Genomic DNA, 57,671 nt, shown 5'->3' on the forward strand with positions numbered 1-57,671 from the left:
ACGGGCACCACAGCCCCTGCCGGCGCGCCTCCTTCCGCACCTCGGCCACGATGTCCAGGAAGGGCCGGTGGCCAACCTCGGCCTCGGCCGGCAGCACGTGCTCGTCGATGAAGGCCGCCACCGTGGCGCGCAGGGCCTTGATGTCGGCGGGAATCTCGAAATCGATCACGGTGTCCTCAGTTCTCTGAGTGTGCTCGGTCCATCAGCCGCGGCTCGGCGGCCTCCGACCCGGCGCGGGGGCCGGAACCGGCGCGGCGGCAGGATGGCCCCGGTGGTGACGGTGCGCGTGGCTGCTGTGTCAGCTCGTCTGGCGGTACGTGCCACCGTCGACACGCACGAGGATCCCGCTGACCCAGGCGGACGCGTCCCCGGCCAGCCACAGCGCCGCCCCGACGAGGTCGTCGGGGACCCCGATCCGCCCCATCGTGGTGAGGGCGGCGGCCCGCTCGCGCTGCTCGTCCGTCCATGCCTCGGCGATGTCGGTGGCCACCCCGCCGGGCAGGATGGCGTTGGCCCGCACCCGGGGCCCGAACGCCTCGGCGAGCCCGATCGTCAGCGCGTTGAGACCGGCCTTGGCGCAGGCGTACACCAGCTCGTCCGCCCCGGGGCGCAACGAGCCGATGGTGCTGACGTTGATGATCGATCCGCCGTCGGAGGCGGCCATCCGAGCCCCGACCCGGACCCCGAGGCGGAAGGGGCCCTTCAGGTTGACCGCGCTGACCTTGTCCCAGTACTCCTCGCTGATCGAGGTCAGCTCCGGGTACAGCGGCGACATGCCGGCGTTGTTGACCAGGACGTCACAGCGGCCGAACTCCGCGTACGTCGTGTCAACCAGGCGGTCGCAGTCGTCCCAGCGGCCGACGTGCGCGGCCACGGCCAGCGCCCGACGCCCGGTCGTCCTCTCAACCTCCCGGGCGACCTCCTGGCAGGCGTCGAGCTTGCGGCTGCTCACGACCACGTCGGCCCCCGCCGCGGCGAACGCCAGGACCAGTGCCCGCCCGATCCCCCGGCTCCCGCCCGTCACCACAGCCACCCGGCCGGTCAGATCGAACATCCGGGCCCACCAGGGCAGTTCCTGAACGCTCATGAGCGGCCCCCCGACGGCGGCCGCATCTCGTCCAGCCCGCGGAAGCCGACGACCAGGAGGTCGAGCGCCGCGGTGATGCGCTCCGCCGGGTCGCCCTCGCCGCCGCTCGCGGTCCACTCGTCCCACACGGCACTGGCGACCGCCATCATCGCTGCCGCGACCACCTTCGGCCGCTGGTCGGCGTCGGCGTCGACCCCCATCCGCGCCGCGACGAGGCGGGCCAGTTCGCCGGTGCGGGCGGCGCGCTCACCGTTCATCCGCGTCCACAGCACCGGGGTGTCGGCGAGCACGCGGGAGCTAAGCATCACCGCCCGGCGGTTGCGCGGCTCGACCGTGGACGTGGCCAGGTAGGCGTTGCGCAGCGCGGTGATCGCGCCCTCGCCTGCCGGGCGCTGGGCGAAGGCGGCCAGCAGCCGGTCCTGGATCCGCCGGTCGTAGTCCAGCAGGATGTCGTCCTTGCTCCGGTGGTACCGGAAGAAGGTGCGCTGCGAGATCCCGGCCGCGGCGGCAATGTCGTCCACCGAGACGGCGGCGAAGCCGCGCTCACCGAACAGGCGCAGGGCCGCCCGTTCGATCTCGCGGGCCATGTACTGCCGCCGCCGTTCCTGCGCGAGTGTGGCACGGGTCGGCGGCGTGGCGGGGTTCTCCGTCTCCGCGATCATATGCGCTCACCTCGGGCGAAGATCGCCGCGAAGCGTACAAGCCGGTCGATCATCGATGCCGGGACCCGGCTCGGGGTCCCGTGCCGCACGCTGCGCGCGTACCCGCCCTCCAAAATGATCGCCAGCTTGAACAGTGCCAGCGCCTGGAAGTAGGAGAGCGCCCCGAGGTCGCGGCCGGTGCGCTCGGCGTAACGCGCGGCCAGCTCCGCCCGCGTCGGCAGCCCGTCACGCTGCTCGATGTCGACGGTGAGCGCGTACTCCTCACCCGGGTCGGTCCACCGCGCCAGCAGGTGCCCCAGGTCCAGCAGCGGGTCACCGATCGTCCCGGTGTCCCAGTCGATCACCGCTGCCAGGCGGGTGGTCTCCTGGTAGGACGCCATGACGTTGAACGGGCTGTAGTCGCCGTGGATGATCCCGGGCCTGCCCATCGAGGGCCGGTTGCGCTCCAGCCAGTCCGCCACGAAATCGAGTTCGGGGATGTTCCGGACCCGGTAGCGCTCGAGCTGTGCGAGCCAGCGTGGCACCTGGCGTTCGAGGAACCCCTCGGGGCGGCCAAGGCCTTCCAGACCCCCGGCCCGCCAGTCGACATCGCCCAGCGCCGCGACCGCATCCACCATCGCGAACGCGAGGTCACGCCGCGCCGGCGCGGTGTCGTAGGGCGGCGGCAGCGCCCCGGTGGGCGTCAGGCCGTCCACCTTGTCCATCACGAGGAACGGGGCGCCCAGCGGCGCCGGGTCGGTGCAGAGCAGCAGCGGCCGGGGGTGCGGAACGGCCGTTCCCTCCAGTGCGCTCAGGATGCGCCATTCCCGCTCCATGTCGGAGGCTCCGGGGGCGTTGACGACCGCAGAAGGCCGGCGAAGCACCCACTCGTGGCCGGCACGGCGCACGAAGAAGAGCGCGTTCCCGATCCCCGTGGCCTGGCCCATCCGCTCCACCACCAGCGACTGCCCCACCCCTGGCAGCCGGTCGCCGACCCATTCGGTGAGTACGTCGGCGTCGACCAGCACGTTGTCGCGCCCCGGGTCGGCGGCGGCGGGGGAGCCGGTGCTCGGCGCGTCGGCGGCCGTCATCGGCGGCCCGGCGCACGCCGCGCCCGCACCCCGCCGCTCTGGTCAGACCATAGGACGATCTTCATGACGACGACGATAGAGAGCATGACAGCCACTGTCAATCCTGACAGCTACCAGCAGGTAGACTATGCGCAGGCGGGACCTAAACAGCATAATAATGTGTATCTTTCTGGCATGGACCTGCGCTACCCGTCGGACGTCGAGAGCTTCCGGGCCGAAGTCCGCGCCGTGCTTGCCGAGGAGCTCCCCGGAGACTTCGCCGGCCTCGGCGCCATCGAGGACCGGGCCGCGGCCGAGGAGTTCGTCGAGACCTGGCGCGCCACCCTGTACCGCCGCCGGCTGCTCGGCGTCACCTGGCCCGTCGCGTACGGCGGCCGCGGGCTTTCGCGGCTACACCAGGTGGCGCTGGTCGAGGAGCTCGCCCGCGCCGGTGTGCCCTACGGGGCGCCCTACGACACCTACGCGGTCAAGATGCTCGGGTCCACGCTGCTGCGATTCGGGACACCCGAACAGAAGGCCCGGTTCCTGCCTCCCATCCTGTCCGGGGCCGAGCACTGGTGCCAGGGCTACTCCGAACCCGACGCGGGCTCGGACCTGGCCTCGCTGCGCACCCGCGCCCGCCTCGACGGCGGCGCGTGGGTCCTCAACGGCCAGAAGGTCTGGACCTCCCACGCGTTCGACGCCGACTGGATCTTCGTGCTCGCCCGGACCGACCCCGGCTCCGCCCGCAACCGGGGGATCAGTTTCCTTCTCGTGCCGATCGACCAGCCGGGAATCGAGATCCGGCGCATCCGCCAGATGACCGGCGAGAGCGACTTCTGCGAGGTCTGGTTCACCGACGCACGCACCCCGGCGGAGAACATCGTCGGCCGGCCCGGGGAGGGCTGGAAGATCGCGACCGCGCTACTCGGCCACGAGCGGGGCGAAGAGGCCGCCACCAACCCAATCATGTTCCGCGCGGAGCTCGACCGCCTCATTCGTCTGGCCAGGGAGAACGGCACCGCCGCCGACCCGCTGATCCGCCAGCGGCTGGCCGATGCGGTGACCCGGGTCGAGGTCATGCGCCATCTCGGCTACCGCGTGCTCACCGGCCTCGCCAAGGGCTCCGACCTCGGCGCCACCGCGTCCGTGTCGAAGCTCTACTGGAGCGAGTACCACCAGCGAGTCACCGAGCTGGCCCAGGACATCCTCGGGCTGCACGGCCAGGTTCTCCGCGGCCGCGCGCCCCTACGGGCGTACCGGGCCGATGATCCGGGAGTGCCGTCAAGTTCGACGGCGTCGTGGGCCGGGGTGTGGATGAACGCCCGCGCCGGAACCATCTACGCCGGGACATCCGAGATCCAACGCAACATCATCGCCGAATCGGTGCTGGGGCTCCCCCGGGAGCCACGGCCCATGCCATGACCACCGCCGGGCCGGGCGGCGTTGTCGCCCGGCCCGGTTTAGCTGACCAGCAGGGCTCGCACCTGGCCGGCTGCGGCGACCGCCGCCAACGGATCGCTGGCCACGGAGATCAGGTTCACCTCGGTGACACCGGCCGCAGCGTAGGGCGCCAGGAACTCAGCGACCTCCTCCGGCCGGCCGGCCGGGCACCACCGCGCGAACGTCTCGAAGGGCAGCCGGTAGAGCGTCTCCATCTCGGCGGCAAGCAGGCGGGTGGCCTCCGCCCGGTCCGCGCCGAAGCCGCACCACACCTGCAGGCCGTGCCGCCAGTGGACGCCGCTCCTCCCCGCGTCCGCCGCGATCGTCTCCACCTGCCGCACCGCCGCAGCGAAGCGGCGATCGGAGACCCACAGACCGAGCCACCCGTCACCGAGTCGGCCGGCCCGGCGCAGCGCGGCGTCCGACCGGCCGCCGACGACGATCGATACCGGGCGCTGCGGCGCGGGGCAGACGGATACACCGTCGAGGGCGAAGAACTCCCCATTGTGGTCAAGCGGTGTGCCGGTCAGCAGCGAGCGCAGGACCGTGAGGGCTTCGTCCAGGCGCCGCCCGCGCGAGGCTGGGTCCACGCCGACAGCCGCGGACTCACTCCGGTCCTCTCCGCCAGCGCCGACGCCGAGTGTGAGGCCCGCCGGCGACAGGCCGGCGACGTCGACGAGTTGGCGGGCAACCGCGACCGGATGACGCAGCGCGAGCTGGTAGACCCCGACCGACAGCTCGGTCCTGGTCGCCAGGGCGGCCAGTGCGGCGGCCTGGATGAGGCCGTCCCCGCCCTGGCCACCTTGAAAGGTGATGTGGTCGCCGACGCATAGGAGATCGAGGCCGGCCTCCTCCGCCAGTGCCACGGCCGGCGGCAGCCCACCGGAGGTAAACAGCGCCCGGGGCACGCGCAGTCCGACACGCATACCGGCTCAGGCCATCGTAAGGCCGCCACTGACGGAAAGCGTCTGGCCGGTCACGTAACCCGCACCCTCGGAGGCGAGAAAGGCGACGGCCGGGGCGATGTCCTGGGGGTTGCCGATCCGGCGCAGCGGGATCGCCTTGGCAAGTCCGTCGTACAGCCGCTGGTTCGCCTGCGCGACCTGGTCGAGCAGCGCGGTGTCCGTCGGGCCGGGGCACACACTGTTGACGGTGACGCCATGCCGCGCCACCTCACGCGCCAGCGCCTTCCCGAACGCAATCACACCGCCCTTGCTGCCGCTGTAGACGACTTCGCCGGAGGAACCAACTCGGCCGGCGTCCGAGGCGATCATCACGATGCGCCCCCAGCCCCGCTCGACCATCGAGTCCAACACTGCACGGGTGATCCGAACCGTTCCAAGCAGGTTGACCCCGACGATCCGGGTCCACTCCTCCTCGGTCGACTCGAGGAACGGCTTGATCACGTCGACCCCGGCGTTGTTCACCAGCACCTCGACCGGCCCCAGCGCGGCGGTCACCTCCGACAACGCGTCGGRCACACTTGCGCGGTCGGCGATGTCGACTGCGGCTCCGACCGCCCGGATCCCGAAGCGCTCCGCGATTTCGGCCGCAGTCTTCCTCGCTGCCTCGCCGTCCAGATCCAGCACCGCGACGTCGTGGCCGGCCTCGGCGAGGCCTTCCGCGATCGCCGCTCCGATCCCTCGCACGGCCCCGGTGACCATCGCTACCCGTCCCACATCCGACTCCTCTCCCCGCGGCGCGGGCAGCAGGCCACCGCACCACACTCCGCGAACGTGCCCTGGCGAACATCCGGCCGACCCCGGGGATGCGACGACGCTCGATACCCGACCCGACCTGACCCAACCAACTTAATCATATGTCTTATTAAGAAGAACTGAAGATTATTGGCACAGACTCCAGCCAGGCTCGCGCCACCACCGCCCAACACCACGGCAGAACTCGATCGCCGCGAGTAACCGATCGGACACCTCGCCCGCAAGCCGGAATCGTTGTGTTAATTTATCTCTTAACTCGCCGGCCGCAAGATCACCGACACTGCCCGGAGCGCCGGCCCGTTCACGGAACGAGGAGGTCCCCCGAGGTGGACGAGCCCGCGCTACCGCCCGTCATCGATCCCGACGAGTTCGCCGGGAGGGTGGTCCTGGTCACCGCCGCCGCCGGCGCGGGCATCGGCGAGGCAACGGCCRCCAGGTTCGCCGCCGGCGGTGCGACGGTCGTCGTCACCGACCGGCACGAGGGCCGGACCCTCTCGGTCGCCGCGAAGCTGGGTGAGCTGCACAGGCATGCGACCGTCGTCGGGCACCCGATGGACGTCGGCGACCGCTCGGCGATCGACCGGGTCCTCGACCGGGTCCTGCCCGACCATGGCACCGTCGACGTCCTGGTCAACAACGCCGCGTACAACGTGGTGGGTGACCACTTCGACTACGACCCGGCCATCTGGGACCGGACGGTCGACATCAACCTCACCGGGCCGTGGTACCTGTGCCGGCGGCTGCTGCCCGTGATGCGCGACCGGCGGCGCGGCGTGGTGGTCAATGTGTCGTCGTACGCTCCAGACGTCGGCGGCAACGGCATCGAGAGCCCCTACGCGATCACCAAGGGCGGGCTCAACGTCCTGACCCGCTCGGTCGCGCACGAGGGCGGCCCGTACGGGATCCGGGCTGTCACCGTCGCCATGGGGGTGGTGCGCGGCACCAGATTCATCGACCAACATCCCGAGATCCTCAAGGACGCCGACAACCTGGGCGTACTGCCGTGGATGCCGAACGCGGACGATCTCGCCGAGACCATCGCCTTCCTCGCCGGTGACCGCGCCCGATGCATCACCGGGGAGATCGTCAACGTCGCGTGCGGCGCCTACATGCGGACATGAGCCGCGCCGCCCGACGGAAGGACCAGACATCAACGAGATCGAAATTGGAGCGGCCAGAAAGGGAGGAAGCGGGTGAAGGGGCGCGTCACAGTCGTCACGGGAGGCACCCGCGGCATCGGGGCCGGTGTCAGCGAGCTGCTCGCCGCGAGGGGGTCGCACGTCGTCGCCGTGTACGCGGGCAACCACGACGCGGCCCACGCGCTGCGGGAACGGGCGAGCAACGCCGGCGGCTCGGTCAGCGTGCATGCCGGTGACATCGGCGACCGGGACTTCTGCCGCGATCTGGTGACCCGGGTGGTCGCGGAGCACGGGCGCCTCGACCACCTGGTCAACAACGCCGGGCTGCTCATCGAGAACAACGCACGCGACATGACGGCGGACGAGTGGGACCAGGCCCTGCGGATCAACCTGTCCGGGCCCTGGCACCTGGCGCAGGCCGCGCTCGGACCGATGGAGGAGCAGGGCTACGGGCGCATCGTCAACGTCGGCTCGGTGACGGCGGCGATGGGGACCCCCACCCAGGTCGGCTACGGCGCGGCCAAGGCTGGGCTGCACGGGATGACCCGCTCGCTGGCGCGGGCCGTCGCGCGCAGGGGCATCACGGTCAATCTCGTCGTGCCCGGTGTCTTCGAGACGGACATGACCAACGCGATGTCGCCCCGGGCACAGACCGCCATCCGGAACATGATCCCGGTCGGGCGGAGAGGCGAGCCGGCGGAGCTTGCGCACGCCGTCGCTTTCCTGCTCGACGAGCAGGCGGGCTACATCACCGGATCGGTGGTGACCGTCGACGGCGGGCTCAGCATGGGCGACTAGCGCGAGCACCAGCCACCGCCGACACCCCCTGGTGATCCTGAGGAGACACCGATGTCAGATGATCTCAAAGACTTCCTCGCCGAGGCCCGGGCGTTCCTCGATGCCAACGCCACCCGGCGCGATAGCGGCGGCCAGGCCGTGGAGTGGGGAATCGGCGAGGACCGCATCACCTACTTCAGCACGGACCCGCCCGAGGTCGAGGCTGCTGCGGTCGCCGAGGCGAAGGCGTGGCAGAAGCATCGATACGACAACGGCTTCGGGTGGATCACCGGGCCGGCCGAGTTCGGCGGCCGCGGCCTGAGCTCCGTCCACGCGCTCGTCTACGACGCGCTGGAGGCGGAGTACGCGGTTCCGGACACGGGCGTGCTCTCGCTGATCGGTCTCGGCATGATCGGACCGACGATCCTCACCCACGGCACGGACGAGCTCAGACGGCGCTACCTGCCGGCGATGTACTCGGGTGAGATCATCGCCTGTCAGCTGTTCAGCGAGCCGGCCGCCGGCTCGGACCTTGCCAGCCTGGAGACCAGAGCCGTCCGCGACGGTGACACCTGGGTGCTCAACGGGCAGAAGGTTTGGACGTCGGTCGCCCACCACGCCCAAATCGGCCTGGCGTTGTGTCGGTCTGATCCGGACAGGCCCAAGCACCGGGGCATCACCGCCTTCATCGTCGACCTGTCCGCACCGGGCGTCGACATCCGCCCGCTGCGTCAGATGAGCGGCGGCGCGGACTTCAACGAGGTGTTCCTCACCGACGTCGTCGTCCCCGACGACCACCGGCTCGGGGCGGTCGACGGCGGCTGGGGGGTGGCGCTGACCACCCTGATGAACGAGCGCGCCAGCGTCGGCAGCGAGGGCGGCGGCCCCGCCTCCCACGCGGTGTCGCTGGCCTTCCTCACCGAGCTCATGCGCGCCAACGGCCGGCTCGACGACCCTGCCGCCCGCCGCCGGCTGGCCGAGATCTACGCGGACCAGACCGCTACGGAGTATCTGAACCGCCAGTCCATGCGCCGGCTGCGCGCGGGTGTGCAGCCGGGGCCGGAGGGCTCGGTCGGCAAGCTCATGTACGCGCAGAACCTCATCCGGGGCGCCCACTTCGCCGCCGAGATCATCGGGCCGAAGCTGATCGCCGACACCGGCGAGTGGGGTGCCTTCTCCTGGACAGAGCTCTTGCTGTCCACCCCGGCGCTGCGCATTCTGGGCGGCACCGAGGAGATCATGAAGAACATCCTGGCCGAGCGGGTACTCGGCCTGCCGAAGGAACCCGGGATCGACACCAAATCGCCGTTCCGGGAGCTACGCCGATCGGGAAGGACGGGAGCATGAGCGAGAGCGCCGGCACCACCGGCGGCGAGGCTGACGGCACCGAGCTCGAGGAGCTGCGCAGCGCCATCCGGGACTTCCTGGCCACCAAGTCGCACGAGGCCGCGGTGCGCGCCGCCATCGTCTCCGACCGCGGGTACGACGAGAAGGTCTGGACGCAGATGGCCGAGCAGCTCGGCCTGCAGTCACTGGCCCTGCCCGAGGAGTACGGCGGCGACGGCTTCGGGTACGTCGCGCTCGGCGTGGTCCTGGAGGAGCTCGGCCGCGCGCTGCTGCCGGCGCCCTTCTTCTCCTCCGTCGTCCTCGCCGGCACCGCCCTGGTCGCCGCCGGCGACGCCGAGGCCGCCGGCCGGATCCTGCCCGGCGTCGCAGCCGGCACCACGACCGCCACCCTGGCCGTCCCCGACCGCGACGGCCACTGGGAGGTCGCCTCCGCAGCCGGGCTCCTGGGTGTCACCGCCACCGCCGCGGGCGGGCGCTCCATCACGCTCGACGGCAGCGCGCCGCTCGTCCTCGACGGATCCACCGCGGACGTGGTGCTCGTCGTCGCGGACACCAAAGACGGCCCGGCCCTGTTCGCCGTAGACGGCGCGGCGCCCGGCCTCACCCGGACGGGGCTGCGCACGCTCGACCTGACCCGCCGCTTCGCCCGCCTCAACTTCGCCGGAACCCCGGCCACCGTGGTCGGCGAGCCGGGCTCCGCGGCCCAGGTCGTCGGACGGGTGCTGGACGTCGCGACGACGGCCCTCGCCGCGGAGCAGGCCGGTGCCGCGCGGGCCTGCCTGGAGGCCAGCACCTCCTACGCCAAGGAGCGGATGCAGTTCGGCCGGCCCATCGGCACCTTCCAGGCCGTCAAGCACAAGTGCGCGGACATGCTCACCCGGGTCCAGATCGCCGACGCCGCCGCCCGGGAGGCCGCCGCGGCGCTCGACGGGGTCGAGGGGGCGCCGGAACCGGCTGTGGCGGCCGCCGTCGCGCATGTGGTCTGCTCCGAGGGATTCATGGCTGTCGCCGCCGAGAACATCCAGGTCCACGGGGGTATCGGCTTCACCTGGGAGCATGCCGCCCACCTCTACTACCGCCGCGCGAAGTCATCCCAGCTGCTTTTCGGCGGCCCGGCCGTCTACCACGAGCGGCTCCTCGCCCGCGCGGGAGTCTGAGCGCGTGAGCTGAGGCGAGTCCCCGCGGGGCTCAGCCCGGCGAGACCGGGCTTCCCGTCCCTCCGGGCAACGGCGGGACGGGAAGCTGGTCCCGCAGCACGTTCTCGCGGATCTTCTGCGACGCGGTCATCGGAAAGGTGTCGACGGTCCGCCACACCGTGGGCACTTTGAACGGCGCGAGCGGTCAGCCGGACGAAGGCCGCGACCTGCTCACCCCACAGCTCGTCCGGCACCCCCACGACCGCCACCTCGGCGATCTCGGGATGTCCCAGCAATGCTTCCTCCACCTCGCGGGGGTAGATGTTCTCACCGCCGCGGATGACCACCTCCGGGACGCCGCGAACTCGCCGGGCTCGCCGGGGACGTCCCAGGCGAGGCGCTGGACGCTGACCTCCCGGTGGGGCAGCGGCCGGCCCACGGAGGTGGCCTCGACCTCGGCTGGGTCGTCCATCGCGGTCTGCGAGATCGACACCGACTCCGACTGCATAGCCGATCAGGACTGTCGCGCCGAGCCTGCTCTCCAGCTCGTGGACAAGGGTGGCGGGCACCGAAGCGCCGCCGCCCATCATCGTCCGCAGCGCGCCCAAGTCGGCCTCGGCGAACCGAGGATGGTAAATGATGCGCCGCAGCACGGTGGGCACGAAGCCGGTGTGGGTCGCCCGGGTCCGCTCCAGCAGCCGCAGGAGGGTGTCCAACAGAACGCTGACCGACCCACCGACATGGTGCAGTGGCAGGCACGCGCACCACACCTCGTCGTCTGTCGGCTGCATTGCCCACGCGGACATCCGCGCGCTGTTGAACGCCGCGAGGTGGCTGATCGGCGCGCCCTTCGGGCGGCCAGTCGTGCCCAAGGTGAACTGGACGAGAAACGGGTCCTCGGCCCCGACCCGGGGCAACCCGCCGACGGTCAGCGGCGGGGCGGCGGCGGCGAGGTCCGCTGCCCAGGGCTCCAGATGAGGTCGATGAGGGCCGGCAGCCGCGAGGCAAGCCGGTCCGCGCGGGACAACAGGGGCCGACCCGCCGAGTCCGGCACGGTGAAGAGCAGGGAGGCCTGCGAGCTTTCCAGCAGGTACTCACACTCCGCGTCGACGAGCGCCGGGTTCAGCGGAGCGAGCACAGTGCCGGCCAGCGCGCTGGCGTACTCGAGAATCACCCAGGCCGGCCGGTTCGGGGCCCAGACCGCCACTCGGGCTCCCGGCCGGGTCCGCTCCAGCAGCCAGTGCGCACCACGTACGGCGACGGCGTGCAGCTCCGCCCAGGTCAGCCGGCGGAGGTCCGCACCGTGCTCCCAGAGCACGGCGACCCGCTCGGGGTCGGCGGACGCGCGGGCGGCGAGGATGTCACCAATACTCCGCTCGATGAGCTCTGGGTCGCCGTCGGCCGGCCAGTAGGCCCTGCCCGCCTCTGATCCGCGTTCTCCGCCCGGGCGACGGGCAGGCGGGCCGGGTCAGGAAAGTTCGCCCACCGAGGGCGCCGCAGGCGCCCCTGATGACAGGGGAGCACCGGCTGTCCGGACCTGCGCGGACGTTACGATCTCACTCTCGCGGCCGCGCCAGAACTGGTCCCAGGAGGGGAAGGCCGCGGGCAGCCCGGGCCGGAGACCGGAGACCGGCCAGCTGTCGAAAGCGACCTCCTGTGGGCGTTCCACGACGTCCGCGGCGTACCAATGCCGTTCACGGCGGCTCTGGAACAGCCACTCGCCCTCCACCCGGCGGTACTCGTCGAAGTAGCAGATGGCCATCACGATCCACCGGTCACCGACCTCGAGCTCGGCGCGGCAGTAGACGCTGCCCCGGGCGGAGTCCGGCGAGTCGAGCTCGATGCGGTGGCCGCAGATCTGGTGGACGGACCGGTAGAACCAGCTCAGCTGCTCGCTGATGTGCTCCCGGAGCGCATCGCGGCCGGAGGTCTCCCGCGTGACCCGGACGTCGGGGACGAACAGGCGGACCCACCCGTCGACGTCGCGGCCGTCGACCGCCAGGGCGTAGCGCATGGGCAGCTGACCGATGTCGAGCCTGGCCTCGATCGCGGCAACGCGCGTGGCGAGATCGCCCTCCCGAGTCTCGGTCATGGTGTTCCCTTCGCCCGCCGGGTCCGGCGGTGCCCCCACACCCACCAGACACTTATCAAAATAAGTAATCTCTTTAATCTCTCGGGGTCAAGCCCCTCGGACCCCGAACGTGCAGCACCTTCCGCAGGGAGTCGACCACGCAGCGCTCAGCCTGCGTCGCCGCGTTGACGGCTTCCAGCCCGATCTCCGACGATGGCGGCCCGCCGACCGTCATTCGCCAGGCGACAGAGTGGGCCGATAGCGGTAGATAATTATTTTACTTATACTATGACCTCCGTTACATTCCCCGGAAGCGTCCGGGCTGGTCATGGGCCCGGTGAGGGCAGTGACAGCGCCCGACGGTCCGTTCTGACAGTGCCAACGACACCGACCACGACACCCAGCGGGAGCAACACGAGTGATCACATTCAGGTCCGGCCGAAGGTCCGCCGCCGTCGCCATGACGGCGGCTTTAGCCTTGGTTGTGGGGGCGTGCGGATCCGACAGCGGCGGTGACGGCCCCGACGTCGACGCCGCGCGGGCGGCGCTCACGAAGTCGGAGATCAAGATCGGCGTGCTGGTCGCCAGCACCGGCACCAGCAGCACCGCTGACGCGTCGGCCGGACCGGTCGCCGAGGCCTGGGCCGACTGGGTCAACACGAACGGCGGCCTCAACGGCCACCCGGTTACTGTCGTGCTCAAGGACACCAAGAGCGACTCCGCGGCCGCCAGCGCCGCCGCGAAGGAGCTGCTGTCCGACTCCGGCGTCCTGGCAATCACCATGGCGTCGGCGAACACCGAGGCGCCCCAGGCCGCGGTCCTCGGCGGCAAGGACGTGGCCGTCGTGGGCTCCACCGGCTACAGCCCCGAGGTGTGGGGCAAGCTGACGAACTACTTCGCCACCGGTCCCCAGTCGGGTATCACCAACATTCTCGCGCAGTTCGCCTCCTCGAAGGCGGTCGGGGCGAAGACGTGGACCGGGGTGGTCTGCGCCGAGGTCGCGGCTTGCAAGGCCTCCAAGGCGATCTATGACGTAGGTACGAAGCAGTTCGGCCTCACTCTGGGTGGAGCCTTCGAGGTCTCCTCCACCGCGCCGAGCTACACGGCCGAATGCCTGAAGATCATCGGGGCCAAGACCGACTACATGCAGCTGGGTATCCCCCCGGCGGCGGGCAGCCGCCTCGTGGCCGACTGCGACGCGCAGGGGTACACCGAGTGGATCGGCGCCACCGCCGGCGCCCTGAACCGCACTCTCACCGAGATCGACGGCATCCGGCTCGCCGGTGGCCTCAACGGTTTCCCCTGGTGGGCGGACGCTCCGGCGGCGGCTGAATTCCGCGACGCGATGAAGGAGTTCAAGCCGGACGCCGACTACGAGAACCCGGGCGCGACCGCGGCGTGGGCGGGTCTCCAGGTGATCCGCGCCGCGATGGCGAAGGTGGGCGACAGCCCGACCCGCGCGGACGTGTTCACCGGCCTCTACACACTCAAGGACTTCGACCTCGGCGGCCTGCTCTCGAAGAAGGTCACCTACACGGAGGGCGAGCCGGCCCCCCCGCTCGACTGCGTCTGGCTGTACCGCTACGAGGACGGCAAGTTCGGCGCGGCGCCTCTCGACGGCCCGTCCGGCAACAGTGTCGCCAGCGGCGACCTCAAGAGCGACTGCCTCGCCCTCAGTTCCTGAGTCCGCGCTCGGGGTCCCGCCGCACCGATGCGGCGGGACCCCGAGCTCACGCCGGTCGTCCCATGACCGAGCGGTTCCGTACCTCGCCACAGTGAGGCGCAACCATGAGTGACCTACTGCCGTTCATCATCAGCGGCATCGCGATCGGCGCCGTCTACGGCCTGACCGGGACCGGGCTGGTCCTGACCTACAAGACATCCGGCATCTTCAACTTCGGCCACGGCGCTCTGGCCACGGCCGCCTCTTACCTCTTCTACTGGTTACACGTTGACCAGGGGCTCGACTGGAAGGTATCCGCGGCCGTCGCCGTGCTGATAGCCGGCCCGTTGATGGGTCTCGCGATKGAGCTCGTCTCCCGCCGCCTGGCCCCGCAGCGCACAGCCCTGAAGATCGTCGGGACGATCGGCCTCATCCTGCTCGTCCAGGGCCTAGGCACCATCAAGTACGGTCCTGACCCGATCAACGTCCGCAACTTCCTGCCCGGTGGCAACGGCGGATTCGAGCTCGGCGGAACGCGGGTCCAGTACAAGTTCGTGATAGTCGCGGTCACCGCGGCGGTGCTCGTCGGAATCTTCTACGCGCTTTTCCGGTTCTCCCGCACCGGCGTCGCCATGCGGGCGGTCGTGGACGACCCGGCCCTGCTCGACCTGCTGGGCACGAACCCGTCCCGGGTGCGCCGCACCGCCTGGACCATCGGTTCCACGCTGGCAGCCCTGTCCGGTGTCCTGGTGCTTCCACTGGTGGGCCTCGACGGAATCGCCCTGACGTTCCTCGTGGTCGAGGCACTGGGCGCCGCCGCGCTCGGGGCGTTCTCCAGCATTCCGCTGACCTTCTTCGGCGGGCTGCTGCTCGGTGTCGGCTCGGACATCACGAAGAACTACGTCCTCGACGTGAGCTGGCTGGCGGGGCTGCCACCGAGCCTGCCGTTCCTCATCCTCTTCGCCGTCCTGCTGGTCCTGCCGAAGCAAAGGCTGCTGCCGCCTTCCAGGCACGAGGCCAGACCCAGGGCTCAGTGGCGGGCACCACTGCGGGTCCGCACCGTCACCGGGCTCGTCGTACTCGTGCCGCTGGCCCTCGTCCCCACCTTCGCCGGAGCGAAGCTCACCTTCTACACCGTCGGCCTGACCCAGGTCGTCATGCTGCTCTCCCTCGGCCTGCTCGTGCGGACATCCGGTCAGGTCTCGCTGTGCCACTCCGCCTTCGCGGCGATCGGGGCCGTGGCGTTCTCGCAGCTCGCCGTCGACCACGGCATCCCCTGGCTGCTGGCCCTCCTGCTCGGCGGGCTGATCGTCGTCCCCGTCGGCGCGCTGCTCGCGCTGCCGGCGATCCGGCTCTCCGGGCTCTTCCTGGCCCTCGCCACCCTGGGCTTCGGCATCATGGTGGAGCGGCTGTTCTATTCGCAGAACTTCATGTTCACGCCCCTGGAGTCCGGCCGCCTGATGCCGAGGCCGTCCTTCGCCGAGGGCGACACGGCCTACTACTACGTCGTACTCGCCTTCGTCGTAGTCTTCTCCGGGCTCATGGTCGCCGTGCACCGTGCCCGGCTCGGCAGGGTGCTCAGAGGCATGTCCGAGTCGCCGACGGCGATGTCGACGCTGGGCCAGAGCACCAATGTCACCCGACTCATCGTGTTCTGCTTGTCGGCCTTCCTCGCGGGCATCGCCGGCATTCTGTATGGCTCCACGGTCACCGCCGCGGCGACCACCGACTCGCACTACTCGTCCTTCAACTCGGTGATCCTGCTCGCCATCCTCGCGTTGGCCCCGTTCGGTGAGCCCTGGTACGCCCTGTTCGCTGGAATCCTCGCGGTGATTCCGGCCTACCTGCCCGGCGAGAACACGACGTACATCATGAACGCGCTGTTCGGGTTCTTCGCGATAGTGGTCGCGATGCAGGGTGGTACCCCACCCATGCCGGCACGGCTACGGGCCGCGCTGGAGAGACTCGGCCGGCCCCGTACCGTGCCTGCAGCGGGCTCCGGGGGCGGAACGCCCACTGCTGGCATCACGGCTCCGGTGCCGACCGAGACTCCCGTCGCGGCCGAGACACCGACACCGACCGAGACACCGACCGAAGTTCCGGTGCCGGCCACGGCGCCGGTCGTGCCCGCGCAGGCCAGCGGGCCCGCCGTAGCCAACGGGCTGCGGGTCGAGAACCTGACCGTGCGCTTCGGTGGTCTCGTCGCGGTTCGCGACCTCGCTCTGCAGGCCGCACCCGGCCGGATCACCGGTCTCATCGGGCCCAACGGCGCGGGCAAGACCACCACGTTTAACGCCTGCACCGGGCTGATCCGGCCCACCTCCGGCCGGCTCCACCTCGGCGACCGCGACATCTCGCGCTCCGGCCAGGCCGCCCGCGGCCGAGCCGGGATCGGGCGCACCTTCCAGCTCATCGAGCTCTGCGAGTCGCTGACCGTCGCCGAGAACGTGGCGCTGGGACGCGAGTGTGGGCTCGCCGGCGCGAACGTGATCCGGCAGCTGGTCGCCACGCCGACCGAGTGGCGGGAGACCAGGGCGGCCGCGTCGGCGGCCATGGAGCTGTGCGGCATCACGGATCTGGCCGACCGCCAGGTCGGCGAGCTGTCGACGGGCCAGCGACGGCTGGTCGAGCTCGCCCGCTGTCTGGCCGGGCCCTTCACGATGCTGCTGCTGGACGAGCCGTCCTCCGGCCTGGACCGGACCGAGACCGAGGCCTTCGCACGGGTTATCGAGCGCGTCGTCGCCGAGCGCGGGGTCGGAGTCCTGATCGTCGAACATGACATGGCGCTTGTCATGAGGATCTGCCAGTACATCTACGTCCTCGACTTCGGGGAGCTGCTGTTCGAGGGCAACGCCGCCGAGATGCGGGCGAGTGAGAAGGTGCGGACCGCCTACCTCGGTTCGGACGCGGAGCATCCCGCCCCCGAACTGGAGGAGGTCGACGCACCCGAGCTGCCGGCGGCCACGGGGACACCGGAGATGGCCGGTGTGTCCGCTGCCCCATCGGCGACGACCACGGCCGCGGCTCCGGCCGACAGCGGGACCCCGAACCCACAGACATCGCAGGAGGCGGCGCGATGACAACCTCCACGACGTCCGAGCAGCCCACCGAGGCGCCGGCCGCCGCCGACGCCGATGCGCCTGGCTCCCCACCCGCCCTCTCGGTGCACGAGGTGGCCAGCGGCTACGGGGAGACGACGGTCCTGCGCGGGGTCTCGCTGACCGTGCCGAAGTCGTCGGTGGTGGCGCTGCTGGGCGCCAACGGGGCTGGTAAGACGACGTTGTTGCGCACGGTTTCCGGGCTCATCCGGCCCAGCGGCGGGCGCATCGAGCTCGCGGGCACGGATGTGACCCGGCTGCCGCCGCACCGGCGAGCGGCACACGGCCTGGGCCACATCCCCGAGGGCCGGGGGGTGTTCCGGAATCTGACGGTGCGCGAGAACCTCGTCATGCAGTCGCGGCCGGGCGGTGAGAAGCTCGCGATCCAGCGTGCGGTCGAGGCCTTTCCGGTGCTCGGCGAGCGGCTCGGCCAGGCCGCGGGGACGATGAGCGGGGGGCAGCAGCAAATGCTGGCCATGGCTCAGGCCTACGTGCGCCAGCCGAGCCTGATCCTGGTGGACGAGGCCTCGCTCGGACTCGCGCCGGTCATCGTCGACGAGATCTTCGCGTTCCTGGAGAACGTCACGGGCGAGGGCACGGCGCTGCTGCTGGTCGACCAGTTCGTCGTGCGTGCGCTGGCGATCGCCACCACCGCGTATGTGATGCGGCGTGGGGAGATCGTCTACAGCGGGCCCTCGGCGGCGCTTGTCTCCGATGACGTCTTCAACCGCTACGTCGGCGGTTCCGACAGCACCCCCGTCTGAGTGCGGGGCGGTTGCCGGCCCGCACTCAGACGGCCCCGCCGGGCCGGCAACCGAGGCAACCGCCTCCTAATTAGATAATTAATTTGACTGTATAATGGGCTGGTGACGCAAGGGCCTGCCCGGCAAGCGGGGAGCCGTGTCGTCGGTGAACGGCACGGGTCCGTGGCCGCGACTCGTGGCGGCACCCGGACGCGACCTGGCCGGCTCCGTCCGCATCAGTCCACGCGACGGAAGGTTGCCCATGCCAGTGAGCCGTCTCACCCTCGGCGATGTCCTGCGTGATCACCGCCGGTCCTTTCCCGACCGTGTCGCCCTCGTCGACGGCGACAGTCGCCTGACCTGGGCCGAGGTCGACGACCGCGTCACCAGACTCGCGAACGCGCTGAAGGCCTCCGGCGTCGGGCAATCCGACCGGATCCTGTGGCTCGGGCAGAACTCCAGCCGCGTCTACGAGCTGCTCGGAGCCGCCGCGAAGATCGGGGCGATGGTGTGCCCCGGCTACTGGCGTTGGTCGCCCGGCGAAATGGCCTTCGCCATCGAGGACTTCAGCCCCGCGGTCATCATCTGGCAGGAGGAGGAGGTCGGCGAGACCGTGCGCGCCGCGCGCGACCTCGTGGGTGACCGCCACAAGGCGGTCTGGCTTCAGCACGACGCGACCGGCCCGGACACCTACGAGGCCTTCCTGGCGGGCGGCGACACGACAGACCCGGCCGAGGAGATCTCACCCGACTCGGCGCTGCTGGTGATCTACACCGCGGCGATCACCGGTCGCCAGTGCGGTTCGATGATCACGCAGGCGAACCTGATCAGCATGGGCACGACCATCGCGGGGGTCGGTGACATCGACGCCGACACCGTCTTCCTGAACTCCGGGCCGATGTTCCATATCGGCAACTTCCAGTTCTTCGGCATTCCGACCCTGATGTGCGGTGGGACCAACGTGGTCATCCCCCGGGTCACCGGAGCCGAGGTGCTTCGGGTGCTCGCGCAGGAGCGGTGCACCCGCGCCTACCTGATGCCGGCGACGATCGCCGAGGTCACCAGCCTCAACCAGACGGCGAAGCTCGATCTCTCCGCGCTGCGAGCCACCTTCGCCGCGCCGCTGTGGAACGACACGATCCCCGCGGATTCCAGTCCGTTCGCCGAGTACGGCGGCGGCATGGGGCAGGGCTACGGCCAGACCGAGCTCACGGGCATGAACATCCTGCGCTGCTTCGGGCTCGGCGGCGCCAACGCCGGGCGTCCCTCCCCCGTGCTCCAGATCCGGCTGCTCGGCCCCGACGGGCAGGAGGTGGCGACCGGCGAGACCGGCGAGATCTGCGCCCGCGGCGACGTGGTRCACCTGGGCTACTGGAACCGCCCCGAGCAGAACGAGGAGCGCTGGGCCCACGGCTGGTGGCACACCCGCGACCTGGGACGTCGGGAGCCGGACGGCAGCATCACCTTCATGGGCACCATGACCCGGATGATCAAGTCGGGCGCCGAGAACATCTTCCCCGCCGAGGTGGAGCTGGCGCTCACGAGCCACCCAGCTGTCCGCGAAGCGGCCGTCATCGGCATTCCGAACGAGCGGTGGCTGCAGGACGTGAAGGCGATCGTGGTGCCCGCCGATCCGACCAACGCCACGCCCGAGACGGCGGCCGAGCTGATCGAGCATGTCCGAGGGGCGATCGCCACCTACAAGAAGCCCAAGACCGTCGAGTTCGCCGAGCAGATTCCCAGGACGCCCGCCGGCGCCATCGACTATGAGGCACTCGACGCCCGGTACGGAGGCGGGAGCTACCCCGGCGGCACCGCACTCGGCGCGGGACGCTGACCGGCCAGGTCGAGCAGGCGTCGAACGTCGGTGGGTCGGTGTCCCAGGACACCGACCCACCGACGTTCGGCCGCGGAAGCGCTCAGTCCCTGCGCAGGGTCAATCCCTGCGCGTTGAAGAAGAAGCCGCCGATCGTCAGCAGGGCGCGGCGCGCGTCGGGCACCTGGCGCTCCCCCACGAGGCCCTGCAGTTGGTGCACCGCCTCCCGGACATGGCCGGATCCCTGCGTCCCGCCCTCCGACAGGGAGCCCCCGTGCGGATTCACCGCGACGCGCYCGTTGATGAGGATCCGTCCCGTCACCGGATCGCGGTGGTCGGCGAGGAACCACCCGGCCTCTCCCGGGCCGCACCAGCCCGTGTTCTCGAACCAGTTCAGCGCGATGGGCGTGAAGCCGTCGTAGGGGAAGTAGACGTCGACGTCGTCGATCCAGAAGGAGCTGCGGTCCCGGAGCGCGGCGACCGTCACGTGCTGTCCGTGGTGGCGCAGCCCGTCGGTCTGCTCCTCGTCGTTGTGTGCGGTCGCGCCGAAGGCCACCGCGTCCACCAGGACCGGAGTGAGGGGAAGGTCCCTCGCCCGTTCGGCGGTGGTGATGACGAAGGCATCGGCCCCGTCGACGGGGACATCCATGTCCAGCAGGCTCAACGGCCACCGGATCATCCGGGCCGACAGATAGTCGTCCATGGTGATGGGCTCGCGCAACGCCGCCGCCGGGTTCAGCGCGGCACAGGCGCGGTCGTTCAGGGCGATGTAGCCGAAGTGTTCCTTCGGCACCTTGAACTCGTGGATGTAACGCGACGCCCAGGCTGTGTACCCGACGCTGCCCGCGATGAGCTCCGGAGGCGGTGGCGCGACCGCGCTCGCCGGCCGGCGGAACGGGTCCTTCAGCGAGGCGGCGGTGTTCCAGGGCAGCCGGTAGGCCGCGTGATATACGAGAACGACTTCGCACAGCCCGGCGTGCACCGCCGTGACCGCGGCCGCGACCTGGTTGACGAACGGGATCGCGGGGTTGGCGAACCAGGTCACTTCCGGGATGCCCAGCGTCGCCTGCATGACCGGTGCTGCCGGCAGGGACCCGCAGATGCCGTCGACGTCCGCGGCACTCAGCCCGCACTGCCGGAGGACGTCGATGCTGGCCTGCGCGGCCAGCGAGGTCGTGCTGCGGCCGCTGTTGCGGGGCAGGAATCCCGTCGTCGCCGCCCCGGCGAACGCGACGCTGTCGCGCAGCCGGTCTCCCGCCGCGCTCACGCCGCGTCCAACGGCGCGAGCTTGAAGACGGGAAGTGGAGCACCCGCGCGGTCGGCCCAGGCGAGGACCACCCGGTCACCGATGTGGATGTCCGCCTGGTCCGCGCCGACGACCGTGCTGGTGAACCGCAGTCCCGCCTGCTCGTCGAGCTCGACGGTAACCACCGGGTAGGGCACCGCGTAGTCGACGCCCGGAGCTGGCGGACCCTGGTGCAGGTAGACGGTGAGGTGAATGGTGCCGCTGCCCGCGACCGGGGCGGACTTGACCTCGGACGACCAGCAGCCCGGACAGACCGGCCGCGGCGGGTGATGCCACAGGGCACACTGTCCGCAACGGTTGAGCAGCAGTCTGCGCTCGAGCCGACCGCGATAGTGGGCGGCGCTGTCATGGTCGAGGGGGTGGCCGGCGAACCTGGCCACCAGCTCCTCGTCCGAGACCGTGGCTTCCATCAGAGCATGCCTCCTGTTCCGCGTACCGGGACCGGTCCGCCCGGACCGTGTCCGTGTCGAGTCCGTGGCTCGGACCGACGTGTGGGCTCACATTCGGCGGAAGCTCCAGCTCGCGATCTTGTCGGGGGAGAGTCGCAGCCAGGCGTGGCGCCTGTCGTGGGGTGTTTCCAGCTCGGGCTCCGGGGTGGCGTACGCGGCACCGGTGGCCCTGCCGCTCACGCCTGCCGAGCGGATCACACCAGCCGAACCTGACCAGGCGCGGCTCCGAGCTCCCCGGCGAGACCGAGGGGAGCACCCGACACCATATGGGCTCTGTCACCCACGGTGGTCACCGTGAGCTCGTCGCTGCCTCCCCGGACACCGACGGACCACTCGTCGGAGTCGTAGGCGAGCCAGGCGTGCCCGGCGGGACCTACCGCGGTCAGCGGGCCCACCTGCGCGATCGTCCCGGACCGGATCCCCGCGGCGGCGAGCCGCCTCACGGCGTCTGGCCGGGAGAACAAGCGCGGAACAGCCTCCAGGCAGCTCACCAACCCGGTCGACTCAAGACCGTCGAGGGTCTCGCCGGTCACGCCCATCACCACTGCGGGAGCCAGTTCGCGGATGAAGTACTCAGTGCGGCGAGCATCGAAGGACCAGGCGTCCGCACAGGAATAGGTGGCGCCGAGTCGCGACACAGCGCGGTGCAACGGGGCGAACCAGGGATACTCCCACCCTCCGCAGACGAAATGGACGAGGGTTCCGGGACCGACGTCGCAGGCGGCGAGCACCCCGACCGCCCAGGCCGTGTCCCGCTCCAGATCGGCCAGGCTCACCGGGAACTCCGTCACCGTGTCGCCGACCTGGTACCGGCCGATCCCCCACAGCGCCGGGCGCTCGAGACCGGCCGTCGCAGCCACACTTCCCACAAGCGTCATGACGTCGAGATCCTCGGAACCTTGGCGGCGCTGCCGCGGGCGAGCAGAGACTCCTCGGTGACCAGTTCAAGCTCCGGCTCGATGCCCGCCACGGCCGCGACCGAGGCCCGCAACCGCTCCCGCAGCGACGACAGGTCGGGCATCCGCGCGGGGTCGTAGGCGACCCTCAGCCGTAGCTCATCCGTCTCGCGGCTCCCGCGAATGATCTGGAACAGGCCGGTCTCGGTCTCACGGACCGCCTCCACCGCGCTCCAGATCTCCATCGGCATCACGGTCCGGCCGCGGACGATGGTCTCGTCCCCGCGGCGGCCCGCCACCCACATGCGGACGTGGGTGCGCCCACAGGTACACCGCTGCCGGCTGACCCGGACCAGATCGTCGGTGCGGTATCGAAGCAATGGCGCGGCGGGGTTGTCGAGGGCGGTGGAGACCAGCTCGCCGAGGACCCCGTCCTCGACCGGTTGCCCTCCCACCGGGTCGAGGCACTCGACGAGCACCTCGTCCTCCCACATGTGGTAACCGTCCTTGGCCTCGCACTCCCAGGCGGTGCCGCTGTCGCCCGCACTGGTGTAGACGAAGAGGTTCAGGCCCCACTCCTCGGTGAGCTTGCGCCGCATGGCGGCACCGAGGGGTTCGCCAGCGAACCACACGGCCTTCAGGCTGGAGAAGATCTCACGCAGGCCGTACTTCTCGGCCAGCCGGTCGAGCTCGATGATGTTGGGGGAGATAAGGCCCATGCCCGCCGGCCGGTGCGCGCGCACCACCTCGAGGACGTCCGCCCACTGGCCGAACCAGCTGTTCACGTAGAGCGAGACCAGGCCGAGCGCCTCACTCGGCTGGTCCTGCCGACCGCGGAAGGTGGTCGGCGGTACGAGGACCTTGTCACCCGGCCGCAGACCCATCATCCACATGGGGCGCAGGTAGGAGGCGGGTAACGGCCCGAGTGCGGTGCCCTGCCAGACCTCGGGGAACAGYGTCGGAGTCCCCGTGGTGCCCGAGCTGGCCGTGATGGAGTTCAGCTCGCGGCGGTCGACGCACAGCAGACCGCCGAACGGGTCCCCCGTGCGCCGAGCGAACTCCCGGATCGTGCTCTTCGAGATGAACGGGATCCGCTCGACGTAGTCATCCATGGTCTTGATCTCGCGAGGGTGGACCCCTGCCGCATCCCAGACCTCGCGGTACAGCGGTGACCGCTCATAGACATACGGCACGAGCTCCAGTACCCGGTCGGCCTGTAACGCCTCGAGCCTGTCGCGCGGCATTGTCTCTACGTCCGACTCCAGATACCTGCCGTCAGGTGACAAAGACGTCTCTCCTCAGAGCTACCGGGAACGCCCCCAGCGCACGGTTCGGCGGCCCTGTCGCTATCCAGCCCGGCTTCTTTCCTACCCAGGGCACGGTCACTTACCAGCGAGGCGACCCTCTAATATAGTGTGATAATTGCATGATTTTCACGCCTCTGCAACCTGCCACCCGCGGGTCCGAGCGGCCCCGCGCCGGTGCCGGCGCACCGCCCTCGCTCCCAGCGGTCGATTCGCATAGCGTCTGACGGCATGTCCGATGATGCGACCGCCGGCGTACCGCCTGCCCCGGGCCGGGCGGCCGAGTGGGACTCGCCGGCGCTGCTCAGCGACGGCCGCTCGGTGTCGATCCGGCCCATCCGCCCGGACGACACCGAGGCTCTGGTCGAGTTCGGCGGCCGACTGTCCCGTCAGACGATCTCCTTCCGGCTCCTGGGACCGGTGGTCCGCATCAGCAAGGAGGGCCTGCGCCGGTTCGTCGAGGTCGACCAGGTCAACCATCTGGCGCTGGTCGCCACGCTCGGCGCCGACATCATCGCCACCGCCCGGTGCGTGCGTTCCGCGGCGGATCCCGCGCGGGGCGAGGTGACCTTCACGGTGGAGGACGCCTTCCAGGGTCTGGGCCTCGGCGTCGTCCTGCTGGACCGAATCGCCGCCGCCGCCCGCGCGCGCGGCATCGACACCTTGACGGCGGACATCCTCCCCGACAACGTCCGCATGCTGCGGGCCTTCGAGGGCTCGGGGTTCCAGCACACCATCAGCTTCGGCGCCTCCGCCGTCCATCTCGACATCGCCGCGGAGGCGGGTTCACGGGTCCGCGCCCGTGGCGACCGACGGGAACACACCGCCGTCCGGCACTCCCTGCGGTCGCTGTTTGAGCCGCGTTCCATCGCGATCGCCGGCGCCAGCCGCAATCCCGAGGCCATCGGGTACGAGATCCTGCGCAATCTGGCCGAACACGGCTTCCCGGGTCGCCTCGTGCCGGTGAACCCGAAGGCGGACACGATCCAGGGACTGCCCGCGTATCCGTCCCTGCGCGACGTACCCGCGCCCGTCGACCTGGTCGTCGTAGCCGTGCCCGCTCCGGCCGTGGAGGACGTACTGCGCGAGGCCGCCGACGCCGGCGCCGGAGTCGTGGTGGTGGTGTCCACCGGCTTCGGTGAATCCGGGCCGGACGGGGTCGAGCGCGAACAGCGTCTGGCCCGCATCGCTCGCAGCAGCGGGATGAGGATGATCGGCCCGAACTGCATGGGGGTGGTCCATCAGGACCAGACCAGCCGGATGGTCGCGACCTTCGCGCCGGTCACTCCGGGGCCGGGACCCGTGTCGATGTCAAGCCAGTCGGGGCCGCTCGGCCTGGCGGTGCTGAACTACGCGGAACGCCTGAAGCTCGGCTTCTCCGGGTTTGTCTCGATCGGTAACTCGGCGGACGTCTCCACCAACGATCTTCTCCAGTGGTGGGAGGAGGACGGGTCGACCTCGGTCATCCTTCTCCATCTGGAACGGTTCGGCAATCCCCGCAAGTTCGCGCGGATAGCGCGCCGCATCACGGCACGCAAGCCCATCGTCGCCATGTACGCGGGCTCTCCGACCCTGGCGGCGGCCCCGGGGCCCGGGGGCGGGCGGCCGGAGGTGACAGGCTCGGAGGCGGCGCTCGACGCGCTGTTCAGCCAGTCCGGCATCATCCGCACCCGCTCGCTGGGCGGCCTGTTCGACACAGCGCTGCTCCTCGCCAACCAGCCAATACCCGCTGGTAACCGGGTGGCCGTGATCACAAACGCGGGCGGGCCGGGGGCACTCACCGTGGACGCCTGCGCCGCCAACGGTCTCGTTCTCGCCGAGYTGAGCCCTCGGACCCTGGCCGCGCTCGGGGACACCACGGCGCGACGGCCGAGCGCACCACACCTGGTCGATCTCGGTGCCGCCGCCACAGCGGCGGACTACCGCGCGGTCCTGCCCGCGGTGCTCGCCGACCCGGGCGTCGACGCCGCTGTCGTGCTGTTCATGCCCCCGCTGGTCACCCGGGCCGAGGAGGTGGCCGCGGCCATCGCGGAAGCCGCGGCACAGGCACCGCACAAGCCGGTTCTGACAAGCTTCCTGTCCGAGGCGGGGGTCCCGGAGCTCCTGCGTGAGCGGGGGTCGACGATCCCCAGCTACGTCTTCCCTGAGGCGGGTGCCGCGGCTCTCGGGGCCGCCGCGACCTACGGAACCTGGCGACGGAAGCCGGCAGGCATCGTCCGGGACCTGCCCAAGGTTGACCRGGCGTCGGCCCGCCGGCTGCTCGACGCCCATCCCGCCGGCCCGCTCCCGACCGACGCCGTCCGCGCACTGCTCACCTGTTACGGCATCGACTTCGAGACCGCCACCGCGGTTGACGGTGACAGCGCGGACGGCACCGGCCGGGGTGACGCGGTCGACGTCGCCCTGGGAATGATCGGCGATCCCGTGTTCGGCCCGGTTCTCACCTTCGGTCTGGCCGGCGACTACATGGACCTGCTCGGCGACGTCGCCCTCCGCGTCACCCCCCTCTCCGACCGCGACGCCGGGGAGATGATCCGCTCGATCCGGGCCTTTCCGCTGCTCGACGGCTGGCAGGCGAGGACAGCCACCGACGTAGCCGCGTTGGAGGAGACGGTGCTACGCGTTTCCGCCCTGGTCGAGAACCACCCCCGGGTGAGCGCGCTCCATCTGCGGCCCTTGCGGGTGTATCCCGTCGGCGGGGGAATCACCGTCATCTCCGCCAGTGTGGTGCTGGCCGCCGCCGAGGTGGAGGTCGAGGCCGCGGTCGTGGCCGGAACCTAGTCGAGTACCAGCAGACCCGGCTTGAGGACATCGCCGCGCAGCCCGACCGGCGTCCGGTCGAAGGACGCCGCGCGGCGCCCGGCCGTCGAGACGAGGATGCCGCCGTCCGGGTCGGTGTCGAGCCGCCATTCGTCGGCATTGTACCGCAGCGGGCCGCCCCCGGCCAGGGAGGCGGCGGTCGCCGGGCCGACCCAGGCCAGCGTGCCGGGGTCGAGACCCGCCGCCTTCAGCGTCCCCACCGCATCCGGATAAGCGAGCAGGTACGGGACCCTTTCGAAGGTGGTGATGAGACCCGAGGCGCTCAGACTCTGCGCGATGTCGGCGGTCATCCCCAGCACGACCTGGATGGGAAGGCGGCGGACGAACATCTCAGACCGCCGCGCGTCCCAGCCCCAGCGGTCGGCATGGGCGATGGTGGCGCCGGTAGCACTCGCGGCGCGGATAAACGGCGCCAGCCAGGGCATCAGGAAGGGGCTGCCGATGGCCAGCAGCGCGGTGCCGCGGCCGAGCCCGGCCCCCTCCAGCAGGCCGGCGGCCCAAGCGGTGTCGCGGGCGATGTCCTCGTTCGAGACCTCGTACTCGACGGCACCGGTCGCGGTCGGGAACCGGGCGATCCCGTACAGCGGCGATCTGGTCAGTGCCTCCGTTGCCGCGAGGCAGGATTCGAATGTCACGTGCGCTCTCTCCTCGGGGCCGTGGTCGATTCGGGCTCAGGCCTTGGCAACACGGGGCACCTTGGCCGCCGATCCGCGGCTGAGGAGCTGCTCCTCGGTCTCCACCTCGATCTCGATCAGCGTCGGAGAAATCTCGATGACGGACGACACCACCTCGACGAGGCGGCGAGTGAGATCGTCGGTGTCCACCTGCGTGGAGGAGTCATACGCCACCCGAATCCGCAGCCGGTCCACCACCCGTTGCGGGCGGATGATCTGGAAGAGGCCGGTCCGTGTCTCGTCCACCTGCTCGACGGCCGTCCAGACCTCGTGGGGCAGTACGGGACGGCCCGCCACGATGGTCTCGTCGCCGCCCCTGCCCAGCATCCAGATCCGCGGCGATGTGCGGCCGCAAGGACAGGTCCGGCTGGAGTACCTCACCATGTCGTCGGTACGGAACCGGATGAGCGGATAGGCGTCGTTGTCGAGCGCGGTGACGACGAGTTCCCCGACACCATCCTCGGGCACCTGCCGGCCGTCGGAGTCGAGGACCTCGACGAAGGTCTCGTCCCAGTTGATGTGAAACCCGTCGTGTTCGGAACACTCCCAGGCCAGGCCGGTATCTCCGGCGCTGCTGAAGACCCACAGAGCCAAGCCCCAGTCCTCGGCGATCCGGCGGCGCATGCGGGCCCCGATCGGCTCGCCGGCGAAGGACATCCCCACGAAGGAGCTCAGCAGGTCGCGCATGTCGACATGGTGCGCGAGGTGCTCCAGCTCGACCAGCTGTGGACTCATCAGCTGGCCCATTGTCGGACGATGCCGACGGATGGCCTCGGCGACCTCGGTCCAGTTACCCATCCAGGTGTCGACCAGGATCGGTACCAGGCCCATCGCCCGGTACGCGTCCTCGACGACACCCCGGAACGACGCGGCGGTGCACAGGATCCGGTCTCCGGGACGCACCCCCATCTCCCACAGCGAGCGGAGATAGCTCGCGGCGAGCGGCGAGCTGCGGTACCCCGACCACACCTCTGCGAAGAAAGTAGGATCACCGGTGGTACCGGAGCTCGCGGTCACCGTGGTGACATCGGCGGCGTCGATCGTGAGCAGGCCACCGAAGCCGTCACCGGACTCGTCCCGGAAGGCCCGCACGTCGTCCTTGCGTATCAGGGGAACCCGGCCGCGGAATGCCTCGAACGAGGTGATGTCTCCGGGGGTGATACCGGCGGAAGCGAAGCTCCGCTGGTAGAAGGATGATTTCTCCTGGGCTAGCCGGGTGAGCTCGACCAGGCGCCGCAGTTGTTCGTCGGCAATGCTCTCGGGGGCCGCGGTCTCGATATGCGGCAGGAGAAACCGCTCCGTCGGTGCCTCTACGGTAAGGATTGATAAGCGGGTCTGCGGGTTGATGACTGTCGCCATGCGCTGACGCCTCCCTGCTGCGTTCTGAGCGATCACGTGCCGATCATGCGGATATACGACAACGGCCGATCAACGTCGCGCCCCAGGCGACCCGGCCACACGCGAGCGAGCGCGCCGTCGATCTCGTCTCGATGCGCTCGCGCACCCGACTTCCGCCGGGGCGGCGGGGTGCGGGAACTTCTCCCCTGGCGGCGGGCCCGCGTGGCGGGCGACGGGTAGGACAGCACGGAGAGGATCGTGAGGTCAGGCCGACCCTCAACCCGGGCTTCAACTAAATTATCTATCGATTTACGGGTAGAGTCTACTGCGATGCCGGAATCGCTCCCAAGGAGGCGTCCGGGCCGGTCGCGCACCTGCGGCCGCAGGTGCGCGAGACGAGGGCCGGCCCTGCGGCGCTCCCGGAGCCCTTGGGGTCCCCCTCCCGCGCGGCCGGCGCCCAGCCGCACCTCACGGACGCCAGCACGGCTCACCGGTCCGAGCCAGCATCAGTGACACGGAAGATCATCCTCACCAAGGAGTCGAAAGTGGACAAGATCTGGGCCAACTCCGCTGATTCGCACGTGCTCGAGCCTCTCGACCTCTGGGTCCGGACGTTGCCGCCCGCGCTCGGCGAACGCGCTCCCCGCGTAGAGCGGTCGGAAGGTAAGGAGACCGTCTACGTCGACGGGCAGGTGATGCGCCGGGATCCGCTCTCGTTCGCCGAGGCCATCCGCCCGCCGGGCGCGGAGGACGTCACGATCCGCCTGCGGGACCTTGACGACCAGGGCGTCTGGTCCGAAGTCGTCTTCCCCTCACGCGGCTTCTGGATCCACAACATGGGCGACGCCGAACTCGCCCGCCGCTGCGCGGCGGTCTACAACGACTGGGCGGCCGACGAGGTCATGGGCGCCTCGCCCCGGCTACTGCCGACGGCCATCACTTCGGTCCTCGACACGGACGACGCCGTAACCGAGCTGCGCCGGGCGGCCGAGCGCGGATTCCAAGCCGTCTACCTCCCCGCGACGCCGCCGCCGGACCGCCCCTACAACCAGGATCTGTGGGAGCCGTTCTGGGCCACGGCCGAGGAGATCGGCATGCCTCTCTGCTTCCACATCGGCACCGGGATGATGCCCCAGATCGTCTCGCGCGGACCGGGCGGCAGCGTCATCAACTACGTGGAGACCTTTTTCCCAGGTCAGCGCGTGGTCGCCCACCTGGTCGCCTCGGGCGCCCTCGACCGTCATCCCGACCTCAAGATCTTCATCGCGGAGGCCGGCTCGGCCTGGATTCCCGCGCTCGCGGACCGCATGGAGGAGGGGTACCGGCAGCACGACATGTTTGTCCGGCCCAAGTTGAAGCGGTCCCCGCGGGAGATCGTCTTCGCACAGGTCTACACCTCGTTCCAGCACGACCCCAGCGCGCTGCTCGCGGTGGCATCCCTTGGCTATGACAAGGTGATGTGGGGCAGCGACTACCCGCATCTCGAGGGCACGTTCCCACGTACCCAGGAGGTGCTGCGGGAGCTCTTCAACGGCGTCGACCCACGGGTCCAGGAGCGGGTTCTCGGCGGCGCCTTCGCCGAGCTTTTCACCGTTCCGGCGATGGCCACCTCCTGACCTGGCAGATCGACACGACGACGGACTGCGCGCGCCGCTCGCCCAGTCCGTCGTCGCATGAACTGAGCCCGGGCTACGCCGACGCCGCCCTCCGCCACCTCCACCCCTGGGCCGATCCACCGCGACCTAACGTGCCTAGCCAGAGCCCTGGCTGCGACGAGCTGCCAGAGCCCTCATGGTACAAAGAGTGTGACGAATGGCCTAATTAATGGGGGGGCATGTCATCTCGACTACGGAGCCGCCGCACGGCGGCGGCTGCGGTCTTAGCAATGCTGGCCAGCGCGGTCACCGGGAGCTGTTCCGCCGGTGACGACAAGGGGGTGTCAGGCGTGTGCCCGCCTGACACCCCAGGCGTCAGACCCGGTCAGCTTGAGCTGGGCGCGATCTTTCCAGACACCGGAGCGCTGTCTGGTCCGTTCCGGGCGTCCCGCACCGGCATAGAGGCCAGGATCGGGCTCGCGAACGCCACGGGTGGCGTGCATGGACGGCAGATCCTCTTTGAATGGCGAGACGACGAGTCGTCCGGCGAGAAGAACCTCGTCGCGGCACGGGATCTCGTCGAGAACAGCGGGGCGTTCGGCCTCATCGAGACGACCGCGGTGGCCAGCGGATCGGCCGACTACCTGACCTCCGTGAACGTGCCCGTCACCGGCATGCCCGTCGAGCCTGTCTGGGGGGGGCACGCAAACATGTTCACGTTTGGGTTTCCCTACGCCGACGGTCCGTCCGTCAACACCTTCGGCCTGTACGCGGCACACGCCGGCGGATCCCGCGCGGTCATGCTGCGCCAGAGCCTCTCCGCCTCGGCACAGGTCATCGCGGAGAAACTGACGGAGAGCCTTGCCTCCCAGCGCATCCCCGTCGTCGCGACGATCGACTACACCGAGGGGATCAGCTCGCCCACCCAGGTGGCCGCCGCCATCCTCCGAGCCGGCGCCGACGTCGTCGTCGGGGCCATCCCGGGCGGCTCGCTCGTGATGGTCCTCAAGACGCTCCGGGAATTGGGGGGCTCACCCAGGGCAGTGTTCGGCCCGGACGGCTACGACCCACGGATCATCACCGAGCACGGCCGGGCCGTCGCCGGCCTGAGCGTCTACACCCCCGTCACTCCCTTCGAAATCCCGTCGACCGCCATGGACACCTATCGATCCGCCGTCGCGACCTACACACCGGAGTCTGACAGGCCGGACCAGTTCACCGCCCTGCAGGCCTACATCGCGACGGACCTGTTCCTCCGCGGGCTCGAGGCGGCCGGCCCCTGCCCGACCCGGGCCGGTTTCATCGCGGCACTGCGGAACGTGAATGACTATGACGCCGGAGGCTTGCTCCCCGAGCCGGTCGACCTGCGCCCGGGCGGTGCCAGGCTGAGCAAGTGCTACTACTTCGTCCAGGTCAACTCGGCGGGCAGCGCCTTCGAGATCAACCCCGGCGGTGGCGGCGCGAACCGGCTCCAGTGGTGTGGTGAGCAACTCGCGGGGTGATGCCTCCAGCACCCGATCCCACGGTGGGCCGTCACGCAGCGGCCAAGGCCAGCCACGCGGCGACGGCCCACCAATACGGTACTATTATTATGCTTTTTGCGGGTTGGATCAACCCGCCCACGGACAGGACCGCCGTCCGCACCAACCGAGGATCGGACACCAAGTCGGCGACCCCGAGCGGGTCGGTGGCCTGGCCGCCGAACGGTGCGGCCCGATGGAACCGCGCTCGGGATCGCGCCGCGTCAGCGGCGGCACCAGACCGGCCTCACCTCGGCCGCCGATCCATCCATCCTGACGACAGCCAGCACTGCTACGGCATTCACTGTCACCATTGACAGTCACTGCCACATTCTCTAAATTGCCGAGCATGAAGGTTGCAGGAAAGGTCGTCGTTGTAACCGGGGGTGGGCGGGGTATCGGACGGGCGCTCGCCGAACGGTTCGCCGCCGAGGGATCCACCCACGTCGTCGTAGCCGATCTCGACGCCGCACCGGCGGAGACGGTCGCTCGCGCCATCGGCGGATCCGGGCGCCGGTGCGACGTCGGAGACCGTGAGCAGCTGATCACCCTGATCGACGAGGTCGAATCCGAGATCGGGCCTATCGGGCTTTTCTGCTCGAATGCCGCGGTTTTCGGGGGTGGCGGGGCCTCGGGCAATATTCAGAACACCTCCGCGAGGACCTGGGATGCCGCCTGGCGAGTAAACGTGCTCTCCCACGTGTGGGCCGCCGAACACCTCCTGCCGCGCATGGTGGCTCGCGGCGGTGGCTACTTTCTTCAGACGCTGTCGGCCGCGGGCCTCATCACCGGCCCATCCGCCGTGTCATATACGGTGACGAAACACGCGGGAATCGGATTCGCGGAATGGCTCGCCATCAATCACCGTCACGAGGGGATCGGGGTCTCCTGCCTGTGTCCCACCGCCGTGGCAACAGCCGCGCTGTCCGGAGCCGGCCCGGATACCGCCGCCGCGGATTCGGCCGACGATGCCATCCGCCGCAACATCGGCCTGATACAGACGCCGGAAGAGGTCGCCGAGATCACCATTAACAGTCTGGCCCGTGAGGAATTCCTGATCCTGCCCAACCCGAAGGTCGGCAGCTCCTTCCGCCGCAAGGCGGAAGACTATGATGCCTGGCTCGACCGCACCGCTCGGCGGGTCGCCACGATGAAGGGCTGAGAGCATGGCAGTTCATGACGGTTCGAGAATTCCCGGCGACGGTGTCGGCTTTCCTCGTCCGAGCACAGGCCTCGCCGTGAGCGGCAGCATGGATCTCGGGCCGGTCGGTATCTGGTCAATGGGCCTGGAGGCTGCTCCGCTGTCGGCTGCCAGGGAGGCGGTGGCCGAACTCGACGAACTCGGGTTCTCCGCGTTGTGGATTCCCGAGGCGGTAGGCAAAGAGGTGATGAGTCACGCCGCCCTGTTGTTGCCCGCAGCCCGCAACATGGTCGTCGCGACCGGGATCGCGAATCTCTGGGCTCGGGACGCCACTGCGATGGTCAACGCCCAGCGGACACTCACCGAGGCGTTTCCGGAACGCTTCCTCCTGGGCATCGGCGTCAGTCACACCGCGGCTGTCGCGCGCCGCGGGCACGAGGTCAGCAGTCCCGTGCGGGCGACCCGTGACTATCTTCAGGCCATGGACGCGGCCTTCTACGCGGGGGCCGAGCCGACGACCCCGCTACGCCGGGTCCTCGCGGCACTCGGGCCGCGTATGGTCGCCCTCGCCGGCGAGCTGACACTGGGCGCACACACCTACACCGTTCCAGTCGAGCACACCGAACAGGCCCGTCAGCAGCTCGGAAGCGAACCGCTACTGATTCCTGAACAGAAAGTCGTTTTCACGACGGACCCCGACGAGGCCCGTCGGATCGGCCGCGGTAATGTCGGCCGCCTTCTGGGCCTTCCCAACTACGGGAACAACCTTCGTCGGCTCGGTTACCGCGAGGAGGATCTGGCGAATGGCGGCAGTGATCGCGTCATCGACGCGCTCGTCGCCTGGGGCGACGCCGACAGGATCCGTGGCAGGGTGCGCGAGCACCTGGACGCCGGAGCGAACCATGTCGCGCTCCAGGTACTGACCGCCGAGCCCTCCGAGCTTCCGAGGTGGGTGTGGCGCGAGCTCGCGGCCGCCACCCAGGATCTCGCGCGCTCACCGGACGTCCAGGCAGGTTGACCACCGCACAGTCTGGGCCACCCGGGAGGACGCCGAGTCATGATGGGCCGATGACGGACGCCCCGGCCCTCCGATCCCGACGCAGCTCGGCGACTGTGCGGGCGCTGGCGCTGCAGGCCGCGCGTGACCTGTTCGACGAGCGGGGGTACGAACAGGTCAGCACGCGGGAGATCGCCGGGCGGGCCGGGGTGACCCAGGCGCTGATCTTCCGGCACTTCGGCAGCAAGGCAAACCTCTTCGTCGAGGCGGTCTACGAGCCGTTCTACGAGTTCGTCGCCGACTACCTTCGCCGATGGGCGGAGCAGGGGCACGGCAACACCAATTCCGCCGAGGACACCGAGATCTTCGTAGGGGGTCTGTACCAGCTCCTACTCAACAACCAGCGGCTGCTGGCGGCGCTGGCCGGGCAGGCCAGCGCCGGATCGCCGGAGCTACCCGGCCACGCCGCGAGGTTCCTGCGGGACATTTTCGACCGCCTGGAACGCGAGGTCGCCCAGGAAACCACCGCTCAGCGCACCACGACGATGGATCCGGCGTACGCGGTTCGGTTCGCCTTCGCGCTGGTCTACGGTGTCGCCGCCCTGGATCATGCCCTTTTCCCCGCGGACCAGCCATCGCCGAACCGTGAGACGATCATTGGACAGATGGCCGGCTACGTTCTGCGAGGGGCCTCTCTCCAGGTGTGAACCCCCCCTCTCGATCACCTTGCTCKCGAGCCCGAAACGGGCCGTTCAGGCCACCGTCTGCGGCATGACTGATCGCCCCTGTCGCCACATGACCTGGGGTGTTGTCACCGGAGACGGCGGACGGACGTGACCGCTGACCGAGACCTGGCACGGGTGATGCCTGCTCGTGGGTCGGCCTGGACCCCGCCGCAGAAGGTGATCCACGCGGAGGAGACCGACAACCCCGCCGAGCCATACACCGTGTTCTGCGGCCTCGACGTCGGCGAGGAAACCCACCGCGCGACCGACCTGAACCCGGGAGACCGGCGTCTCCGCGGAAACCACGCCTGCAATCGACGCTGTTCCTGTCGGCGTTCGCCAGTCTCGGCGGCCCGACCAGCCGGACCTACGACGACTGGTACCGCGCCGAGGGCAAGCGGCACAACACCGCCCTGATCTGCCTCGCCCGCCGCGTCGACGTCCTCTACGCCATGATCCGCGACCGCAAGCACTACCAGCCAATCAGCCCGAAACCGCCCCCGACCAGGCCCGCGCCGCTTGACAACGCCATCGAGACACCCCGATCCGACCCGACCTCCTGTCGGACGCGGAAGGCTTCCCCGCGCAGGCCCACGATAGATATCAGCGACATCTTGACACCAGGCCGCAGTCCGGGCGAAGCTGGCGTGCACCCAGATAATCAGCATACTTATTCAGATTTTCCTTCTACATAAGCGTGACATCAGACTGACTGTCAGTCACCGGCGAAGGAAAGGACGGCATCGATGCGCGTACTGGTGGACCCGGCCCTGTGTCAGGGGCACGCCCGTTGTGTGCTGAGCGCACCAGAGGTGTTCGCCCTGGACGACATCGAATGTCATGCCTATGTGGCGGCTGACCCGGTGCCGGACGAACTCGCGGAGGCAGTCCGCCGCGCCGCGGAGAGCTGCCCCGAGCAGGCCATCACGGTCATCGGCTGATAGCCCCACCACCGACTGGACGCGCGATGACAGGAGTGCCAATGACGACCGTTCCCCCGGTGTTCTGCGCCGCACACTTATCGGGCTCCTGGGACGAACGGCATCCACAGGCGGCATTCGCCGAGCTGGCGGGGCAGGAGGCGCCGTCCCGCCCGGACGGCACGCTTGTGGTCGCCAGGCGCGAGCCGATGAGGCAGTTCCTGCGCCATCCGGCGGTACGCGCCACCGACGGCGTGCATTACAACCTCGGCGCCCAACGCCCCCTGATCCCCCTCGATCTCGACGGTGACACGCACCGCGGGTACCGCAGGCTGCTGGACCCACTGTTCACCCCGAAACAGGCCGTGCGGCTGGAGCCAGCCATCCGCGCACGGGCGAGCGCGCTGATCGACGCATTCGCCGACACCGGCGAGGCGGAGCTGTTCACAGCCCTGTGTGCACCGTTGCCCGCCCACACCTTCATCGACCTGCTCGGGCTGCCCATCGAGGATCTGCCGATCTTTCTCGAATTCAAGGAGGCGGTTGTCCGGCCGCAGGGCGCCACCGAGGAGGAGCAGGAGACGAACAAGCTGGCTGCCGGCGAGCGCGCCTACTCCTATCTCGAGAACGTCCTGAGCACTCGGCGGGCCGAGCCCGCCCGCGATGACCTCATCGCCGGGTTCCTGGCCGCCGAGGTGGACGGCCGCCCTCTCAGCGACCAGGAGATCATCGACATCTGCTACCTGCTGGTGATCGCCGGCCTCGACACCGTCACCTGCTCACTGTCGTGCTTCCTGGCGTGGTTCGCCGAGCACCCAGCCGAACGCGACCGGGTGCTCGCACGGCCGGAGCTGCTCGACCAGGCGATCGACGAACTGATGCGCTACGAGTCACCGGTGCCGCTCGCCCACCGATGGGTGACCGAGGACATCGAGATCGAGGGCCGCCGCTTCCCCGCCGGTTCCAAGGTAGAGGTCGTCTGGGCGGCGGCGAACGTCGACCCGACCGCCTTCCCCGACCCGATGACCGTCGACTTCGAACGCCCGCGCAACGCACATGTCGGGTTCGCCGCCGGACCGCACCGCTGCCTCGGCTCGAACCTCGCCCGCCTCGAACTGCGGGTGGCGTTGGAGGAGTTCCACCGGCGTATCCCCGAATACACGATAACCCCTGGCCAGGAGCCGCTTTTCATCAACTACGGGGTACGCGCGGCTATCCGTCTCCCCGTCACCTTCCCGGTMCGCTGAGCGGCCTCTCCCTGCCCATTCCCGTACCTCAATCTCATACCCGCAGGTCGGATCTGACATCGGATTCGCTGCTGTTCCGGAGGAAAACATGACACTTGAGTTAGGCGCCGAGGGCCGGCTGTACATTGACGGCAGGTTCACCGAGGCGGCCGCCGGCGGGCGTTTCGACGTCCTGAACCCGAGCGATGAGACGGTCATCGGCACGTCGGCCGACGCCGCCGACGACGACGTCGCCGCAGCGGTCACCGCGGCCCGCCGCGCCGCGGACGAGACCTCGTGGGGTACCGACCACGCGTTCCGTGCCCGAGTACTCCGCCAGCTGCAGGACGCGCTACGCAAAGAAGCCGCCACGGCCAAGCGGCTGCAGACCGCCGAAGCCGGCACCCCGACGTCGAACATCGGCTCCCACATCGACGTGATGATCGACGACATGTCGTTCTTCAACGATCTCATCGAGCGTTTTCCCTGGGAGCAGGAGTTCGGTGTGCACCAGGGCGTGGGCCTGCCCAGCAATCGCCGGGTCCGGTACGAGCCGTACGGCGTGGTCGGGGCGATCACGCCGTGGAACGCGCCGTTCATGACCGACATCTGGAAAATTCAGCACGCGCTGGCGACCGGCAACACGATCGTGCTGAAGACGGCCCCGGACACCCCGCTCACCGGCGCCTTCATCGCCAAGGTCGCTCACGAGAACACCGACCTGCCGCCTGGCGTGCTGAACGTGATCAGCTCACACGACAAGGCGGCGGCGGGGGAAGCGCTCACCGGCGACCCGCGGGTGGACATGTACCACTTCACCGGTTCGCCGGGGGTCGGCCAGCGCATCTACGAACGTGCGTCCCACGGCATCCGCAAGGTGTGCCTGGAACTCGGCGGCAAGTCCGCGAACATCATCCTGGACGACGCCGACCTGGCCGTCGCGCTGCCGATGACGATCGGGATGTGCATGTCCAACAGCGGCCAGGGCTGCGCGCTCGCGACCCGGCTGGTTGTGCACAGCTCACGGTACGACGAGGTGCTGGAGGCACTCGCCGCCGCGGTCGGGGCGCTGCCATGGGGTGACCCGACCGACCCGGTGAACATTGTCGGGCCAATCATCAACGGCGCTCAGCTGGCGCGGATCGAGGGCCTGGTGGACCGCGCGCGGGACGCCGGCGCGAGGGTGTTGGTGGGCGGGCGCCGCGGCGACTCACCCACGGGCGGCAAGGGCTTCTGGTACGAGCCGACCATCGTCGCCGACGTGCACGAGGATGCCGAGATCGCGCAGCACGAGGTCTTCGGGCCGGTGCTGACCGTGGTGAGGTACCGCGGCGACGACGACGAGGCGGTGCGGGTAGCGAACAACTCCCGCTACGGGCTCTCGTCCTACATCCAGACCCAGGATCCGGAGCGGGCCTGGCGTCTCGCGAACCGGATGAAGGCCGGGACCGTCAACATCGGGCCGTCGTTCTACCTGTCACCGGACACACCCTTCGGTGGATACGGCATCAGCGGCGTCGGACGCGAGCACGGCGAGGACGGCTTCCGCGAGTACCTGCAGGCAAAGACGATCGCCTACCCGGGAGTCATAGCATGAGTGGCGGAACGAGGCTCGACCAGAAGGTAGCCCTGATCACAGGTGCCGGCTCCGGGCTCGGCCGCGAGAGCGCGCTCCTTTTCGCGGCCGAAGGCGCGAAGGTCGTGGTCACCGATATTGTCCCGGCTCGGGTCGACCGTGTGGTCGACGAGGTGCGGGCCGCGGGCGGTGTTGCCGTCGGAGCGAAGGCCGACGTCCGTGAGGCCACGGAGATGGTCGGCGCGGTGACGCTCGCGGTGGACACCTACGGGCGGCTGGACATCCTCATGTGCTCGGCCGGGGTGCCTGAGGAAGGCTTCGGCACGCTGGCTTTCGAGGACATCTCGGTCGAAGGCTTCAGCTCGATGCTGGCGACGAACCTGACCGGCGTCTTTCTCGCCGCCCGGGCCGCGGTCCCGACGATGAAGAGGCAGCGCCAGGGCACGATCCTCGCGGTCTCCTCCATGGCCGGCTTCGTCGCCTACCCAGGCTTCCCCTGTTACGCGGCCGCGAAGCACGGCGTGAACGGCCTGGTGAAGGGGATGTCCCTGTCCCTGGGCGCCTATGGGATCCGGGTGAACGCGCTGTGCCCGGCGCACGGCATGAGCATCAACTTCGCCATGCCGCCCGACGCCGAGGTGCTCGGCCTGAGCTACGAGCAGATGCAGCCCTGGGACACGAAGTCGAGCTCGATCCCGCTGAAGCTCGACCGGCCGCCGACGCTGCGCGACAACGCGAATGCCGCGCTGTTCCTAGTGTCGGACGAATCCGCCTATATGTCCGGGGTCTGTCTGCCCGCGACCGACGGCGGAAACTTGGCCCGCACGTCGATCATCTTCCCGGGCGACCTCGGCGGCGACGCGGGCGTCCTGCCCGAGAGCCTCGCCACGAAAGTCAAAGAGGGCTAGGAACTTGCGGTTTCCGCGTCACGGTGGCCCGGCCCGGGCCGGGCCACCGTGACGCGGCCGGGCTCCTGTACCGCTAGCCGCCTTCCAGCGAAACGGGCGTTCTGGGTATGGGTCAGAATGAGGTTCGTGCCCGGGTGACACGCGGTGACACGCAAGGCGTACATATCCACCCGGTCCACTCTGATTGCGGTTTTTGTTGCCGGGTAGGACCGACTCCGGAGGCAGACGGAGGCGGATACCAGCCTGGTAGGTGATTGATCTTGAATGCGAGGGAGCTGCCTGATCTTTTCGAGATCCTCGACATCGCAGTCATCGAGACTGGTCTACGGGACCCGCGCATCCGCCGGGCCAACGCCGCGGCCTGCGCGATCCTCGGGCGCCCGGAGCGGGACGTCGTCGGTCTCCCCTGGGATGACTTGGCTGTTCAGGAGGATCTCGAGTGGTGGAGGATAGAGGCACGGCGCCGCCCCGAAATCGGCCAGCCCCGCAAACGCATGATGGTACGTCTACTGAGGCCGGACAGCACGGTCGTGCACGTTCTTGCCACTGTCGTCCTTCTCACCGACTCTGAGGGGGATCCCTATCTCCTCACCCATATCCAGGACGTGTCAGAGGAAATTGCAGCAAGGGATCGACTGCGGCTAGTGATTGAGAACACGCCGGTGTCGATGTTCCTACTGGATCGGGACGGGCGCGTCCTGGTGAGCGAGGGAAATGCCAGCCCAGAGGCTGCGGTACGCCTGCGGGAAGCGAGACAGTCATCGGCGCTCTCCACTTTTTCCGACCTACCCAGGTTCACCTCGGCTCTGCGACGAGCACTGACAGGCGAATCAGTCCATGAAGATATCGATATGTTTGGCCATAGCCTGGACGTGCATCTGGTGCCGGCGCCGGGGGCCAACGGCCAGGTGGCGGCGGTGGCAGCCGACGTCACGGACCTGCAATGCGCGCTGGCCGACCTCCGGTCCCGGTCTTCGGAACAAGCGGCCGTGGCCGATCTTGGCCAGCGAGCACTCGAGGCGCGGGACCCGGGACCGTTGTGGGCGCAGGCGGCAACGATTCTGGTCGACCATCTGCCAGTTGATCTTGTTGAGATTCACGAACTGGGCGGCGCGGGAGACAGGATTCGGCGGCTCGCCCGCAGACGTCGCGGAGATGAGAGTAGAGGGGGCCTGAACGGGTCGGACGAGCCAGGCTCCGACCAAGACAGGATGGAGCCAAATCGCCCAGTCGTTCCTCTGGCCGTTCCGATCGGCCATCCGGATCAGCCGCTGGCGGCGATCGAGATCTACCGATGGTCGGATACCGTTCCTCTTACCCAACAGAAGCGGCAGTTCATCGATTCGATCGCCGCGCTCCTCGGTTCCGCGGCCCTGCGGTTCCAGATGGAAAACGAAATTCGCCACCGGTCCCTGCACGACAGTCTCACCGGCCTACCCAACCGTGTCGCACTGCTCGAGGCCCTCTCCCAAGCTCTGCAGCGGGCTGGCCGTGACGACGGACAGGTCGGGGTGCTATTCATCGACCTCGACGGCTTCAAGGCAGTCAACGATACCTTGGGTCACCAGGCCGGCGACGACTTGTTACGGACCACCGCTACCCGGCTGTCCCGCGCAGTACGGCCCGGCGATATCGTCGGACGGCTCGCTGGTGACGAGTTCGCGGTGCTGTTTGAGAATGTCCGCGGCACCGCGGATCTCGAAAGAGTCGCGAACAGGATCCTGGCCTCCCTGGCCGCACCCAACCAGCTTCTCGACCATCTGGTCGTCCTCACCGGTAGTGCCGGTCTTGCCCTATCCAGCCAGGACCTGCGAGACGGCGAGGCACTGCTCAACGCTGCCGATATCGCCATGTACAACGCGAAACGGGCCGGCCCCGGCCGGTACCTCGTCTACGACACCTCCATGCGCGCTCGCTTGCACGAGCAGATCACCTACGTGGACGGACTACAGCATACGTTCGACTCAAACTAACTGGCTATGGCGCGGTGGACGCAGCTTCAAGGAGCATCGCTGTCGCATCGCGGGGGAGTATGAAACCTGCGGCCACACCCGCGGAGACGGCCTTTTCCACCTTCTCCAGATACAGCTCGCGGGTGGGGTATAGCGTTTTCAGGGTGTCTACGGAGAACGGTTCGGAGGAACCGCCCAGGTTCTCGAGCAAGGTGGCCGAGCCAATGGTTCCCGTCAGCCGTGCGGTCGGTACCGCGACCGCGGGCAGACGGATGCCGCCGCGGGCGATGCCGTGAGCATCACGAACGATCGTGGGGGGCTCGCCGGTGATCTCGATGCGGGGCTGCGCGGAAGGCGGGATGCTCTCGGTAAGCCAACGCTGCATGTGGAAGAGAGACGCGTCGCGCAGTGGGCGAAGGTCCACCGTGTTAGGCGATGGTCCGTTCAGGTCTGGCACCGCGGCAAGGTCCACACCCCAGTCCCGCCGGAACTTACCAGCGACTTCCCGAATGGTGTGGATGGACGCGTGCGAGGTACCAGCCGCCTCCCACAGGCGGAAAGTGTCGGTATCCGGCTGGCCGGCCCAGGCGAAGGTGGACGCTTCGGTTTCGGAGTTGAGCACGAGCACCGGGGCGCCCAGGTCGTCCCGTAGCCTCGTGACCGGCTGGAAGCGGTCCACTACCTCCACGAGATTGGTCTCCCTCTCCCGTGCCTCCTTCTCGGCCGCGAGGGGTGTGCTCCAGCCGAAATGGATGTCGAGCAAGAATCCGTCAAAGCGTTTCGTGAGCGGTTGGACCGCGTTGTAGTAGGTGTGCAGCCGGGCCGCCGACTGGGACGCCCCGTGCGCGATCAGTCGCTTGACGTCCAGCCCGCCCATCGGGTCGTTCGCCGCGAGGTCACGGCCGGGCCCCACGAGCTGCGCCGCCGCGGTGAAGATGCTGTAGGAGGCATCGTCGGAGGGAATCGACAGGGAGCCGTAACGTTCGGGGTCCCAGCTCACCAGACCCTGGGAAGTGGCTGTGTCGAAACCGTGCACGCTGACCACCTGGACGGAGACCGCGGCCACCGCGAAGCCACCCTCGAAAATCTCCGGCGTGTCGAGCGCAAATCCGTCGGTGCCCGCGGAGACGTTATTCCACGCGACGATGACAGTGCCGTTGAACGCCGCCGGGTCGACCGGGCGCCGCACGACCATCCGCGTCCTGAACGGGAGGCTTCCGCTGGGTGCCGCCACCCAGCGGCCATCGGCGCGTAACTCGCCATCGGTGAGGCGATAGGTGGTCGCGTCACCTTCGAAGAAGTACTCCTCCTCCACGTACCCGTAGGTGCTCACATCCACCAACGTGGTACCCAGGGGCCAGCCGTGGGCACCCTCGTGAACAGGCCCGATCAGACGTGCGCTCCCAGCCATCGAGGGCACCCTCTCCTAGATGTCAGAACTGTCACCATGGCAGTGACCAGCATCACGGCAGCGCGGGAGCGTGTCAACCGTCCGGGAAGCGCCTGCGACAGCAGCCCGGCACCGCCACGCGAAGTATCAGTCCGGTTCCAGGGGGTCCGACCGATGCGCGGGGTTCGGGAAGCACCCTTCGACGTCCCGAGGATGAGCGATCGCGGCTCGRCTACCGTGGACGCATGGAGCCAGGCCACGCAGGTGTCGTCGCGGGCCCGCCTTCCCCACCCGGCCGGCTCCGGGAGCGCCAACTTCTGGACACGCGGAAGGCCATCGAGAGCGCCGCCATGGAACTGTTCACCAGCCGGGGATTCGACGCCACAACGGTGGACGAGATCGCCGAGGCGGCGGGTGTCTCACAGCGAACCGTCTTCCGCTACTTCCCCACGAAGCGATCCATCCTGCTCGAATACGACCGGACTCTGAGCGAGAAGCTCCGCGCCCTGCTCCGGGGTCGACCTCCTCGCGAACTCACCCTTCGCGCGCTGGAACCCACGCTCATCGCCTTCGCCGAGATTTTGCAGGAGGACCGCGAGAAGGTCGCCCTCAGAATGGCGATCATGGGGTCGAGCGCAGAGCTAGCCACTTACACGCTTGAGGCACTGCAGACCCATCGCGCCGTCATAGCCGGCGAACTCGCCCGTCACCACCCCGCCGCCACCGACGAGAGCGACCGGCTGGTCCTCACCTGGGTTGCCAACGGCGTTCTGGTCGTCGCCTTGAGCGAGTGGCTGGATGAGGACCTGCGGCAGCACCTCCCCGCCCTCACGCTCCGTTCCATCGAACGGGTACGCGCCGCCGCGACGAGATAGGCGACGAACGCCATTTCAGGGGAAACCCGCAGTGACCTGGACAGACTTGGTCGCGGCGGTCGGGTGAGGGTCGGGTACCGCGGACCCGGGGCTTCGAGCCGCCAGACCCGCTCCGGGTCCTGAGTCCCGCTCACTGATCGGCGACTCGCCACGCGCAGCCGCCAGGTCGGCGTCGCCCAGATCGACATCCGGCCGACTTGCCGCCGAACTCCAGGCACAGCTCGCGGAGTCCGACCGCCGCCCGCTCGAAGATCCGCTGGCCGACGCCCGGCGAGCCGGCGAAGTCGTGCCTGTCCGCCGCGTGCGGCTGTCACGGGACCGTGGTACCCTAAGAAAGGAAACTATTTCCTTTCCCTATCGCTCCGTCGCAATCACTGCGTCGCAAGGGGGTCTCGCGTGCCCGACTCGGGTTCCACCCCCGCTGGCCGCCCACTGAGCCGCCAGCGGGAGGAGGCGCTGCTCGATGCGGCCCTCGACGTGTTGGGGCAGGTCGGCTACGACAAGCTCACCGTCGGCGCGGTCTGCCTCGCGGCCGGCGCCAGCACCAAGACGGCCTACCGCCGCTGGGCGAACAAGGACGAGCTCATGGCCGCCGCCCTGGAACGCGCGGTTCAGCGTGAGATCGAAACCCCCCGACCGCTGGCCGACACCGGATCGCTGCGCGGGGATCTGATCGCCAGCCTCGATCTCCAGGCCAGCTCCTACCGCGCATCGCCCAACCTGGTAGTCGGTCTCGTGATGGCCACGCGGGTCTCCGGCGACCTCGGGATTCTCGCCCGCGAGCTCATCCGCCGCCACGAGACCGCTTACAGCACCGAAGTGCTGCGGGCCGCCGTCAGGCGCGGCGAGATCCGGGCCGACGCCGACGCCGAATTCGTCGCCGACCTCGCCCGATCCTTCTTCCTGCACGAGGTCCTGGTCCGCGGAGTTCGGCCGGACCACGCCCGGATCACCGACTTCGTCGACCGGGTCCTGCTGCCGGTCTGTTCCGGCGCGCCCGGCGGACCACCCACCGATCCTCCCCGGCCAGCACCAGGCCCGGGGCAACCGATCCCGCCCAAGGCCCGATCGGGCCCGGAAAGGAAAGCCATGACGGACGACTACACCGCGAAGTACTCGGCGATCAAGCACTCCGTCGCGCCGATCACTCTGGAGGATGAAGGCACCCACTTCGAGTCGCTACCGGTGCCGTCTAGCCAGACGGACCTGTGGGAGGAGACCGCACTCGGCGCCGTCGCTGAGTCCGGCGACTACGACGTCCTGTTGTGGGCGGCCGGCTACGCGCTGTTCGGCAACGGCAAGGGCCTGTGGGGCCCGGGTGCCTCGGCCGAGCGGGAGATCCAGCTCATCGTCGTGCCGAAGTCACAGCGGGGCACCATGAGCGACAACGACTTCGTCCGCGTCGGTTGGACGCCCACCGAGCGGCTGCGCGGCGACCAGTTCACCGTCACGACCGCCGACGACTCCGTCACCTGGGACTTCGACGGACTGCGGTTCATCTCGCAGCCACCGACCTGGCACCTGGAGGGCAAGGCCGGCGACGCCCAGCTCGACCTGCGCTACGATCAGAAGGGAACACCCCTGTGGAACTGGGGACCCTTCGCCGGAGCGCGCCAGGCCGACCGCGCCGGCTACGACGTGTTCGTCGACGTCCACGGTACGATTCGCACCTCCAAGCACGACTTGCGCCTCACCAACGGCTACGGCGTCCGCGAGCACATCATCACCGGCCAGTCCAATGACCCGGTGAAGAACCTGCCCGCGCCGAACTGGATGTGGTGGCTCTACACCATCGCCGGAGACGTGAAAATCAACTTCTTTCAGCCGACGGACGGCATGCTCCTCGGCTTCGTCAAGTACGGCGACGAGCAGGTGAATCTCGCCACCGGCAACGGCGAGCTGGAATTCCGGGTCACCGAGAAGTGGGAGGACCCACGGACCGCCATCAACCTGCCGGTGAAGTGGCACCTGTCGATGGCCGGCGGCGAGACCGCCGTCGACGTCGACATCGCCGCGCACGGCCGCGCCTACAGCTTCTGGCCCACCTCCAACGGGGTGCGCATGTACTGCTACCTGCTGTCGACGATGTCCGGTACCGTCGCGTTGCCGGACGGCCGGACGATCACCCTCGACCAGCACCTGACGGTGAACTCCTTCTGCCGCACGGTCCTCAACGCCAACGAGACGAGCACCGGACCACGCTACGACAACCCCTGACCGGACACTGACCCGTGTCGGCGGCCCGGGGCGCCGGACCGGCCGCCGACGCGGCGCCGGCACGTGGTTCCGCCCCGGTCAGCATCGACGCCACACCGGTGCCCCGAGTGATTTCCGTGGATCCGCTGTCCGCGCGTCCCGTCACAGATCGATCAGTGCGTGCCTAATGCCGACGCCACCGTCGACGACGAGCACCTGGCCCGTAATGTAGTCGGCTGCGGACGAGGCCAGGAATGCCACCGCCGCCCCGATATCCGCGGGTCGGCCACGGCGGCCGAGCGGGATCCTGGCCGTCAGATGGTCGTCACCCGCGCGGGCCACGGTCGCGGTGGCCCCCGGAGCGACCGCGTTAACCCGAATGCCCCGATCGGCGTTCTCGATGGCCAGCGTCCGCACGAGACTGATCAGACCCGCCTTCGCAGCCCCGTACGCACCATGCCGCGTTGACGCCGCCAGCCCGCTGACGGAAGCGATCGCGACGATCGCGCCCCTGCCAGCCGTCATGACCCGCAGGCATTCCTGAGCGACGATCCACTGCTGGCGCAGATTCAGCGCGAAGACGCGGTCCCACTCTTCGTCCGAGGTCTCGGCCGAGAGCGACCAGGCCGAGCCGCCCACGACATTGACGAGCACGTCAACATGCCCACGCTCCGCCGCGACCTCGGCGAACGCGTCCTGGACCGAAGCGCGGTCCGTTACATCGACGACGACACTGATGGCTGTCCCTCCCGCCGCCGTCACCGCCTGAGCGGAGGCCACCGCCGCCGACTCGTCATGATCGAAGCAGACGACGTGCGCACCATCGGCGGCCATCGCCACGGCGCAGGCCCGGCCGATGTCCGGACCCGTGCCGACCACCACCGCCGTACGTCGCGCGCCCAGCTCTTCGGCCATGACACCCCCTTCGTTCGAATAGTCGAACAAGATGTCCCATTTATTGAACGAGGATGTGATGACTGGCACACCATGTCAAGGGTGGTCGCCCCGCCCCGAAGCGGGAATTGGGGCCCGCCGGCAGTGGCGGCTACAGGATCGCCAGGCGAAACGTCAGGCGGGCTGAGCCCGCCTGACGCCGTCACGACCTCGGGAACCACCGCGACCGGCGGTGCCCGCGTCCTCTTCCGAGTCGAGCAACCGGGTTCCGGGAGTCTCCCGCACGGCGGCCTTCATCCGCTCAGCGACCTCCACGATCTCCGGCCCGGACAGCGGCCGGGGAAGGTTGAGCACCACGAATGCCGCGTCCACCCGGCCCCGCGCGTCGCACAGCGGGATGCCCAGCCAGTCGATCTCGCGGCGCTCTTCGAAGGTGAAGTCCGTGACCAGGTACTGGCCACGGCGCAGTTCCCGCAGCATCTCCTGGAACTGCGGGGACCTCTCGGGCGCGGCGTAGACGACCCCATCGAGCACCTGCTCGATGCGCGCCTTCACATCGAGCCGGGTGGCGGCCGCGAAGCCTTCCCGGCGCAACAGATCGAGGGCGCGAAGGGTCAGGTCGACCTCGGCGGGATCCATCGTGGGCTGCGCCTTGTCCAGCCATTCCTGTACCTCGCCCATCGGCTGACCAGGCAGGAACAGTACGCCCATCGGCGGGCTGAACGGGTTGGCACGCGCACCGACGCGGAACAGGGTGGTCACCCGTGACGGCTCCCCCGCGGCGGCCAGCGGCACGATCCAGTCCCCGAACATGGCGCTGATGACGCAGTGAGCGTCGAGGCCGTGCGCGATGTTCTCCATGGCCGAGCCCAGCGAGTTGACCAGGTGGCCCCGGTGCCCGAGCGCGGCGGACCCGATCCCGGTCAGTACCGGACCGAGCCGGATCACCTTGGTCGCATCGTCGCGCATCAGGTAGCCCGCGTCGACGAGCGTCTCCACCAGCGGGTGGAGCGTCGACTTGCTGATCTCCAGCTCTCGCGAAAGCTCCGACAGCGAGAACATCCGGCCGGGGCGCCGCGCCAGGAAGTTGAGCAGCGCGACGACTCGCCGTGTCGGGTTCGACGATGCGCCTGCCACATCATGCTCCTCGGTCGCTGGGCTTCCCGCGGCCGACCCGATCGGCGGGAAGGTCGCCGGGTTCAGTGTCGCATCACCCGCGGGCCAGCCGCTCCGGTCTGGTGGCCGCTCCGGTGCCAGCCGATGTTGCCCGCAACGGCGCGAGCAAGTAGTCGTTGACGAGATTCGATCCCGGTTCCTATCATCCCCCTATCCGAACATATCGTTCGATTATACGAACAGACAGGTTGGCTAGGGGTGACATCGGAGTCCACTTCGACGGGCCGTCTCGCATCGCTCGTCGCACCCTGTGCGGCCATGGATCCCGCACCCTTCCTTCGCGGCGGGCTGGCCGGCGGCCGGATCGCCGAAGAGTTCCGCGCCAAGCTTCCTCACGACACCTGGCACACCGCGGCGATTCCGGCCGGTATGCGCCTCGAACTCGCTTCGCGCGCGGAGGCTGTGGTGCTCGTTATCGAGACGGCTACCCGCAACCCGCTGGCCGCCCCGACCATGCCGGACTCCGTCTCCGTGTGGTGCGAGGACGAGCGGGTCGCGCTGCTCCCCGTCTCCGAATCAGGCGGAGCGGTGACGGTTCCGCTGCGACCCGACGGCAAGACCTACATCGTGCACCTGCCCGAGGCGCTGGGTGCGCGACCCACGGCCCTGGTACCCCTCGGCGGTGGGATCACGCCGGCCGCGCAGGGGCCGCGCTGGCTGGCCTACGGTGACTCGATCACCCAGGGCTGGTCGGCCAGCGACCCAGGACTCACCTACCCGGCGGTCGTGGCGCGCGGCCTCGCGCTCGACGTGTGGAACCTCGGATTCGCGGGTGCCGCCAGGGGTGAGATTGCGGTGGCCCAGCAGATCGCGATGCTCGAGGCCGACATCATCTCCCTCGCGTTCGGCACCAACAACTGGACCACCATCCCGACCGGTCCGGCACATCTCGCCGGGATCCTGGCGGATTTCGTCGCGGTCGTACGGTCGGGACAGCCTCGGACGCCGATCCTCGTCGTCGGCCCGATCGTGCGACCGGAGGCCGAGCAGACCCCGAACCCGATCGGCGCGACGCTGGCCACGCTGCGCGCGGCGCTCTCGGCCGAGGCCAACCGCCTGGCGTCGGCGGACCCCGCGCTCGCGTTCGTCGACGGCGGCCGGATGGTGACGCCCGCACAACTCACGGACGGAATCCACCCCGACGACGAGGGCCATCGTGCGATGGCCGAGTCCGTCGGGCCCGCGCTGGCCGGCTTGCTCGCAGCGGCGTCGGGCTGAACCGCTGGCCGTCGCGCCACCGGCGCATCCGCCCGCGCCTGGAACCAGATCGCGCCGCTCGCCACCTGGCCCGCGAACCCGCGAACCCGATAGCCCGGGGACCTGGGCGACGCCGACGATCGAAGCAGCTGCCATCACCCGCGATCGCGGCGGCCAACTCGGCCACCCGGCGAGCACCCTCAAGTGGCGTCTCAGCCGAAGCCTCCGGAACTGACATTTCACGATCATGTCCGCCTCGGCTCCGGCCCATCGACCAGGCCGTCAGACAACTGCGTAGCCGCCTTGACATGACGCACATCACTACTTATCGTCCGAATATACGGTTAGGTCGTTCGAATATTCGAACATGCGAGTCCCAGGCTCGATGTGGTCGCTCGCCCGTTCAAGAATGGACAAAGCCCATGCGGAAGGCCGGTAGCACTCGCAGTCCGCACCCGTCCGTGGCCATCATCGGATGCGGTTTTGGAGGCGTTGGGGCGGCGGTCAAGCTCAAAGAGGCCGGCTTCGACAGGTTCACGCTCCTGGAACGAGCAGACGGACCCGGCGGCACCTGGTGGCATAACTCGTACCCAGGTGCCGAGGTCGATACGCCATCAGTCCTCTATTCCTATTCATGGATGCCCTGGAAGTGGACCCGCACCCACGTTCGCCAGGCCGAGCTGCAGGAGTACATCGACGCGGTCATCCGGCGTTACGACCTCGGCCCACACCTACGCTTCGGAGCCTCTATCGAACGCGTCATCTGGGACGACGCGCGCCAGGAGTGGGCCATCTGGTCGGGTGGCGAGGAGGTACTCCGGGCCAACTACGTGATCAGTTCCGTTGGCCTGCTGAGCGACCCATCCATCCCCTCCTGGGCAGGCATGGATGATTTCTCAGGACCCATCTTCCACACCGCTCAGTGGGATCACTCGGTGGACCTGAGAAATCGCCGGGTCGCTGTGGTCGGCTCCGGCTCCACGGCCGCTCAGGTAGTGCCGGCCCTGTCAGAGATCGCTTCAGAGGTCGTGATGTTCCAGCGCGAGCCGGGCTGGGTCGTGCCGAAGAACTCCCGCGACTATCACCCGTATGAGCGAGAAGCCCTGGACAACCGCGTCGCACAGAGGTTCCTGCGCACCAAGTTCATCATCCTGCGCGAACGTGATCAGATCGGCGGTGCCCTGTGGCGCGAGGGCACGCCCATCAACGACGCGGCCAAGGCCGGCGCTCTGGCTTACATCCACCGAGCCCTCGAAGGGCGGCCGGATCTGATCGAAGCCGTCACACCGAAGCACGCCTTCGCCAGTAAGCGGCCGATCATCTCCGACGACTTGTACCCCGCACTGCTCAAGCCCAACGTCACTCTGGTTCCGCGAGCCGTCAAAGGAGTTACCAACAAGGGTCTGATCGACGCCGACGGCGACGAGCACGAGGTCGACGCGATCGTCCTGTCCACCGGGTTCAAGGCGAACTTCATCACGACCTATGACGTGATCTCTCGAAACGGTCGCTCCTTGAAGGACATCTGGAGCGGGGACGAGACCGCTTTCCTCGGGATCATGGCCGAGGGCGTCCCCAACTTCTTCATGCTCTACGGCCCCAATACCAACGGCGGCACGATCGTCACCAACATCGAGTTGCAGATCCAGTACGTCGTGCGCGCCATCAAGGCGGCCCGGAAGCGCGGTGCCTCGGCGGTCGAGATCCAACCGTGGGCCCTGGATCTCTACGACCGCTGGGTTCTCGGCCGGCTGGAAGGGACCACCTTCCATTACGAGAACAACTACTACCGCAGCGGCTCGGAGCGAATTGCCACGCAATGGCCGGAAGGCGTGATTCTCTACGGCGTCCTCACCAAGATTCTCAGATTGCCGCTGTGGAAGTTCAGCTACCGGGTAGGCGAGACGCGCGGCGGCCTTCCTCCGCAGGTCCACCCGGAACCGTTCCGGCGATATCCTTTCGAAGTCGAAGTGGGGACCGTGCGATGAAAAAACGGGTGCTCGTGGCGGGTGCGCTGACTGCACTGCCCTGGCTGGTCTCGCGAAGCGGTGCTATTGTCCGCGCGTGTCGGGCGACGTCGACGCTGAACAAGATGGATCTCCGCGCGAACCCGACGTCCGGCCTCACGCGCTGACGCTGTCGCTCGAGCCGAGTCCCGGCTTCAGGCCGAACGAAGCAACAAACAACTGAGAGGTGCGAATGTCTGTCGTGGAGGATGAGGTGGCCGGCGCCGGACCGGTTGACGCGGCCGCGGTGTTCGAGCGATGGTTCACCGAATTCAGGGCAGCGTTAACGGCACGTAAAGCCGCATCGCTGAAGGAATTACTCCTTCCTGGCGCCTGGTGGCGCGACATGGTCGCCCTCGACTGGAGAATGTCGAGCCACAACACCCCGGACACGATCGCCGAGTTCATTTGTAACGCGCCCGTCTCGGTCATCGACCTGGAGATCGACTATGGTTTCGGCCCACTGCTCACGCCAGCCGAGTCCGGGGCTTCTCTCGTCGAGGGCTTCTACCGATTCGAGACCGAGGATCTCAACGGCCGCGGCCACGTTCGGCTCATGCAGGGCACCGACGGGGGCTGGCGGGCGTGGACCGTCCTGACCGAGGGACGCGAGCTCAAGGGCCGGCCGCTCGCGGTCAGGCATCGCCGCCCCTCGCCGAGCGGCCGGGCAACTGAGATCCCGTGGCATATCGAGCGGGCCCGGCTGCTGTCCTACGACCGGCCGGACCCGCAAGTCGTCATTGTCGGTGGGGCCCAGAACGGTTTGGGCCTCGCGGCGACACTCGGCCTCATGGGGGTGGACGCGCTTGTGATCGACAAGAGCGTCCGAGTCGGCGACGTGTGGCGCAACCGGTACGAATCCCTCGTCCTCCACGCGCCCGTCTACAGCGACCACCTCCCGCACTTCCCGTTTCCGGAGAACTGGCCCGTCTACTCGCCGGCACGTAAGTATGCCGACTGGCTCGAGAGCTACTCCAAGGCGATGGAGATAAACGTCTGGAACAGCTGCGAAGTGCTTTCGGCCGCCTACGACGAGACGTCCGGCAAGTGGACGATCGCAGTTCACACGCCCGAGGGTGAGCGCACGCTCCACCCCGGCCACCTCGTCGTGGCGACAGGGTCTTCGTCCGAGCCTCTGATGCCGACGTTCCCGGGACAGAACACCTTCAAGGGCAGCGTGATCCACTCCAATGAACACCAGACGGGTCAGGGGTGGGACGGTCGCAAGGTCGTTGTGATCGGTGCGGGCACGAGCGCCCACGACGTGGCAGAGGACTTCTACCATGGCGGAGCGGATGTCGCGATGGTGCAGCGGTCCCCGACATATGTGTGCAGCCGCGACAACGGCAACAAGATTCTCTTCGAGTCCGCCTACAGTGAGGATGCTCCGCCGCTGGAGTATTCCGACCTGCGGGCCGACTCGATCCCGTGGCCGCTGCTGCTGGAGCTGGCCATCGGCCAAACCGAGGCCATCGCCGCCGTCGATCGAGCGATGCTGGACGGACTCGAGAGGGCCAATTTCAAGGTCATCATGGGTGACCCCGAGATCGGCGACAGGTCGGGACTGATGGCCTGCGGGGCCAGGCCGGGCGGGCCCGGTGGCTACTACATCAACCAGGGCGCATCCGATCTCATCATCGAAGGTAAGATCGCGATCCACGCCGGCGTTGGCCTGGATCACTTCACCGAGGAGGGCGTCGTCCTCACGGACGGCACCGAGCTTCAGGCGGATCGAGTGATCCTGGCCACGGGTTACCGCTCCATGCGCGATACGTCACGCAAGTACCTGGGCGACAAGGTCGTCGATCAGACCGAGACGTTCTACGGCATTACCGAGTTCAACGAGAGGGGCCTCATCCACCAGCCGTCGGGGTACCCGCACCTGTGGTACGCGGGCGGAGGCATCATCGAGGTTCGTCGATATGGCACGACTCTCGCACTGCAGATCGCCGCCCAGCTCGATGGCCTGAGTGGGTGACGGGGATGTCGATGGAGAAGTTCCGCGAACTCGCCGATGAGATCCGTACGTGGGGTAGGTGGGGTTCGGATGATGAGCTGGGTGCGCTCAACTACATCACGCCGGACAAAGTGCGCGAAAGTGCTGGCCTGGTTCGCAAGGGCAGCGTGTTCCCGCTGGGGTTGGACCTCAGCCCGGCCGGACCCCAGGGTGACCTGTTGTTCCGGCGCAATCCGCTTCACATCATGACGATCGACGGCGGCGACGTGAATGCTCCGGGTGAGCTCTGGCCGGAATGGGGCGCCAACGCTCTGGCCCGGGAACTCGGTGAATTCATGGGCAGGGATCTGCTGCGTTTCAACGACGACATGATCATCATGCACACGCAGGCTGCCTCGCAGTGGGACGCGCTTTCGCACGTGTACTACGAGGGGAAGCTGTACAACGGCTTTTCCTCCGGCACGGTGACAAGCCAGGGCGCATTTCGGCTCGGCATCGAGAAGACCGACGCCAAGGGCATTACCTCCCGCGGCATTCTGCTGGACGTCGTACGGCATCGCGGCGAGGCGGTCGCGGCGGCTCACGGGAGGACCGTCCTGCCCGAGGAGCTCACCGCCGTCGCCGAGGCCCAGGGCGTCGAGGTCCGACCGGGCGACATCGTCGTAATCCACACCGGCTGGGTCGATAAATTCAAGCAGACGGGTGACAAGGCACCATCCGCGGGTCTGGACTGGCGCACGGCGATCTGGTTCTCCGAGAACCAGATCGCCGCGGTCGCCGCCGACAATACCGGCGTCGAGGACGTCGTCTCCGACATCCCCGGCAACATGCTCCCGATGCACCTGCTGTGTCAGCGCGACATGGGCATGCCATTCGGGGAGCTGTGGGATCTCTCCGCCCTCGCCGCCGACTGCGCCGCGGACGGCGTTTACGAGTTCCAGCTCGTGGCCCCCCCGCTTCGGATCGTCGGCGGCGTCGGCTCACCGGTGAACCCGCTGGCGATCAAATGACGATCGGCACGGAGCCGAAGACCGCGATCGTCACCGGCGCGGGATCGGGCATCGGCCTGGCCACCAGCAGAAGGCTCCTCGCGGCGGGTTGGCGCGTCAGCATGGTCGATGTCAACGAGATCCCGCCCGGCAGTGTGGGCGAGCACGGCTCGCGAGCGCTGAGGCTCACGGCGGACGTCTCGGACTCCACGCAGGTAAAAGACGCGATCGCACGGACCCTCGCGGAATTCTGCCGACTGGACGGCGTAGTCAACTCCGCGGCGATCACCCTGCCGGTCGACGGCACCATCCTGACGGTCGAGGACGAAGTGTTCGACCGAGTCCTCGCCGTGAACCTCCGGGGCACCTTCCTGATGTGCAAGTACGCGCTGCCGGCACTCATCGCATCAACCGGCGCGATCGTCAACGTGTCGTCGGCTGCCGCCGTCACCGGGTTGACGAGTACGGCGTACCCCGCGAGCAAGGGCGGTGTGAATGCATTGTCACGGGTCATCTCGCACCAGGTGGCCGAGTCCGGCGTGCGATGCACCGCCATCATGCCAGGCCTGGTCGACACACCCATGCTCGCGATCGCGGCACAGAAGCCAGGCACCTCCGCCCGCACGGTCGCAGGTGTCATCGACCGGAAGGCCCAGCCCGAGGAGATCGCCGAGTTGATCGCGTTTCTGCTCTCTGACCAAGCGACCTTCATCAGCGGCGCCGCGATCKCGATCGACGGTGGCCTCACGAAGTACTGACGAAGGGCAAGGAGATGAACGGCGACCTCAACCATGTGATCGTGTTCGAGCGCCCAGGAATTCCGCTACGCATTGACGAGGTTCCGATTCCGTCGCTCGAACCAGCCCAGGCGCGAGTACGGGTGTCACTCGCCGGCGTCTGCGGATCGGACGTGCACCGGCTCGCCGGCGATCTCGGGTCTCCGAAGCAGCCGATCACCTTCGGGCACGAAGGCGTGGGAACGATCGAGGAACTCGGCGCGCGCTTCGTGACCGACAGCAGTGGGACGCCGCTGGCGGCAGGGGACACCATCTACTGGTCGACCATGAGCAACTGCCATCGCTGCCATGCTTGTGTGGTCCTCGACGAACCCATCCTCTGCGACAGCTACCCATGGCCCGTGCCCCTGGGACAGCCGAGCCCGGCCGCTTACCAGGAGTTGGCTACGCTGACAACCAGCACCGCGTGTGCTCGAGTGCCCGAAGGGATTGCCCCGGAAGCGGTGATCGCCTTCGGGTGCGCGATGCCGACTGCTCTGGGTGCGTTCCGCCGCCTCGGCGGCATAGACGCCGGTGATACCGTCCTCATCCAGGGTTGCGGTCCGGTCGGCCTGGCACTCACGGTGCTGGCCTCGCTCACTCTCGCGGAGCGGATCGTGGTCCTCGGTGGGCCCTCGGCACGATTAAAGGTGGCGCTGGACCTGGGCGCGACCGACGTCGTCGAACTCGACGGGGGCACTCCGGAGGAGAGACGAGAGTCAATCCTTGCCCTGACCGCGGGTCGTGGGGCCGATGTGATCCTGGAGGCGGCCGGTCGGCCAGATGCCTTCGCGGAGGGTTTGCGCATGCTTGCCCCCGCGGGTCGATATGTCATCGTGGGGCTGTATTCGGGCCGAGCGGAGGTGCCCGTTGACCCCGTCGTTCTGAACAACGCCAACCAGAGGGTCATCGGCAGCCTGGGTTACCGGCCAGAGGACATCCGTCATACGGTGAGCATCGCGGCTCGAATCGGGACCCAGCGGGGATTCGACCGGTTGGTGGGCAGTCGCTTCGCGCTCCCGCGGACCGAGGACGGTATTCGCGCCGCGGCCATGGCTGGGCACGTCAAGTGCGTCGTGGCGCCATGAAGTATCGGCGGCGCCGATGGTTGACACCGGCGCGGTGCCAGACACCGGCCACAATGATCATCCTCGGCTGGCCAGGCAAGATCCTGGCACCTCGGGGCGCTCATGTTCACGGAAGAGGCACCGTCGGAGCGGCGCCCGAGGGAGGCAAGCGATGACCAATGAGTAACTCACCGTTACTGGAGGCCAGCATTCCGGCGATGGTGCTGGCGAGTGCGCGACGGTTCGCCTCCGAAGAGGCGATCGTCGACGGCGACCGCCGCTGGAGCTATGCCGACCTCGGCAAGACTGTCGTCGAGTCCGTGCGCGCGGCCGTCGCGCTCGGGGTGGAACCCGGTGACCGGGTGGGACTCTGGGCACCCAACAGCGCCGAGTGGATCCTCGCGGCGCTCGGCGTGCTCGGCGCGGGCGGCATCCTGGTGCCTCTCAACACCCGGTGGAAGGCCGAAGAGGTCGCCTACGCCCTGGACCGGGCCGGCGCGAGCACGCTGTTCGTGGCCCAGGGTTTCCTGGGCCACGACCATATCGGCGCTCTGCGCGCGGTGGCACCCACGCCGCCCGCGCTGGGCCGGATAGTCACTCTCGACGGCGACGCCCCGGACACGCTGCCGTGGGCGGAGTACCTGCGGGCCGGCGATGCCGTCGACCAGGCCGAGGCCTTGGCCCGCGTCGCCGCGGTTCGTCCCGAGGATACGTCGGACATCATGTTCACCTCCGGGACCACCGGACAACCAAAGGGCGTGATGCTCAACCACCAGGCGAGCCTGAGGGCCTTCGTCTGGCTCACCGACGTGTTCACCTTCCGCCGCGGTGACCGCTACCTGGTCGTCCCGCCGTTCTTCCACACGTTCGGATACAAGGCCGGCTGGATGGCGAGCTTCGCCCGCGGCGTCACGGTCCTGCCGCAACGCGTCTTCGACGCCGCGGACGTCCTCGCGCGCATCGAGCGCGAGCGGGTGTCGATCCTGCTCGGGCCGCCGACACTGTTCACGGACATGATGCACCATCCCCGTCGCCACGAACACGACCTCTCGTCGCTGCGGGTGACGGTCCCGGCGGCGGCCGGCGTCCCTGTGGAGCTTGTCCACCGGCTGCGCGAGGACCTCGGCTTCGAGGTCGTCATCACCTCCTACGGTCTCACCGAGGCGCATTCCCTGGTCAGCACGTGCCGGCCGGACGACGCCCCCGAGGATGTCGCGCGTTCGGTGGGGCGGGCCGCGGACGGCATCGAGGTCCGCGTCGTCGACGACGACGGCATGCCGTGCCCGCCGGGCGAACGCGGCGAGGTGCTGGTCCGCGGCTACGTCGTGATGTCCGGCTACTGGCAGGACCCGCAGGCCACCCGGGAAGCGATTGACGCCGACGGCTGGCTGCACACGGGCGACGTCGGCGTGCTCGACGAGCGCGGGTTCCTGTCCATCGTCGACCGCAAGAAGGACATGGTGATCGTCGGTGGGTTCAATGTCTACCCCGCCGAGATCGAGCGGGTCATCCTCCAGCAGCCCGGGGTAGCCGAGGCGGCCGTCGTCGCCGCGCCCGACTCGCGGCTCGGCGAGGTGCCCGTCGCGTTCGTCGTACCCCGCCCCGGTCACACCGTGGCCGCCGAACCGCTGCTCGCCGCTCTGCGCGACCGGCTCGCCAACACCAAGGTCCCGCGTCGGCTGCACGTCGTGGATGAGCTGCCCCGCAACGCCAGCATGAAGGTTCTCAAGACCAGGCTGCGCGAGCTCGCCGCCGAAACCCACCCGCGGCCGCCTCGCCCAAGTGGTGACGACACGGTCCCGCCGGGCGGCGAGCAGTAGCTCTTCGTCGACCACCCACGACAGCGCCGCGGTGACCTGTCGCCGGGTGGCGTCCCAGGCTCGCGGGCACAGCCATGAGGAGGCTGGCGCGCACCACGCGGCGGGCCCGCGCGGCGAGACCCAGCAGCGTGGGCAGGACAGTGAGGTCAGGTCGTCCGACCACACGACCGTGCGGCCCAGCGGGACGCCGCGGGTCAGCTCCCGGCGGCAGCGCGATCGGACACCGTAGGTC

The 57,671-nt window shown here is 68.9% G+C and carries 47 protein-coding genes and 1 pseudogene (1 of these 48 running past the window's edge); 30 read left to right on the top strand and 18 right to left on the bottom strand.

Annotated features, from left to right (window positions below; translation table 11 throughout):
- The 4 genes from CcI49_RS29190 to CcI49_RS29205 form a co-directional block, all read right to left on the bottom strand.
- Nucleotides 1-169: the 5' end (the start) of an acyl-CoA dehydrogenase family protein gene (locus CcI49_RS29190; RefSeq protein WP_076831586.1), read on the bottom strand. The gene continues 1,070 nt to the left of window position 1, outside the view; 169 of the gene's 1,239 nt are visible here — the first part of the coding sequence; it begins with the start codon at nt 167-169; its stop codon lies off the left edge, out of view.
- Between the two features lie 129 nt (nt 170-298).
- On the bottom strand, nt 299-1,087 hold the full coding sequence (locus CcI49_RS29195) for an SDR family oxidoreductase (protein WP_076831589.1): 789 nt from the start codon (nt 1,085-1,087) through the stop codon (nt 299-301).
- Nucleotides 1,084-1,749, bottom strand: coding sequence for a TetR family transcriptional regulator (locus CcI49_RS29200; protein ID WP_076831592.1), 666 nt, complete (start codon nt 1,747-1,749; stop codon nt 1,084-1,086). The genes CcI49_RS29195 and CcI49_RS29200 overlap by 4 nt, the downstream gene beginning before the upstream one ends.
- Nucleotides 1,746-2,819, bottom strand: coding sequence for a phosphotransferase family protein (locus CcI49_RS29205; RefSeq protein WP_083749788.1), 1,074 nt, complete (start codon nt 2,817-2,819; stop codon nt 1,746-1,748). The genes CcI49_RS29200 and CcI49_RS29205 overlap by 4 nt, the downstream gene beginning before the upstream one ends.
- Before the next feature lie 174 nt (nt 2,820-2,993).
- Between CcI49_RS29205 and CcI49_RS29210 the strand changes: the two genes are divergently transcribed.
- Complete coding sequence (locus tag CcI49_RS29210; protein ID WP_076831594.1) at nt 2,994-4,223, top strand: acyl-CoA dehydrogenase family protein; 1,230 nt, start codon at nt 2,994-2,996, stop codon at nt 4,221-4,223.
- Between the two features lie 38 nt (nt 4,224-4,261).
- Here CcI49_RS29210 and CcI49_RS29215 read toward each other — a convergent pair whose 3' ends face one another.
- Both CcI49_RS29215 and CcI49_RS29220 read right to left on the bottom strand, forming a co-directional pair.
- The gene (locus CcI49_RS29215; RefSeq protein WP_076831597.1) at nt 4,262-5,167 is read right to left on the bottom strand and encodes an LLM class flavin-dependent oxidoreductase; all 906 of its coding nucleotides are present in this window, start codon (nt 5,165-5,167) and stop codon (nt 4,262-4,264) included.
- Nucleotides 5,168-5,173: 6 nt separating this feature from the next.
- Nucleotides 5,174-5,905: an SDR family oxidoreductase gene (locus CcI49_RS29220; RefSeq protein WP_076831600.1), complete on the bottom strand. Its 732-nt coding sequence runs from the start codon at nt 5,903-5,905 to the stop codon at nt 5,174-5,176.
- A 380-nt stretch (nt 5,906-6,285) separates the two neighbouring features.
- On the opposite strand from CcI49_RS29220, the gene CcI49_RS29225 reads away from it, so the two are divergent.
- The 4 genes from CcI49_RS29225 to CcI49_RS29240 all read left to right on the top strand — a co-directional run bounded on the left by CcI49_RS29225 (nt 6,286) and on the right by CcI49_RS29240 (nt 10,379).
- Nucleotides 6,286-7,080, top strand: coding sequence for an SDR family oxidoreductase (locus CcI49_RS29225; RefSeq protein ID WP_083749789.1), 795 nt, complete (start codon nt 6,286-6,288; stop codon nt 7,078-7,080).
- A gap of 72 nt (nt 7,081-7,152) precedes the next feature.
- The gene (locus CcI49_RS29230) at nt 7,153-7,896 is read left to right on the top strand and encodes a 3-oxoacyl-ACP reductase family protein (RefSeq protein ID WP_076831604.1); all 744 of its coding nucleotides are present in this window, start codon (nt 7,153-7,155) and stop codon (nt 7,894-7,896) included.
- 51 nt (nt 7,897-7,947) lie between these two features.
- A complete protein-coding gene (locus CcI49_RS29235; RefSeq protein WP_076831607.1) occupies nt 7,948-9,222 on the top strand; it encodes an acyl-CoA dehydrogenase family protein in 1,275 nt (424 codons plus the stop codon).
- Nucleotides 9,219-10,379: an acyl-CoA dehydrogenase family protein gene (locus CcI49_RS29240; RefSeq protein WP_076831611.1), complete on the top strand. Its 1,161-nt coding sequence runs from the start codon at nt 9,219-9,221 to the stop codon at nt 10,377-10,379. Before CcI49_RS29235 ends, CcI49_RS29240 begins: the two co-directional genes overlap by 4 nt.
- Here CcI49_RS29240 and CcI49_RS43660 read toward each other — a convergent pair.
- The 3 genes from CcI49_RS43660 to CcI49_RS29255 form a co-directional block, all read right to left on the bottom strand.
- Nucleotides 10,343-11,275 (bottom strand): AMP-binding protein, encoded by a 933-nt coding sequence (locus CcI49_RS43660; RefSeq protein WP_076831615.1) that lies wholly within the window; start codon nt 11,273-11,275, stop codon nt 10,343-10,345. The genes CcI49_RS29240 and CcI49_RS43660 overlap by 37 nt on opposite strands.
- 11 nt (nt 11,276-11,286) lie before the next feature.
- The gene (locus tag CcI49_RS29250; protein WP_083749790.1) at nt 11,287-11,739 is read right to left on the bottom strand and encodes an AMP-binding protein; all 453 of its coding nucleotides are present in this window, start codon (nt 11,737-11,739) and stop codon (nt 11,287-11,289) included.
- Nucleotides 11,740-11,826: 87 nt separating this feature from the next.
- Nucleotides 11,827-12,450, bottom strand: coding sequence for a nuclear transport factor 2 family protein (locus tag CcI49_RS29255; protein WP_076831623.1), 624 nt, complete (start codon nt 12,448-12,450; stop codon nt 11,827-11,829).
- 439 nt (nt 12,451-12,889) lie between these two features.
- Between CcI49_RS29255 and CcI49_RS29260 the strand changes: the two genes are divergently transcribed.
- The 4 genes from CcI49_RS29260 to CcI49_RS29275 all read left to right on the top strand — a co-directional run bounded on the left by CcI49_RS29260 (nt 12,890) and on the right by CcI49_RS29275 (nt 19,770).
- Nucleotides 12,890-14,113, top strand: coding sequence for an ABC transporter substrate-binding protein (locus tag CcI49_RS29260; protein WP_131831237.1), 1,224 nt, complete (start codon nt 12,890-12,892; stop codon nt 14,111-14,113).
- 104 nt (nt 14,114-14,217) lie between these two features.
- The gene (locus CcI49_RS29265; RefSeq protein ID WP_076831630.1) at nt 14,218-17,172 is read left to right on the top strand and encodes a branched-chain amino acid ABC transporter permease/ATP-binding protein; all 2,955 of its coding nucleotides are present in this window, start codon (nt 14,218-14,220) and stop codon (nt 17,170-17,172) included.
- Complete coding sequence (locus CcI49_RS29270; protein WP_083749792.1) at nt 17,169-17,954, top strand: ABC transporter ATP-binding protein; 786 nt, start codon at nt 17,169-17,171, stop codon at nt 17,952-17,954. The genes CcI49_RS29265 and CcI49_RS29270 overlap by 4 nt, the downstream gene beginning before the upstream one ends.
- Nucleotides 17,955-18,195: 241 nt before the next feature.
- Nucleotides 18,196-19,770 carry an AMP-binding protein gene (locus CcI49_RS29275; RefSeq protein WP_076831633.1) on the top strand — a complete coding sequence of 525 codons (1,575 nt, stop codon included), beginning with the start codon at nt 18,196-18,198 and terminating at the stop codon, nt 19,768-19,770.
- Between the two features lie 82 nt (nt 19,771-19,852).
- On the opposite strand, the gene CcI49_RS29280 is transcribed toward CcI49_RS29275, so the two are convergent.
- The 4 genes from CcI49_RS29280 to CcI49_RS29295 all read right to left on the bottom strand — a co-directional run bounded on the left by CcI49_RS29280 (nt 19,853) and on the right by CcI49_RS29295 (nt 23,644).
- Complete coding sequence (locus CcI49_RS29280) at nt 19,853-21,016, bottom strand: thiolase family protein (protein WP_198955660.1); 1,164 nt, start codon at nt 21,014-21,016, stop codon at nt 19,853-19,855.
- Nucleotides 21,013-21,465: an OB-fold domain-containing protein gene (locus tag CcI49_RS29285; RefSeq protein ID WP_076831636.1), complete on the bottom strand. Its 453-nt coding sequence runs from the start codon at nt 21,463-21,465 to the stop codon at nt 21,013-21,015. The genes CcI49_RS29280 and CcI49_RS29285 overlap by 4 nt, the downstream gene beginning before the upstream one ends.
- A 233-nt stretch (nt 21,466-21,698) precedes the next feature.
- Nucleotides 21,699-22,382 (bottom strand): hypothetical protein, encoded by a 684-nt coding sequence (locus CcI49_RS29290; RefSeq protein ID WP_131831238.1) that lies wholly within the window; start codon nt 22,380-22,382, stop codon nt 21,699-21,701.
- Nucleotides 22,379-23,644, bottom strand: a complete 1,266-nt coding sequence (locus CcI49_RS29295) for a phenylacetate--CoA ligase family protein (RefSeq protein WP_076831643.1) — start codon at nt 23,642-23,644, stop codon at nt 22,379-22,381. The genes CcI49_RS29290 and CcI49_RS29295 overlap by 4 nt, the downstream gene beginning before the upstream one ends.
- Nucleotides 23,645-23,935: 291 nt before the next feature.
- Here CcI49_RS29295 and CcI49_RS29300 point away from each other — a divergent pair, with 291 nt between their 5' ends.
- Nucleotides 23,936-26,485, top strand: a complete 2,550-nt coding sequence (locus tag CcI49_RS29300; protein ID WP_076831646.1) for a GNAT family N-acetyltransferase — start codon at nt 23,936-23,938, stop codon at nt 26,483-26,485.
- Here CcI49_RS29300 and CcI49_RS29305 read toward each other — a convergent pair.
- Both CcI49_RS29305 and CcI49_RS29310 read right to left on the bottom strand, forming a co-directional pair.
- Nucleotides 26,482-27,159 carry a hypothetical protein gene (locus CcI49_RS29305; protein WP_076831651.1) on the bottom strand — a complete coding sequence of 226 codons (678 nt, stop codon included), beginning with the start codon at nt 27,157-27,159 and terminating at the stop codon, nt 26,482-26,484. The genes CcI49_RS29300 and CcI49_RS29305 overlap by 4 nt on opposite strands.
- A 36-nt stretch (nt 27,160-27,195) precedes the next feature.
- Nucleotides 27,196-28,557 (bottom strand): phenylacetate--CoA ligase family protein, encoded by a 1,362-nt coding sequence (locus CcI49_RS29310; protein WP_076831654.1) that lies wholly within the window; start codon nt 28,555-28,557, stop codon nt 27,196-27,198.
- A 524-nt stretch (nt 28,558-29,081) separates the two neighbouring features.
- On the opposite strand from CcI49_RS29310, the gene CcI49_RS29315 reads away from it, so the two are divergent.
- The 11 genes and pseudogenes from CcI49_RS29315 to CcI49_RS29360 all read left to right on the top strand — a co-directional run bounded on the left by CcI49_RS29315 (nt 29,082) and on the right by CcI49_RS29360 (nt 41,117).
- Nucleotides 29,082-30,152: an amidohydrolase family protein gene (locus CcI49_RS29315; protein ID WP_076831893.1), complete on the top strand. Its 1,071-nt coding sequence runs from the start codon at nt 29,082-29,084 to the stop codon at nt 30,150-30,152.
- A gap of 269 nt (nt 30,153-30,421) precedes the next feature.
- The gene (locus CcI49_RS29320; RefSeq protein ID WP_158230834.1) at nt 30,422-31,633 is read left to right on the top strand and encodes an ABC transporter substrate-binding protein; all 1,212 of its coding nucleotides are present in this window, start codon (nt 30,422-30,424) and stop codon (nt 31,631-31,633) included.
- 367 nt (nt 31,634-32,000) lie between these two features.
- On the top strand, nt 32,001-32,813 hold the full coding sequence (locus tag CcI49_RS29325) for an SDR family oxidoreductase (protein ID WP_076831898.1): 813 nt from the start codon (nt 32,001-32,003) through the stop codon (nt 32,811-32,813).
- A gap of 4 nt (nt 32,814-32,817) precedes the next feature.
- Nucleotides 32,818-33,810: a TIGR03620 family F420-dependent LLM class oxidoreductase gene (locus CcI49_RS29330; protein ID WP_241840297.1), complete on the top strand. Its 993-nt coding sequence runs from the start codon at nt 32,818-32,820 to the stop codon at nt 33,808-33,810.
- 50 nt (nt 33,811-33,860) lie between these two features.
- Nucleotides 33,861-34,496, top strand: a complete 636-nt coding sequence (locus tag CcI49_RS42730; protein ID WP_076831660.1) for a TetR/AcrR family transcriptional regulator — start codon at nt 33,861-33,863, stop codon at nt 34,494-34,496.
- A 326-nt stretch (nt 34,497-34,822) separates the two neighbouring features.
- Nucleotides 34,823-34,978 (top strand): annotated as a pseudogene (locus CcI49_RS43665) (IS110 family transposase); the annotation flags it as partial.
- A gap of 282 nt (nt 34,979-35,260) precedes the next feature.
- On the top strand, nt 35,261-35,455 hold the full coding sequence (locus CcI49_RS29340) for a ferredoxin (RefSeq protein WP_076831664.1): 195 nt from the start codon (nt 35,261-35,263) through the stop codon (nt 35,453-35,455).
- Between the two features lie 41 nt (nt 35,456-35,496).
- A complete protein-coding gene (locus tag CcI49_RS29345; protein ID WP_076831668.1) occupies nt 35,497-36,681 on the top strand; it encodes a cytochrome P450 in 1,185 nt (394 codons plus the stop codon).
- An 88-nt stretch (nt 36,682-36,769) separates the two neighbouring features.
- Entirely contained in the window at nt 36,770-38,257 is a 1,488-nt protein-coding gene (locus CcI49_RS29350; RefSeq protein WP_076831672.1) for an aldehyde dehydrogenase family protein, read from the top strand.
- Nucleotides 38,254-39,144 (top strand): SDR family NAD(P)-dependent oxidoreductase, encoded by an 891-nt coding sequence (locus CcI49_RS29355; RefSeq protein ID WP_076831675.1) that lies wholly within the window; start codon nt 38,254-38,256, stop codon nt 39,142-39,144. The genes CcI49_RS29350 and CcI49_RS29355 overlap by 4 nt, the downstream gene beginning before the upstream one ends.
- Before the next feature lie 260 nt (nt 39,145-39,404).
- Nucleotides 39,405-41,117, top strand: coding sequence for a sensor domain-containing diguanylate cyclase (locus CcI49_RS29360; protein WP_241840298.1), 1,713 nt, complete (start codon nt 39,405-39,407; stop codon nt 41,115-41,117).
- A 4-nt stretch (nt 41,118-41,121) separates the two neighbouring features.
- Here the strand turns inward: CcI49_RS29360 and CcI49_RS29365 are convergent, their stop codons facing one another.
- Nucleotides 41,122-42,507: an alpha/beta hydrolase domain-containing protein gene (locus tag CcI49_RS29365; protein ID WP_347280147.1), complete on the bottom strand. Its 1,386-nt coding sequence runs from the start codon at nt 42,505-42,507 to the stop codon at nt 41,122-41,124.
- Nucleotides 42,508-42,836: 329 nt separating this feature from the next.
- On the opposite strand from CcI49_RS29365, the gene CcI49_RS29370 reads away from it, so the two are divergent.
- Both CcI49_RS29370 and CcI49_RS29375 read left to right on the top strand, forming a co-directional pair.
- Nucleotides 42,837-43,361, top strand: a complete 525-nt coding sequence (locus CcI49_RS29370; RefSeq protein WP_198955662.1) for a TetR family transcriptional regulator — start codon at nt 42,837-42,839, stop codon at nt 43,359-43,361.
- A gap of 396 nt (nt 43,362-43,757) precedes the next feature.
- A complete protein-coding gene (locus CcI49_RS29375; RefSeq protein ID WP_076831684.1) occupies nt 43,758-45,578 on the top strand; it encodes a TetR/AcrR family transcriptional regulator in 1,821 nt (606 codons plus the stop codon).
- A gap of 141 nt (nt 45,579-45,719) precedes the next feature.
- On the opposite strand, the gene CcI49_RS29380 is transcribed toward CcI49_RS29375, so the two are convergent.
- Complete coding sequence (locus CcI49_RS29380; protein WP_076831909.1) at nt 45,720-46,472, bottom strand: SDR family NAD(P)-dependent oxidoreductase; 753 nt, start codon at nt 46,470-46,472, stop codon at nt 45,720-45,722.
- 153 nt (nt 46,473-46,625) lie between these two features.
- The gene (locus CcI49_RS29385; RefSeq protein WP_076831687.1) at nt 46,626-47,588 is read right to left on the bottom strand and encodes a helix-turn-helix domain-containing protein; all 963 of its coding nucleotides are present in this window, start codon (nt 47,586-47,588) and stop codon (nt 46,626-46,628) included.
- A gap of 297 nt (nt 47,589-47,885) precedes the next feature.
- Here CcI49_RS29385 and CcI49_RS29390 point away from each other — a divergent pair, with 297 nt between their 5' ends.
- The 7 genes from CcI49_RS29390 to CcI49_RS29420 all read left to right on the top strand — a co-directional run bounded on the left by CcI49_RS29390 (nt 47,886) and on the right by CcI49_RS29420 (nt 57,439).
- Complete coding sequence (locus CcI49_RS29390) at nt 47,886-48,845, top strand: GDSL-type esterase/lipase family protein (RefSeq protein ID WP_076831690.1); 960 nt, start codon at nt 47,886-47,888, stop codon at nt 48,843-48,845.
- 440 nt (nt 48,846-49,285) lie between these two features.
- Nucleotides 49,286-50,812 carry an NAD(P)/FAD-dependent oxidoreductase gene (locus tag CcI49_RS29395; protein WP_198955663.1) on the top strand — a complete coding sequence of 509 codons (1,527 nt, stop codon included), beginning with the start codon at nt 49,286-49,288 and terminating at the stop codon, nt 50,810-50,812.
- A 211-nt stretch (nt 50,813-51,023) separates the two neighbouring features.
- Nucleotides 51,024-52,808: an NAD(P)/FAD-dependent oxidoreductase gene (locus tag CcI49_RS29400; protein WP_083749796.1), complete on the top strand. Its 1,785-nt coding sequence runs from the start codon at nt 51,024-51,026 to the stop codon at nt 52,806-52,808.
- 11 nt (nt 52,809-52,819) lie between these two features.
- Nucleotides 52,820-53,797 carry a cyclase family protein gene (locus tag CcI49_RS29405; RefSeq protein ID WP_076831915.1) on the top strand — a complete coding sequence of 326 codons (978 nt, stop codon included), beginning with the start codon at nt 52,820-52,822 and terminating at the stop codon, nt 53,795-53,797.
- The gene (locus tag CcI49_RS29410; protein WP_076831699.1) at nt 53,794-54,534 is read left to right on the top strand and encodes an SDR family NAD(P)-dependent oxidoreductase; all 741 of its coding nucleotides are present in this window, start codon (nt 53,794-53,796) and stop codon (nt 54,532-54,534) included. Before CcI49_RS29405 ends, CcI49_RS29410 begins: the two co-directional genes overlap by 4 nt.
- Nucleotides 54,535-54,548: 14 nt before the next feature.
- A complete protein-coding gene (locus CcI49_RS29415; protein WP_076831702.1) occupies nt 54,549-55,640 on the top strand; it encodes a zinc-binding dehydrogenase in 1,092 nt (363 codons plus the stop codon).
- 158 nt (nt 55,641-55,798) lie between these two features.
- Nucleotides 55,799-57,439: a FadD3 family acyl-CoA ligase gene (locus CcI49_RS29420; RefSeq protein ID WP_076831704.1), complete on the top strand. Its 1,641-nt coding sequence runs from the start codon at nt 55,799-55,801 to the stop codon at nt 57,437-57,439.
- Nucleotides 57,440-57,671: the final 232 nt, after the last annotated feature.

This window comes from Frankia sp. CcI49, from assembly GCF_001983215.1.
Classification (GTDB): Bacteria; Actinomycetota; Actinomycetes; order Frankiales; family Frankiaceae; genus Parafrankia; species Parafrankia irregularis.

Coding starts and splice junctions, on each gene's coding strand:
- CcI49_RS29195 (WP_076831589.1), bottom strand. CDS start 1,087: ATGAGCGTTCAGGAACTGCCCTGGTGGGCCCGGATGTTCGATCTGACC.
- CcI49_RS29200 (WP_076831592.1), bottom strand. CDS start 1,749: ATGATCGCGGAGACGGAGAACCCCGCCACGCCGCCGACCCGTGCCACA.
- CcI49_RS29205 (WP_083749788.1), bottom strand. CDS start 2,819: ATGACGGCCGCCGACGCGCCGAGCACCGGCTCCCCCGCCGCCGCCGAC.
- CcI49_RS29210 (WP_076831594.1), top strand. CDS start 2,994: ATGGACCTGCGCTACCCGTCGGACGTCGAGAGCTTCCGGGCCGAAGTC.
- CcI49_RS29215 (WP_076831597.1), bottom strand. CDS start 5,167: ATGCGTGTCGGACTGCGCGTGCCCCGGGCGCTGTTTACCTCCGGTGGG.
- CcI49_RS29235 (WP_076831607.1), top strand. CDS start 7,948: ATGTCAGATGATCTCAAAGACTTCCTCGCCGAGGCCCGGGCGTTCCTC.
- CcI49_RS29240 (WP_076831611.1), top strand. CDS start 9,219: ATGAGCGAGAGCGCCGGCACCACCGGCGGCGAGGCTGACGGCACCGAG.
- CcI49_RS29255 (WP_076831623.1), bottom strand. CDS start 12,450: ATGACCGAGACTCGGGAGGGCGATCTCGCCACGCGCGTTGCCGCGATC.
- CcI49_RS29260 (WP_131831237.1), top strand. CDS start 12,890: ATGACGGCGGCTTTAGCCTTGGTTGTGGGGGCGTGCGGATCCGACAGC.
- CcI49_RS29270 (WP_083749792.1), top strand. CDS start 17,169: ATGACAACCTCCACGACGTCCGAGCAGCCCACCGAGGCGCCGGCCGCC.
- CcI49_RS29285 (WP_076831636.1), bottom strand. CDS start 21,465: ATGGAAGCCACGGTCTCGGACGAGGAGCTGGTGGCCAGGTTCGCCGGC.
- CcI49_RS29290 (WP_131831238.1), bottom strand. CDS start 22,382: ATGACGCTTGTGGGAAGTGTGGCTGCGACGGCCGGTCTCGAGCGCCCG.
- CcI49_RS29310 (WP_076831654.1), bottom strand. CDS start 28,557: ATGGCGACAGTCATCAACCCGCAGACCCGCTTATCAATCCTTACCGTA.
- CcI49_RS29320 (WP_158230834.1), top strand. CDS start 30,422: ATGCTGGCCAGCGCGGTCACCGGGAGCTGTTCCGCCGGTGACGACAAG.
- CcI49_RS29325 (WP_076831898.1), top strand. CDS start 32,001: ATGAAGGTTGCAGGAAAGGTCGTCGTTGTAACCGGGGGTGGGCGGGGT.
- CcI49_RS29330 (WP_241840297.1), top strand. CDS start 32,818: ATGGCAGTTCATGACGGTTCGAGAATTCCCGGCGACGGTGTCGGCTTT.
- CcI49_RS42730 (WP_076831660.1), top strand. CDS start 33,861: ATGACGGACGCCCCGGCCCTCCGATCCCGACGCAGCTCGGCGACTGTG.
- CcI49_RS29340 (WP_076831664.1), top strand. CDS start 35,261: ATGCGCGTACTGGTGGACCCGGCCCTGTGTCAGGGGCACGCCCGTTGT.
- CcI49_RS29350 (WP_076831672.1), top strand. CDS start 36,770: ATGACACTTGAGTTAGGCGCCGAGGGCCGGCTGTACATTGACGGCAGG.
- CcI49_RS29355 (WP_076831675.1), top strand. CDS start 38,254: ATGAGTGGCGGAACGAGGCTCGACCAGAAGGTAGCCCTGATCACAGGT.
- CcI49_RS29365 (WP_347280147.1), bottom strand. CDS start 42,507: ATGGCTGGGAGCGCACGTCTGATCGGGCCTGTTCACGAGGGTGCCCAC.
- CcI49_RS29370 (WP_198955662.1), top strand. CDS start 42,837: ATGGAACTGTTCACCAGCCGGGGATTCGACGCCACAACGGTGGACGAG.
- CcI49_RS29380 (WP_076831909.1), bottom strand. CDS start 46,472: ATGGCCGAAGAGCTGGGCGCGCGACGTACGGCGGTGGTGGTCGGCACG.
- CcI49_RS29390 (WP_076831690.1), top strand. CDS start 47,886: ATGGATCCCGCACCCTTCCTTCGCGGCGGGCTGGCCGGCGGCCGGATC.
- CcI49_RS29400 (WP_083749796.1), top strand. CDS start 51,024: ATGTCTGTCGTGGAGGATGAGGTGGCCGGCGCCGGACCGGTTGACGCG.
- CcI49_RS29405 (WP_076831915.1), top strand. CDS start 52,820: ATGGAGAAGTTCCGCGAACTCGCCGATGAGATCCGTACGTGGGGTAGG.
- CcI49_RS29415 (WP_076831702.1), top strand. CDS start 54,549: ATGAACGGCGACCTCAACCATGTGATCGTGTTCGAGCGCCCAGGAATT.
- CcI49_RS29420 (WP_076831704.1), top strand. CDS start 55,799: ATGAGTAACTCACCGTTACTGGAGGCCAGCATTCCGGCGATGGTGCTG.